At 72.0% G+C, this 41,449-nt stretch carries 37 protein-coding genes (1 of these 37 only partly in view); 13 read left to right on the top strand and 24 right to left on the bottom strand.

Annotation, left to right across the window (positions count from 1 at the left end):
- A protein-coding gene (locus tag Mam01_RS04125) for a WXG100 family type VII secretion target (protein ID WP_111698308.1) crosses the window boundary here: on the bottom strand, positions 1-250 show its 5' portion. It extends 23 nt beyond the left edge of the window; 250 of the gene's 273 nt are visible here — the first part of the coding sequence; its start codon is at positions 248-250; its stop codon lies off the left edge, out of view.
- Positions 251-553: 303 nt separating this feature from the next.
- Here Mam01_RS04125 and Mam01_RS04130 point away from each other — a divergent pair, with 303 nt between their 5' ends.
- Together Mam01_RS04130 and Mam01_RS04135 are read left to right on the top strand one after the other, a co-directional pair.
- Entirely contained in the window at positions 554-2,317 is a 1,764-nt protein-coding gene (locus Mam01_RS04130) for an ATP-binding protein (protein WP_204284133.1), read from the top strand.
- A gap of 133 nt (positions 2,318-2,450) precedes the next feature.
- Positions 2,451-3,863 carry a hypothetical protein gene (locus tag Mam01_RS04135; RefSeq protein ID WP_239101034.1) on the top strand — a complete coding sequence of 471 codons (1,413 nt, stop codon included), beginning with the start codon at positions 2,451-2,453 and terminating at the stop codon, positions 3,861-3,863.
- 97 nt (positions 3,864-3,960) lie between these two features.
- Here the strand turns inward: Mam01_RS04135 and Mam01_RS04140 are convergent, their stop codons facing one another.
- Positions 3,961-4,851 carry a CDP-diacylglycerol diphosphatase gene (locus Mam01_RS04140; RefSeq protein WP_204284134.1) on the bottom strand — a complete coding sequence of 297 codons (891 nt, stop codon included), beginning with the start codon at positions 4,849-4,851 and terminating at the stop codon, positions 3,961-3,963.
- Positions 4,852-5,278: 427 nt separating this feature from the next.
- Here Mam01_RS04140 and Mam01_RS04145 point away from each other — a divergent pair, with 427 nt between their 5' ends.
- Entirely contained in the window at positions 5,279-6,559 is a 1,281-nt protein-coding gene (locus Mam01_RS04145; RefSeq protein WP_204284135.1) for a pentapeptide repeat-containing protein, read from the top strand.
- Between the two features lie 142 nt (positions 6,560-6,701).
- Here Mam01_RS04145 and Mam01_RS04150 read toward each other — a convergent pair whose 3' ends face one another.
- The gene (locus tag Mam01_RS04150; RefSeq protein WP_204284136.1) at positions 6,702-8,093 is read right to left on the bottom strand and encodes an NAD(P)H-quinone dehydrogenase; all 1,392 of its coding nucleotides are present in this window, start codon (positions 8,091-8,093) and stop codon (positions 6,702-6,704) included.
- A 139-nt stretch (positions 8,094-8,232) separates the two neighbouring features.
- Here Mam01_RS04150 and Mam01_RS04155 point away from each other — a divergent pair, with 139 nt between their 5' ends.
- The 3 genes from Mam01_RS04155 to Mam01_RS04165 all read left to right on the top strand — a co-directional run bounded on the left by Mam01_RS04155 (position 8,233) and on the right by Mam01_RS04165 (position 11,234).
- Positions 8,233-8,685 carry a gamma-glutamylcyclotransferase family protein gene (locus tag Mam01_RS04155; RefSeq protein WP_138460432.1) on the top strand — a complete coding sequence of 151 codons (453 nt, stop codon included), beginning with the start codon at positions 8,233-8,235 and terminating at the stop codon, positions 8,683-8,685.
- 107 nt (positions 8,686-8,792) lie between these two features.
- Positions 8,793-9,590, top strand: a complete 798-nt coding sequence (locus Mam01_RS04160; protein ID WP_373868679.1) for a purine-nucleoside phosphorylase — start codon at positions 8,793-8,795, stop codon at positions 9,588-9,590.
- 9 nt (positions 9,591-9,599) lie between these two features.
- Positions 9,600-11,234 (top strand): phospho-sugar mutase, encoded by a 1,635-nt coding sequence (locus Mam01_RS04165; protein ID WP_204284138.1) that lies wholly within the window; start codon positions 9,600-9,602, stop codon positions 11,232-11,234.
- Positions 11,235-11,253: 19 nt separating this feature from the next.
- Here Mam01_RS04165 and Mam01_RS04170 read toward each other — a convergent pair whose 3' ends face one another.
- The 3 genes from Mam01_RS04170 to Mam01_RS04180 form a co-directional block, all read right to left on the bottom strand.
- The gene (locus Mam01_RS04170) at positions 11,254-11,832 is read right to left on the bottom strand and encodes a hypothetical protein (protein WP_204284139.1); all 579 of its coding nucleotides are present in this window, start codon (positions 11,830-11,832) and stop codon (positions 11,254-11,256) included.
- Entirely contained in the window at positions 11,829-12,917 is a 1,089-nt protein-coding gene (locus Mam01_RS04175) for an adenosine deaminase (protein WP_204284140.1), read from the bottom strand. Before Mam01_RS04175 ends, Mam01_RS04170 begins: the two co-directional genes overlap by 4 nt.
- A gap of 81 nt (positions 12,918-12,998) precedes the next feature.
- On the bottom strand, positions 12,999-13,352 hold the full coding sequence (locus Mam01_RS04180; RefSeq protein WP_150930610.1) for a cupin domain-containing protein: 354 nt from the start codon (positions 13,350-13,352) through the stop codon (positions 12,999-13,001).
- A gap of 154 nt (positions 13,353-13,506) precedes the next feature.
- Between Mam01_RS04180 and Mam01_RS04185 the strand changes: the two genes are divergently transcribed.
- Positions 13,507-15,738, top strand: coding sequence for a SigE family RNA polymerase sigma factor (locus Mam01_RS04185; RefSeq protein ID WP_204284141.1), 2,232 nt, complete (start codon positions 13,507-13,509; stop codon positions 15,736-15,738).
- Between the two features lie 99 nt (positions 15,739-15,837).
- Here the strand turns inward: Mam01_RS04185 and Mam01_RS04190 are convergent, their stop codons facing one another.
- Complete coding sequence (locus Mam01_RS04190) at positions 15,838-17,253, bottom strand: MFS transporter (RefSeq protein WP_150930613.1); 1,416 nt, start codon at positions 17,251-17,253, stop codon at positions 15,838-15,840.
- Between the two features lie 104 nt (positions 17,254-17,357).
- On the opposite strand from Mam01_RS04190, the gene Mam01_RS04195 reads away from it, so the two are divergent.
- The gene (locus Mam01_RS04195; RefSeq protein ID WP_204284143.1) at positions 17,358-17,843 is read left to right on the top strand and encodes a MarR family winged helix-turn-helix transcriptional regulator; all 486 of its coding nucleotides are present in this window, start codon (positions 17,358-17,360) and stop codon (positions 17,841-17,843) included.
- On the opposite strand, the gene Mam01_RS04200 is transcribed toward Mam01_RS04195, so the two are convergent.
- Together Mam01_RS04200 and Mam01_RS04205 are read right to left on the bottom strand one after the other, a co-directional pair.
- Positions 17,827-18,672 (bottom strand): VOC family protein, encoded by an 846-nt coding sequence (locus Mam01_RS04200; protein ID WP_204284144.1) that lies wholly within the window; start codon positions 18,670-18,672, stop codon positions 17,827-17,829. The genes Mam01_RS04195 and Mam01_RS04200 overlap by 17 nt on opposite strands.
- 49 nt (positions 18,673-18,721) lie before the next feature.
- A complete protein-coding gene (locus Mam01_RS04205) occupies positions 18,722-19,909 on the bottom strand; it encodes an MFS transporter (protein WP_204284145.1) in 1,188 nt (395 codons plus the stop codon).
- Positions 19,910-19,967: 58 nt separating this feature from the next.
- Between Mam01_RS04205 and Mam01_RS04210 the strand changes: the two genes are divergently transcribed.
- A complete protein-coding gene (locus tag Mam01_RS04210) occupies positions 19,968-20,951 on the top strand; it encodes an ArsR/SmtB family transcription factor (protein ID WP_204284146.1) in 984 nt (327 codons plus the stop codon).
- Positions 20,952-21,052: 101 nt separating this feature from the next.
- Entirely contained in the window at positions 21,053-21,694 is a 642-nt protein-coding gene (locus tag Mam01_RS04215) for a LysE family translocator (RefSeq protein ID WP_204284147.1), read from the top strand.
- Positions 21,695-21,727: 33 nt separating this feature from the next.
- Here the strand turns inward: Mam01_RS04215 and Mam01_RS04220 are convergent, their stop codons facing one another.
- The 10 genes from Mam01_RS04220 to Mam01_RS04265 all read right to left on the bottom strand — a co-directional run bounded on the left by Mam01_RS04220 (position 21,728) and on the right by Mam01_RS04265 (position 32,428).
- Complete coding sequence (locus Mam01_RS04220) at positions 21,728-23,014, bottom strand: thymidine phosphorylase (RefSeq protein ID WP_204284148.1); 1,287 nt, start codon at positions 23,012-23,014, stop codon at positions 21,728-21,730.
- An 11-nt stretch (positions 23,015-23,025) separates the two neighbouring features.
- Complete coding sequence (locus tag Mam01_RS04225; RefSeq protein WP_204284149.1) at positions 23,026-23,415, bottom strand: cytidine deaminase; 390 nt, start codon at positions 23,413-23,415, stop codon at positions 23,026-23,028.
- On the bottom strand, positions 23,412-24,683 hold the full coding sequence (locus tag Mam01_RS04230) for an ABC transporter permease (RefSeq protein WP_204284150.1): 1,272 nt from the start codon (positions 24,681-24,683) through the stop codon (positions 23,412-23,414). Before Mam01_RS04230 ends, Mam01_RS04225 begins: the two co-directional genes overlap by 4 nt.
- 28 nt (positions 24,684-24,711) lie before the next feature.
- A complete protein-coding gene (locus tag Mam01_RS04235; protein WP_204284151.1) occupies positions 24,712-25,842 on the bottom strand; it encodes an ABC transporter permease in 1,131 nt (376 codons plus the stop codon).
- Positions 25,839-27,374 carry an ABC transporter ATP-binding protein gene (locus Mam01_RS04240; RefSeq protein ID WP_204284185.1) on the bottom strand — a complete coding sequence of 512 codons (1,536 nt, stop codon included), beginning with the start codon at positions 27,372-27,374 and terminating at the stop codon, positions 25,839-25,841. The genes Mam01_RS04235 and Mam01_RS04240 overlap by 4 nt, the downstream gene beginning before the upstream one ends.
- A 102-nt stretch (positions 27,375-27,476) precedes the next feature.
- Complete coding sequence (locus tag Mam01_RS04245; RefSeq protein ID WP_239101027.1) at positions 27,477-28,508, bottom strand: BMP family lipoprotein; 1,032 nt, start codon at positions 28,506-28,508, stop codon at positions 27,477-27,479.
- 297 nt (positions 28,509-28,805) lie between these two features.
- A complete protein-coding gene (locus Mam01_RS37525) occupies positions 28,806-29,297 on the bottom strand; it encodes a protein kinase family protein (protein ID WP_307819819.1) in 492 nt (163 codons plus the stop codon).
- 215 nt (positions 29,298-29,512) lie between these two features.
- Positions 29,513-30,754 (bottom strand): amidohydrolase, encoded by a 1,242-nt coding sequence (locus Mam01_RS04255; protein WP_373868680.1) that lies wholly within the window; start codon positions 30,752-30,754, stop codon positions 29,513-29,515.
- 244 nt (positions 30,755-30,998) lie between these two features.
- Positions 30,999-32,171 carry a glutamate--cysteine ligase gene (locus tag Mam01_RS04260; protein ID WP_204284153.1) on the bottom strand — a complete coding sequence of 391 codons (1,173 nt, stop codon included), beginning with the start codon at positions 32,169-32,171 and terminating at the stop codon, positions 30,999-31,001.
- Between the two features lie 50 nt (positions 32,172-32,221).
- Entirely contained in the window at positions 32,222-32,428 is a 207-nt protein-coding gene (locus tag Mam01_RS04265) for an SCO4848 family membrane protein (RefSeq protein ID WP_204284154.1), read from the bottom strand.
- Positions 32,429-32,521: 93 nt separating this feature from the next.
- Here Mam01_RS04265 and Mam01_RS04270 point away from each other — a divergent pair, with 93 nt between their 5' ends.
- Positions 32,522-33,814 (top strand): D-alanyl-D-alanine carboxypeptidase family protein, encoded by a 1,293-nt coding sequence (locus Mam01_RS04270; RefSeq protein WP_204284155.1) that lies wholly within the window; start codon positions 32,522-32,524, stop codon positions 33,812-33,814.
- A gap of 9 nt (positions 33,815-33,823) precedes the next feature.
- Here the strand turns inward: Mam01_RS04270 and Mam01_RS04275 are convergent, their stop codons facing one another.
- The 3 genes from Mam01_RS04275 to Mam01_RS04285 form a co-directional block, all read right to left on the bottom strand.
- Positions 33,824-34,786 carry a YihY/virulence factor BrkB family protein gene (locus tag Mam01_RS04275; RefSeq protein ID WP_239101028.1) on the bottom strand — a complete coding sequence of 321 codons (963 nt, stop codon included), beginning with the start codon at positions 34,784-34,786 and terminating at the stop codon, positions 33,824-33,826.
- Between the two features lie 62 nt (positions 34,787-34,848).
- Positions 34,849-35,862, bottom strand: coding sequence for a tryptophan--tRNA ligase (trpS, locus tag Mam01_RS04280; protein ID WP_150930644.1), 1,014 nt, complete (start codon positions 35,860-35,862; stop codon positions 34,849-34,851).
- A gap of 73 nt (positions 35,863-35,935) precedes the next feature.
- Positions 35,936-37,276 (bottom strand): hemolysin family protein, encoded by a 1,341-nt coding sequence (locus tag Mam01_RS04285; protein WP_204284156.1) that lies wholly within the window; start codon positions 37,274-37,276, stop codon positions 35,936-35,938.
- 161 nt (positions 37,277-37,437) lie between these two features.
- Between Mam01_RS04285 and galE the strand changes: the two genes are divergently transcribed.
- Entirely contained in the window at positions 37,438-38,391 is a 954-nt protein-coding gene (galE, locus tag Mam01_RS04290) for a UDP-glucose 4-epimerase GalE (protein WP_204284157.1), read from the top strand.
- 28 nt (positions 38,392-38,419) lie between these two features.
- Here the strand turns inward: galE and Mam01_RS04295 are convergent, their stop codons facing one another.
- Entirely contained in the window at positions 38,420-39,271 is an 852-nt protein-coding gene (locus Mam01_RS04295) for a CARDB domain-containing protein (RefSeq protein WP_204284158.1), read from the bottom strand.
- 97 nt (positions 39,272-39,368) lie between these two features.
- A complete protein-coding gene (locus tag Mam01_RS04300) occupies positions 39,369-40,799 on the bottom strand; it encodes an MDR family MFS transporter (protein ID WP_204284159.1) in 1,431 nt (476 codons plus the stop codon).
- Positions 40,800-40,855: 56 nt separating this feature from the next.
- Between Mam01_RS04300 and Mam01_RS04305 the strand changes: the two genes are divergently transcribed.
- The gene (locus tag Mam01_RS04305; RefSeq protein ID WP_204284160.1) at positions 40,856-41,392 is read left to right on the top strand and encodes a PadR family transcriptional regulator; all 537 of its coding nucleotides are present in this window, start codon (positions 40,856-40,858) and stop codon (positions 41,390-41,392) included.
- The last annotated feature ends 57 nt before the right edge of the window (positions 41,393-41,449 follow it).

Below are 41,449 nucleotides of genomic sequence, written 5' to 3' on the forward strand. Positions count from 1 at the left end.
TGCCGCGGTAGGTGGTGATGACCCGGGAGGCCTCGTTGAGCTCTTCCGCCATGCGCTGGAACGCCGTCCGGTAGCTCTGCCAGGCGTCGTGGAAGCGCTGCGCGCCGGGGCCGGTCCAGGCGGTGCCGACCTTGGCCGCCTCGCGGTCGAGGGCGGCCATCGTGGTGCGAACCTGGTCCGCCTGCTGGCTGAACTGCGCGGCCATGCCCTGCATCTCCGCGGGGTCGCCGCCGAGCAAGCTGTTACTCATTCAGTCACTCCTCCATCGACAAAGGGGCCGCCCTCACCGTAAAACGCAGGTCAATCCTGTGGAGACCTTATGCCGAGCGGCTATATCGGAACGGAAGGAGAGTGTGGCTTTTCTGGTAGTTCATTCCCCTTCCACCGGGCATTGCCGGGAGGAGCCCGCCCGCCGGGCGCAGGGTCCCGGCCGCCCACCCCGGAAATCCCTGCCCGGCGTAGGTCAGGGGTGCCCCTGGGGCCCCCTCGGGTCAGGCGGCACCTCTACACTCCCAGGCAGGGTTCGCGAGCGCTGAAGGGAAGGGACATCCCTGTGCACAAGGTCCTGATCGCCAATCGTGGCGAAATCGCCGTACGGATCGCCCGGGCCTGCCGGGACGCCGGCCTGGCCAGCGTGGCGGTGTACGCCGACCAGGATCTGGACGCGCTGCACGCGCGGGTGGCCGACGAGGCCCACGCGCTCGGCGGGCAGAGCCCGGCGGAGACGTACCTCGACATCGCGAAGATCCTGGCGGTGGCCGAGAAGACCGGTGCGGACGCCGTCCATCCCGGCTACGGCTTCCTGGCCGAGAACGCGGACTTCGCCCAGGCCGTGATCGACGCCGGCCTGATCTGGATCGGCCCGCCGCCCTCGGCGATCAACGCGCTCGGCGACAAGGTCCAGGCCCGGCACATCGCGCAGCGCGTCGGCGCCCCGCTCGTGGCGGGCACCCCCGACCCGGTGTCCGGCGTGGACGAGGTGGTCGAGTTCGCCGGGCGGCACGGCCTGCCGATCGCCATCAAGGCGGCCTTCGGCGGCGGCGGGCGCGGGCTCAAGGTGGCCCGGACGATGGAGGAGATCCCCGACCTCTACGAGTCGGCCGTACGCGAGGCGGTGACCGCCTTCGGGCGCGGCGAGTGCTTCGTCGAGCGCTACCTCGACCGGCCGCGCCACGTCGAGACCCAGTGCCTGGCCGACCGGCACGGCAACGTGGTCGTCGTCAGCACCCGCGACTGCTCGCTCCAGCGCCGTCACCAGAAGCTCGTGGAGGAGGCCCCGGCGCCGTTCCTCACCGACGAGCAGCTCGACCTCCTCTACTCGTCGTCGAAGGCGATCCTGCGCGAGGCGGGATACGTCGGCGCCGGCACCTGCGAGTTCCTCGTCGGCCAGGACGGCACGATCTCCTTCCTGGAGGTCAACACCCGGCTCCAGGTCGAGCACCCGGTGACCGAGGAGGTCTCCGGCATCGACCTCGTCCGCGAGATGTTCCGCATCGCCGACGGCGAGCCGCTGGGGTACGACGACCCGGCGCTGCGCGGCCACTCGATCGAGTTCCGGATCAACGCGGAGGACGCGGGCCGGGGCTTCCTGCCCGCGCCGGGCACGCTGACCTCGATGCGCGTCCCCTCCGGGCCGGGCGTACGCCTCGACGGCGGCTACGAGACCGGGATGAGCGTCCCGCAGGCGTTCGACTCGCTCGTGGCCAAGCTGGTCGTGACCGGGGCCACCCGGCGGCAGGCGCTGGAGCGGGCGCGGCGGGCGCTCGCCGAGTACGAGATCGGCGGCATGCCGACCGTGCTGCCGTTCCACCGGGCCGTGGTGGACGACCCCGCCTTCGCCGGGGAGCCGTTCTCCGTCCACACCCGGTGGATCGAGACCGAGTTCGTCAACGACATCCCGCCGTACGAGGCGACGGCGGAGACTCCCGGCGAGCCCGCCGGCCGTGAGCGGATCACGGTCGAGGTCGGCGGCAAGCGGCTGGAGGTCGTGCTGCCCGCGGGGCTGAGTTCGGCGGGCCCGGGGGCGGACCGGCCCGAGCTCAGGAAGGCCGCGCCCAGGCGGTCCGGCGGGAGCGGCGCGAAGAAGGCCGCGGCGAGCGGCGACGCGCTCGTCAGCCCCATGCAGGGCACGATCGTGAAGGTCGTCGTGGCTGACGGTGACACCGTCGAGCCCGGCGACACGGTCATCGTCCTGGAGGCGATGAAGATGGAGCAGCCGCTGACCGCGCACAAGGGCGGCACGGTCACCGGCCTGGCGGCCACCGTCGGCCAGACGGTCACCGCCGGGACCGCGCTCTGCGAGATCAAGGACGCCTGACCCGGCCCGGCCCGCGGCGACCGTACGGTCGTCGTGCGGTGTGGTGCGGCGATGGGGAACGATAGTTTCCTGTGGAGGAACCATCGCGCCCTGCCGTTCGTCCAGTAGGGCGAAGGAGGCTTAAGCCGTGACCATGAAATCACCGCTCGGACGGGCCGGGGCCGCCCTGGCGGCTCTGTTCGCCGGGCTCTTCATCTCGCTCGCGCTCGCTCCGGCCGCGAACGCGGCGGCTCCGCCGGACCCGGCCACGGTCGTGGCGTCATGGAAGAACAGCAGTAACCCGCTCTTCGTCCAGCCCGGGTCGCCGCTCTCGCCGGACCAGCAGAGCAAGATCCGCAAGGAGCTGGAGGACTCGAAGGCCAAGATCTACATGGTCGCGCTGCCGGACGGCACCGTGACCACGGCCCAGGTGAGCACGTACATCCCGCAGCTGATGACCGAGCTCGACAAGGCCGGGCGGTCGCGGGCGACCGTGGCCCTGCTCGACGGCATGAGCCTGTTCGCCGGCTCCAACGACCTGCCGAAGAACGCCGCGGGAACGTTGGCGCGGCTGTCCACCAGCGCCAACAGCGACGTGGTCAGCGGCATGCAGGACTTCGTCAACCGGGTGAACCTGGTCCACGAAGGTGATGTGAAGGGCGCGCGGGGCCCTGGTTCCACCGTCGGTGGTGGCGGCGGCTCGGGTGTGCTCGTCGGCATCCTGGGCGTCGCCGTAGTGGGAGGTGCCGGTTTGTGGATCATCGGACGCCGCAACAAGCGCAAGCGCGAGGAGCGCGAGGCCGCGGAGCTGGCCGCCGTCAAGCAGACGGTCGAGGAGGACGTCACCAAGTTCGGTGAGGAGATCACCGCGCTCGACGTCGACGTCAAGATGCTCCCCCAGGCGGAGACGACGAGCGACTGGCAGCGCGCGCTCGACTCCTACGAGCGGGCCAAGACCGAGCTGGACGCGATCAAGCGGCCCGAGGACCTGCGTACGGTGACCTCGACGCTGGAGGACGGCCGCTACGCGCTGGCGTGCGTGAAGGCGCGGGTGAACAACCAGCCGCTGCCCGAGCGGCTGCCCCCGTGCTTCTTCAACCCCCAGCACGGCCCGTCGGTGCGCAACGTGCGCTGGGCGCCGCCCGGTGGCGCGGTGCGCGACGTCCCCGCCTGCGCGGCGGACGCCGAGGCGGTGGAGCGCGGCTTCGACCCGCAGATGCGCGAGGTCATGGTCAACGGCCAGCGCCGGCCGTACTGGGACGCCGGTCCCGCCTACCAGCCCTACGCGTACGGCTACTACGGCGGCTTCGGCGGCGACCTGCTCACCGGAATGATGGTCGGCACGATGCTCGGCGGCGCCTTCGGCGGCTGGGGCCACGGCGGCTACGGCGCCGGCTACGACTCGGGCTACGCCGCGGGCGTCGAGTCCGGCGGCGGCAACGACTGGGGCGGCGGCGACTGGGGTGGCGGCGGTGGCGGCGGTGGCGGCGACTTCGGCGGCGGCGGCGACTGGGGCGGCGGCAGCGACTTCGGCGGAGGAGACTTCGGCGGCGGCGGCGACTGGTAACGCCTGACACGGCACCGGATACGACCTCGGAAGGGGGCGGACCACGACGGTCCGTCCCCTTCGTCGTCGGAGACACCGGGAAGCGATCGGTGGCGGGTCAGGGATGCATGAGCAGCAGCGGGTCGCAGGTGTCGGTTCCCGTCAGGTGGGGGTTGTTCGGGTCGACCAGGCCCTTCTCACTGTTGACGATGTAGTAGCCCCCGGCGGGCCGGGGGATCACGATCAGCGTCTGGTACTGCATGAGCGGCTGCGCCTTGGCGGTCGTCCCTCCGTGCCCCAGCGAAGCGACCAGCATGGACCTGAGCATGGCGAAGAGATTGTCGTGGTTGAATCCGGGCCAGATGAGCACCCGGTAGGTGTGCGGGATGATCCCGAGCTTCTCGCTGAGACCCCGGACCGACACGCGCGAGTCCGCCCAGTGCGGCACGTGCCAGGCGGCCAGGTTGTCCTGCGCGACGAGGTCGTTCAAAGACTCCCATCGCGCCCGTGCCATGTGGATGTGCAGCTGGTCGAAATTCCTGATCGCCTTCGAGTTGATCCCAAGCCCCACCGGAGTGGGAACCACGGTGGGAGACTGGGTGGCGTAGTAGTCGGCGGCGCTCCAATAGTTCGGCGCACTGTTGCCGCAGATCCAGGAACACTCGATACCGTTGATCCGCTCCGTGGGGACGAGAATGTAGTTGACGTATCCCTTCTTGCTGTTGGTGCCGCCCATCACGACGTAGTCGGTGTGGTTCTGCAGGCAGGTGTTGTTGCTGTGGCACTTCTGACTGCGCTGCCAGAGAGAGTCCGAGTCGGTGGTCCTGCCGCATTCCTTGGGGTCGGGCCCCTGGGCGATGCTCAGTTGAGGCGCGGCCAGGGCGCGCCCGGCACCGGAAAGAAGGCCCGCACCCGCGAGCAGGCCGGTCCCCGCCAGGCCGGAGAACTGGATGAACCGGCGGCGCGTCAGCTCGCTCGCCTCGCCGCTCGCCCGGTCGCTTTCACGCATGATTGTTACCCCCGATGACCCGCACCTTCGTTCGGCCAGATTGATCCCCTTCCGATAGGCCGATAAAAGCCCCTGGGACAGCCTTTTATCACCTCAGGAAAGATCGGGACACTTCTCTCGGGCGCCGCGAGAACAACCGGGCGTTCCACTTCCGCGCACGCACGGCGGCTGCCCGCGGGAAAGCGATGGTTTGTCGCCTCGTTGCGCGGCCGCCGAGCGGACGGCCATCAGAATGACCCGGCGCGACATAATAAGCAATATTAGGCGATTGCGACAAAGGCGATATGGTGCCGATTTTCTCGATATGGACCAGCGCCTCGCCCGAGCCGGAGCGGCCGTGAGCGCTCCGGGAGATGGCGTCAGCGACTTGCAAGCGAACGTAAAGATCGCGTGGGAGACTCGGGGCGTTCCCCCCAGGAGGCCCCCCTTGCGCCGTTTCGCCCCCCTCTTCGTCGCCGTCCAGGTCCTGTCGCTCGCCTTCCTGCCGGCGACGCTCTTCTCGTCCCCGGCGGACGCCGCACGCGTTCCGTACGCGGCGGCGGGGGCGCCGTGCGCGCCGGGAAGCGGCGTCAAGCTCCGGGGCAGGGACCTCACCCAGGGCAGCACCCTCCCCGCGGTCCTGCGGTGCGCCGACCTCACCGGCGCGAAGCTCGACGGGGTGGATCTCACCGCCAGGGACCTGACCGGAGCCGTCCTCCGCAAGGCGTCGTTGAAGGAGGCCGACCTCGGCCAGGCGCACCTCGACTACGCCGACCTGCGCGGGGCCGACCTGTCGGACGCGGACCTCGGGCAGTTGCGGGCCAGGAAGGCGGATCTGCGCGGAGCGATCCTCACCGACGCGGACGCCGTCCAGGCCGAGTTCCCGCACGCCGACCTGACGGGGGCCGTTCTCACCCGGGCCGTGCTCACGCAGGCCGACCTCACCGACGCCACGCTCGTGGGCGCGGACCTCAGGGACGCCACGCTCGGCCAGATCAAGGCCCGCAAGGCCGACCTCACCCGCGCCAAACTCGGCGAGGCCAAGCTCGGCCAGGCCCATCTGGAGCACGCCGTGCTCAGGAACGCGGACCTGTCGGAGGCGGAGTTCACCCAGGCCGAACTGGACGGCGCCGACTTCCGGGGCGCCGACGTCGGCAAGGCGTCCTTCATCCAGGCGAGCGACGTGAACCTCACCGGCGCCCGCGGCACGCCCGTGAACCTGCCGGACGACGCCGTCGCGCCCGGCCGGACCGACGGCGCGGACGGAGAGGGGGACGCCCAGGTCGGTGTGGACGACGTCGTACGCGGCGACACCGGCGACGATCTCACCGTGCGCGCGGGCGGCACGCGGGGCCCGTCACCGGCGCTGATCCTGGTCGTCGTGAGCGGCCTCGGACTTGTCCTGACCCTGATCATGTGGGGCGGCGCGCACCGTCGCAAGCAGCGCTTCGCGGCGGAGATGGCGGTGGCCAGGCACGCCGCCGAGGAGGACGTGACCCGCTTCGGCGAGGAGATCGACGCCCTCGACTTCGAGATGAAGATCAACCAGATCAGCGGCCCGTCGCAGGAGTGGCGGGCGGCGCTCGACGCCTACGAGGCGGCAAAGCAGGCGCTCGGCGTCGCCCGCACGCCGTACGAACTGCGGGCGGCGGCCGTCACGGTGGCGCGCGGACGGGACGCCCTGCGGCAGGTGCGGTCCCGGCTGCCGAACACGGGCGGAAGCCGCTGAGCCGCGGCGGAAACCGGCCGTGCGGCCCGGCTCGCGCCCGCCGAGGGGCCGGCACCGGCGAGCGAGACGGGCCGGCCGCCGGGCCGACAGATACCGGCGGTCAGATACCGGCGGTCAGATACCGGCGGTCAGATACCGGCGGTCAGATACCGGCGGTCAGGGGCGACATGAGGCGGCGGGCCGCCTCGGTGATCGAGCCGGACAGCGACGGGTAGACGGCGAACGTGTGGGCGAGCTGGTCCACGGTCAGGCGGTGCTGCACGGCCACCGACACGGCGAGGATCAGCTCCGAGGCGCGCGGGGCGACCACGACGCCGCCGAGCACGATGCCGGTGTTGGGGCGGCAGAACAGCTTCACGAAACCGTCGTGGAAGCCCTGCATCTTGGCCCGGGCGTTGGTGGCGAGGGGCAGCTTGACCACGTTCGCCTCGATCTCGCCTGACTCGATCTGCCGCTGCGAGATCCCCACCGCGGCGATCTCGGGGTCGGTGAAGATGTTCGAGGCGACGGTGGCCAGGCGGATCGGCTGCACGGCCTCGCCGAGCGCGTGCCAGACCGCGATCCTGCCCTGCATGGCGGCGACCGAGGCGAGCATCAGGACGCCCGTGCAGTCGCCCGCGGCGTACACGCCCGGGGCTGAGGTCCTGGAGACCTTGTCGACCTCGATGAAGCCGCCCCGGTCGAGCCGCACGCCGTTGTCCTCCAGCCCGAGGCCGGAGGTGTTGGGCACCATGCCGACGGTCATCAGGCAGTGGGTGCCCTCGGCCGTGCGGCCGTCCTCCAGCGTGACGACGACCCCGTGCTCGGTGCGCTTGACCGAGGAGGCCCGCGAGCGGCCCATGACGTTCATGCCGCGCCGCCGGTAGACCTCTTCGAGCACCTCGGCCGCGTCGGCGTCCTCGTTGGGCATCATCCGGTCGCGGGAGGAGACCAGCGTGACCTCCGACCCCAGCGACTGGTAGGCGCCGGCGAACTCCGCGCCGGTGACGCCGGAGCCGACCACGATCAGGTGCCCCGGCAGCTCCTCCAGGTCGTACAGCTGCCGCCAGCTGAGGATGCGCTCGCCGTCCGGCTCGGCGCCGGGCAGCACCCGGGGGTGGGCGCCGGTGGCCACGATGACCACGTCGGCCCGGATCGTACGGTCGCCCGCGCGCACCACCTGGGGATCGACCAGGCGGCCGCGGGCGCGGATGACCTCGACGCCCTCGGCGGCCAGCCGGGCGGCGATGTCGCCGGACTGCGCCAGCGCGAGTTCCTTGACGCGCTTGTTCACGTCGATCATGTCCACGGCGACGCCGCCCGCGTCACCGTCGAGGCCGCCGTCGAAGCGGACCCCCACGGACGCCGCGTCGAGAAGCGCCTGCTTGCGGACGGAGGTGGCGATCAGGGTCTTGGACGGCACGCAGTCGGTGAGAACGCACGCCCCGCCGGGCCCTTCCTCCTCCACGACGGTGACCCGCGCCCCCAGTTGCGCGGCGACCAGGGCCGCCTCGTATCCGCCGGGGCCGCCACCGATGATCACGATCCTTGTCACATGCTCCATTGTCCCGCATCCTGGCTACGTATTCCCGGCGAGGGCCGCGTAACGGGTCAACTACTCGTATTTCTCGCGCCACACCCCATGCGCGCGCTACCCGTCCAACTTTGGCGATCTTGGATTAGGCTTGGGTGCCGTGCCTGTTTACGCGGCCTACGGCAGCAACATGGACCCCAAGCAGATGGCGGAGTGGGCGCCCCACTCGCCCATGCGAGGAACGGGGTGGCTCCCGGGCTGGCGGCTCACCTTCGGCGGCGAGGACGTCAGCTGGGAGGGTGCTCTCGCCACGATAGTCGAGGATGCCGACGAGCAGGTATTCGTGGTCCTGTACGACGTGCCGGAGTGGGACGAGCCGTCCCTCGACCGGTGGACGGGCACCGACCTCGGCCTCTACCGCAAGGTGCGGCTCCGCGTCGCGACCCTGGAGGGCGACGTGCTCGCCTGGTCGCACGTGCTCGACTCCTACGAGGGCGGCCTGCCCTCGGCGCGCTACATCGGCATCCTCGCCGACGCCGCGGAGAAGGCGGGGGCTCCCGACGACTACGTCACGGGGCTGCGCAACCGCCCCTGCAAGTCGCTCGGCGACTGACCACGCCCACAGCGACGACGTCAGTGCCGACCATAGTGCGGACCTGAGCGGCAGAACGGGCAGGTGGAGCCCCGGACTTCGTCATGCCCTTCTGTACGCTCAGCAAAGTGACCCCTTATGACCTGGCGGCCGAGGCCGCGACCACGTTGAGGAACCTCACCGGCATCCCTTCCTTCGACGTCGCCCTCGTCATGGGCTCGGGATGGGTGCCGGCCGCGGACGCGATCGGCGAGACGGTCGCCGAACTCCCGGTGACGAAGCTGCCCGGGTTCTCCCCGCCTGCGGTCGCCGGGCACGCCGGCACGGTACGCGCGGTGCGGACGGCGGCCGGGCTCAACGGGCTGATCTTCCTGGGGCGTACGCACCTGTACGAGGGCCGCGGCGTGGACCCGGTGGTGCACGGCGTCCGTACGGCCGTCGCGGCCGGGGTGCGCACGGTCGTGCTGACCAACGCGGCGGGCGGGCTGCGCCCGGAGACGCAGAAGGTCGGCGACCCCGTGCTCATCGGCGACCACATCAACCTGACTGGGAGCAACCCGCTCGTCGGCGCGACGTTCGTCGACCTGACCGAGGTGTACTCCCGGCGGCTGCGCGACCTCGCCCGCGAGGTGGACCCCTCGCTGACCGAGGGCGTGTACGTGGCCTTCCGCGGCCCGACGTACGAGACGCCCGCGGAGATCCGCATGCTGCGCACGCTCGGCGGCGACCTGGTGGGCATGTCGACCGTGCTGGAGGCGATCGCCGCCCGGGAGGCCGGGGCCGAGGTGCTCGGGATCTCCCTGGTCACCAACCCCGGCGCGGGCCTGGCGGACGAGCCGCTCAACCACGAGGAGGTCCTGGAGGTCGGCCGCGCCACCGCCGCCCGGATGGGCGTCCTGCTCGCCCAGGTCGTCGACAAGCTTTAGGGAGCACCTGTGACCGATCTCGTACGGCTCGCCCGCGAATGGCGTGACCAGGACCCCGACCCCGACACGCGGGCGGAACTCGACGCGATCCTGGACCGGCAGGACCTCGACGCGCTGGAGGACCGCTTCGGCGCGAAGCTGGAGTTCGGCACGGCGGGCCTGCGCGGCGCGCTGGGAGCCGGGCCGAACCGGATGAACCGGGTGACCGTGATGCGGGCCGCCGCCGGGCTGGCCCGGGTGCTCGGACCGGGACGCCACGTCGTGATCGGCTACGACGGGCGGCACAAGTCCGACGTGTTCGCCGCCGACACGGCCCGCGTGCTGACGGGCGCCGGGCTGCGCGCCTCGGTCATGGCCGGGAAGTGGCCGACGCCGGTGCTGGCGTTCGCCGTGCGCCACCTCGGCGCGGACGCGGGCGTGATGGTCACCGCCTCGCACAACCCTCCCCAGGACAACGGCTACAAGGTCTACTGGGGCGACGGCGCGCAGATCGTCCCGCCCGTCGACCTGGAGATCTCGGCCGCCATCGACGCGACCGGCCCGGTGGACGCCCTCCCGCTGGGCGACGACTGGACGACCCTCGGCCACGACGACATCGTCACGCCGTACCTGCGGGCGCTGACGGCGCTGCCGCTGGGCGACGCCCGCGCGATCTCGGTCGCGTACACGCCGCTGCACGGCGTGGGCGGCGCGACCGTGTCCGAGGCGTTCCGCGCGGCGGGCTTCGAGGTGCCGGTCATGGTCGGCCGACAGGCCATGCCCGACCCGAACTTCCCCACTGTCACGTTCCCGAATCCGGAGGAGCCGGGCGCGATGGACCTCGCGCTCGAACTCGCCGCCGCCACCCGCGCCGACCTCGTGCTGGCCAACGACCCGGACGCCGACCGGTGCGCGGTCGGCACGCCGCTGCCCGGCGGCGGCTACCGCATGCTGACCGGCGACGAGGTCGGCGGGCTGCTCGCCGAGCACGTGCTGCGGCACACCTCGGGCGGCGACCGGCTGGTCGCCACGTCGATCGTGTCGTCGTCGCTGCTCGCGAAGATCGCCGCCGACCACGGTGTGCGGCACGCCGAGACGCTGACGGGCTTCAAGTGGATCATGAAGTCGGGGCCGGGGCTCGTCTTCGGATACGAGGAGGCGCTGGGCTACAGCGTCGGGTCGGACGCCGGCCTGCCGGTCCACGACAAGGACGGCGTCGGGGCCGCCCTCACCGTCGCCGCGATGGCCGCCGAGGCCCGGCGGGAGGGCCGGTCGCTGCTCGACCTGCTCGACGAGCAGGCCCGCCGGTACGGCCTGCACGCGACCACCCAGTTGTCGGTCCGGGTCGAGGACCTGTCGCTGATCGCGAAGGCGATGGAGCGCCTGCGGACCAACCCGCCGGCACGGCTGGCCGGCCGGGTGGTGGAGTCGGCCGAGGACCTGTCGCAGGGGGCGGCCGGGCTGCCGCCGACCGACGGCCTGCGGTACCGCCTCTCCGGCGACGCCCGGGTCATCGTGCGGCCCAGCGGAACCGAGCCCAAGCTCAAGTGCTACCTGGAGGTCGTCGTACCGGTCGGGGACGACGACGTCACGGCGGCCAGGGCGCGGGCCGCCGCGGACCTGGAGGCCCTGAAGCGGGACCTCGCCACCGCCCTCGCCCTCTGAGCCCTCTGAGAGGGGCGTCTCAGGAGACGACGACGGCCGCCACGACCAGCGCGAGCGCGGCGGCCAGGGCGGCCAGGGCGGAGGGCGACCAGGTGACCCGGGTCTCGCCGGAGGAGGTCTGCCGGCGAGACCCGCTCATCTCCTCAAGCTGCTGGGCCACCCAGTCGGCGTGGGTGCGCCCGCCCACGGCCGCCGTGGCCCGCTCGACGCGGTCCTTCGACGAGGCCGCCTTGACGGCCTGCCCGGCGGCCCTGGCCCGCTCCCGCGCCGTGGCCTGCGGCGTCCAGCAGCGTACGGCGGTCGCGCCCGACTCGATGACGATGGCGCTGGTCACGGTCAGGTCGTCGACGGCGTTCCAGGGGACGTAGGCGTTCTTCAGCGGATTGCGGACGCGGATCCCGCCCTCCTCGGCGAGGATGGCGGGCCGCAGCGCCATCACGAAGACCAGCGCGGTGATGACGCCGAGCACCGCCCCCGCGATCAGCGCGCTGGGCAGCCGGCCGTGGGCGATCAGGTCCCAGGCGTTCCAGGCGGCGAACACCAGCCAGGCCCATCCGAAGACCCAGGCCAGCTTCGACCGGAAGACCTGCGGCTTCACGCCTGCTGCCGCATCTGCGCGAAAGCGGGCTTGATCACGTCGTTGATCAGCGCGAGCCGCTCGTCGAACGGGATGAACGCCGACTTCATCGCGTTGACGGTGAACCACTGCAGGTCGTCCCAGCCGTAGCCGAAGGCGTCCACCAGCTTCGCGAACTCCTGCGACACGCTGGTGCCGCTCATCAGCCGGTTGTCGGTGTTGACCGTCACGCGGAAGTACAGGCGGCGCAGCAGGCCGATCGGGTGCTCGGCGATCGACGGGGCGGCCCCGGTCTGCAGGTTGGAGGTCGGGCACATCTCCAGCGGGATGCGCTTGTCGCGGACGTAGGCCGCGAGCCTGCCGAGCTTGGCCTCGCCGTCCGCCGGCACCGTGATGTCATCGATGATCCGCACCCCGTGGCCCAGCCGGTCGGCGCCGCACCACTGGATCGCCTGCCAGATCGACGGCAGCCCGAAGGCCTCCCCCGCGTGGATCGTGAAGTGGGCGTTCTCCCGTTGGAGGTACTCGAAGGCGTCCAGGTGACGGGTGGGCGGATATCCGGCCTCCGCGCCCGCGATGTCGAAGCCGACCACGCCGAGGTCCCGATAGCGTACGGCGAGCTCGGCGATCTCCATCGAACGGGCCTGGTGGCGCATCGCGGTGAGCAGCGTGCCGACCCTGATGCGCGCGCGGCCGTCCGGTCCGGTGGAGCCGAGCCGGAACCCCTCCAGCACGGCCTCCACGACCTCGTCCAGCGACAGGCCCTGCGAGGTGTGCTGCTCAGGCGCGAAACGGACCTCGGCGTAGATCACGCCGTCCTCCGCCAGGTCCTCGGCGCACTCGGCGGCCACCCTGACCAGCGCGTCGCGGGTCTGCATGACCCCGACGGTGTGGGCGAACGTCTCCAGGTAGCGCTCCAGCGATCCCGAGTCGGCCGCGGCCCTGAACCAGGCCCCCAGCGCGTCCGGGTCGTACGTGGGCAGTTCGTGCCCGCACTCCCGGGCGAGGTCCACGATCGTCCCGGCCCGCAGTCCGCCGTCGAGATGGTCGTGCAGGAGCACCTTTGGCGCCCTGCGGATCTCCTCCAGAGTGGGCAGCTCGTTCATTCGCCCTCCTCACCGCGGTCGTACATCCGGCAATCCTATCCACGGACCCGGATCGGGCGGCCTGGCGAAACTCGCCGTCGCTCACTCCTCGCGGTTGGCGGTCTCCGGCGAGAACGCGGGCAGGCACACCGCCACGTACTCGGCGCCGGACGGCCCGGCGCTGTAGCGGATCTTCTCCCCCGGCTCACTCGCGAACGCCTGGCCCGCCTCCACGACGGTCGTCCCGCCCTCGTGCTCGACGACGACCGATCCCTTGAGGACGAGCGTGTACTCGGCGAACCCGGGGGCCTGCGCGGGCTCGCTCCAGCCCGCGGGCGCCACCATGTGCGCGATGGAGACCTGTTCGTCACCGCTGTTGACTCGGCCGACGTACTCGTCGATGACCTTCCCGCCCGGCACTGGCACCCGGGTGGGTCCCTCGATCTTCCTGACCATGCCGACCAGTGTGTCAGTTGATCCGGAGATCATGTCATTCGCGCACGTTCGCACTACGCTTTGTCGGCTGTGGTCGCGAGAGAGGCCCCCGAGCCGGGAGTGAGGCGTTGAAGCAGACACGACACGGGCCTCGTCGCCGTACGGAGGAGCCGCGGTGAGAGATCTGCCGGGCTTCGACGCGTTCGCCGCCGACCACGTCCGGCCGCTGGCCCGTACGGCCCTGGCGCTGACGGGAGAACCGGAGGCCGCCCGCGCGCTCGTGGTGACCGCGCTCTCCGCCGTGGCGGCCAGATGGGGCACCGCACGCTGGTCGTTTCCCGCCCAAGCCACACGCAAGGCGCTGTACGCGGCCTACCTGGAGCGCCCGCGACCCGGAGCCACAGCCGGGCGCGGCACGCACCCGAGCCACACGCCCGGCACGTCGCCCCCGAGCTTGACGCCCGGCACGGACGCGGCGGCCCTCGCGGAGGCACTCACCGCGCTGCCGCCGCGGCGGCGTGCCCTGGTCGTGGCCTGCTTCCACGACGGGCACACCACCTGGCAGGCGGCCGGCCTGTGCCGCATGGACGCGCGGACGGCCAACACCGAGACCGTGCTCGCCGTCGCCGAACTGCGCGACCGCCTTCCCGCCTCGTTCGTGGCGGGAACGGCCCCGGAGACCGGAGTAGGGACGGCCTCGGACACCACGGGAGGAACGGGCCCGGACACCACGGCGAGCACGGGCCCCGAGACCCCGGCGGAGACGGCCCCGGGCTCCGCGATGGGGACGGCCCCGGAACCAGAGCCGGCCGGTCCCCCGCCCGGCTCGTGGACGTCGCCATCCGGGCTGACAGATCCCGCGCCCAGCTCCTGGGCATCGCCATCCGGGCCGGCCGGTCCCTCGCCCAGCCCCTGGGCATCACCATCCGGGCTGACAGATCCCGCGCCCAGCCCCTGGGCATCACCATCCGGGTCAGCCGGTCCCGCGCCTGGCTCGTGGGGGTCGCCGTCGGAGGCGGGCCGGGCCGCCGGACCGGCGGCCGCCGCGCCCGGCTCGTTCGCCGCCCCAGCGGGCGGCACGCCGCCGTACCATGCCGCACCGTTCTCCACCTCCCCGGCGATCGCGCCTGTCGCTCCTGCGGGAGGCACGGGCGCGGGCGACCTCGGCGACGGTCCGTGGGAGGCGGCGCTGCGCCGGGAGCTGGCCGCCCTGTCCGCGGGGATGCCCGCGCTCGACCCGGCCCCGCTCGCCGCGGAGGCGGCGCGGGCCGGCCGGCGGCACCGCACCCGGCGTCGTGCCGTGGTCACGGCCGTGAGCGTCACGCTCGCCGCCCTGGTCGTCGTCCCCCTCGCCTTGGGTGTGACGAGCCTGGCCGGGCGCGTGGAGCGGGCAGTCGGCGATGGCACCCCCGGAGCCTCCGGTTCCCCGGACGTGAGCGCCGCGATTCCCGGCACGCTGCGCGCCCCCCTGCCCGCCCCCGTACGCTTCGCCTACCAGGGCTCCTGCACGGACGACGACTGGGACGCGTTCGCCGAGAAGTTCGCGAACGGCTGCGACCAGTGGCGGCTGGTCACGACCACGGGCGAGCAGTGGCGTGTTCCGGACGTGGCCCTCGACCCCGGCGGCCACTGGAACCCTTCCCTCCTCGCGATCAGCCAGGACGGCAACCACGTGGCCTACTACGGCCAGACGTCGCCCGACTTCATGGTCCTCGACCGGCGTCGTGCCCGGGCGGAGAGAAGCGGCATGTTCCCGCTCAACGAGGACGCGTCACCGCAGGACTCCCACCTGGTCATCTCGCCCAAAGGGCGATGGATGGCCGCCGACTTCGGCGCGGGCGCGCGAGCACCCCTACCGCGGGTGCAGAGCCTCACCGGTTACCGGGTCGCGGTGTTGCCGCGTCGCATGCGGATCCTGGCGGTCGGGGACGACGGCACGGTGACGGGCACGGCCACGTGGGACACGAACGCGATTCCCGGGCGGCTCGCCACCACCGTCCTGCTGCGGGTGCGGCCGAACGGGCGCACGCTGAGCAGTGCGCCGATCGACCCGGCGCTGTTCGAGTCCGGCGTCGCGGTCTCCCCCGACGGACGCGCCGTCGCCGTGGCGGCCGAGCGCGCCCACCCCGGCGACGACGACCACGGCCAGGTGGTCACCCTCGACTCCGCCACCGGGCGCGTGCTCACCCGGCGCGAGGCGGCCCTCCCCCCGGACGCGCACGTCACCGTTGTATGCGGCTGGGCGAGCGATCACGAGGTGATCGTCGAGGCGAGGCAGCCCGACGACGAAGACGAGGAGGAGTACTCGGTCCACGCCGTCGACGTACGCACCGGGGCCGCCCGGCCGATCACGCTGGACCGGGCCGGCGGCGTGCCCGACCTCTGGGTGCCCGGCACGCTGCGCTGAACCGCGTACGGACGGCCGCGCACGGCCGCCCGGACGACGGAAAGGGGCGCCCCGATGACCGGGACGCCCCCTCCGCCGGGCAGGGAACCGCCTGACGGGTCAGACGAGTTCCGGCACCGGTTCCTCCCTGGCCTCGACCGGCCGCCGGACCCGGAGCCCCGTGACGGAGATCGCCAGGCCGGCGAGGGCGAACCCGGCCGAGACCAGGATCGCGGCACGGAAGTGGGTGATCGGGTCACCGCCGCCCGCCCCCGCGGTCAGGACGGCCGTGACGATCGCCAGCACCACCGCGCCGCCGACCTGCCCGGAGGTGTTCAGCAGCCCGGAGGCGAGCCCCTGCTCCTCGTCGTCGACCCCGGCGGTCGCCTGGATGTTGAGCGAGGGGAACGACAGCGCGAACGCGACGCCCAGCAGGACCATGCCGGGCAGCACCGTCGTGAACAGGCCGGGGTGCAGGTCCACCCGCAGGAACACCGCGTAGCCCGCGAGCAGCGCGACCGACCCCACCACGATCAGCCGGGCGGTGCCGAAGCGGTCGGCGAGCCTGCCCATCGTGGTCGAGCCGACCGCGACCAGCAGTCCGGCCGGAAGGAACGCCAGCGCGGTCTCCAGGGCGCTCCAGCCCAGCAGGTTCTGGAAGTACTGCATCGCCACGAACTGGAATCCGACGTACGAGCCGAACAGGATGACCAGCCCGATGTTGGCCCGCACCAATGGTGCGGAGCGCAGGATGCCGAGCCGGACGAGCGGGTGCCGCACCCTCCGCTCCAGCCGGACGAACAGGCCGACCAGGGCGGCGGACGCCGCGAGCGACAGGACGGTGCGCGCCAGGCTCACCTTGGGCGCCTCCACCACGGCGAAGACCATGAGCAGCATCGCGGCGGTGATGGTGACCGCGCCGAGGATGTCGTGGCCGCCCTCGCCGCGCTCCTCACCCCGGTCCAGCAGTCGCGCCCCGGCCACCAGCGCGATGATCGCCACCGGCACCGGCATGAGGAAGGTCCAGCGCCACCCGATCTCGGTGAGCACGCCGGACAACACCAGCCCGAGCGAGAAGCCGCTGGCGCCGGAGGCGGTGAAGATGCTCAGCGCCCGGTTGCGGGCGGGCCCCTCGGCGAAGGTCGTGGTGATGATGGACAACGCGGCCGGAGCGGTGAACGCGGCGCTGATGCCCTTCGCGAACCGGGCCGCGATCAACAGCGTCCCGTCGCTCATCAGCCCGCCGAGCAGCGAGGCGACGGCGAAGAGGACCAGGGCCGACAGGAACACCCGGCGACGGCCGAGCAGGTCGGCGGTCCGGCCCCCGAGCAGCAGCAGACCGCCGTAGCCGAGCACGTAACCGCTCACCACCCACTGCAGCGAGGAGGTGGTCATCCCGAGGTCGGCCTGGATGGACGGGAGCGCCACCCCGACCATCGACACGTCCAGAGCGTCGAGGAACACGACGGCGCAGAGCACCGTGAGGGCACCCCACAGGCGGGCCCCCCAGCGCTCGTCCTGAGTGGAGGAAGTCATGGCACGGAAACTTACATGCACGCGCATTCAATGCACAAGCAATTAATGCGATTGCATGTAGTTGGCGCGGATGGTATGGTCACGCGCAGAAAGGCGGCACTCGTATGAACGACACCGACACCGATTTCGTGGTCATGGCCTGGCGCGCGCTGCTCGCCCGCCACGCCGAGGTGTCGGGCGTCCTGGAGCGTGAGCTCAGCGAGAGGCACGGCCTCGGGGTGAGCGAGTTCGAGGTGCTGGAGCGTCTCGCCGAGGCCCGGTCGTCCTGTCAGGAACCGGGCGAGGCCAAGTTCCGCGTGCAGGGTCTCGCCGACCAGGTCCACCTGAGCCAGAGCGCGCTGTCCCGCCTCATCGCCCGGCTGGAACGCGAGGGACTCGTCGCCCGCGCCCTGTGCGAGGCGGACCGGCGCGGGGTGTTCGTGCAGCTCACCGAGGAAGGCCGCCGCCGGCACGCGGAGGCGACCCCCACCCACAGAGCCGTCCTGTCCGCGCACCTGTTCCCCCACCTCGTCGACGCCGGATGCGCGCCCCCGGCCGAGGGCACCGCCCCGGAGAACGCCGCTCCAGGGTCGGTCAGACGGGGCCCGTGAGAGCGAGCGGGACGCCGTCCGGGTCGACGAGCAGCCCGTCCGCCGCGACCCGGGCGCCGGAGGCGACGAGCCTCCCGGCCTCCTTCTCGGGGTCGTCCACGGCGACGGCGACGTGCCGGAAGCCGCGGCGGCCGGGGCCGGCTGTCAGGGCGGCCGCCGGGTCGGCCGTCCACGGACTCGGCGTCGTGGCCGCGGTGAACGTGAACACCTCCAGCACGGCCGGCCCGGCCAGCAGGTAGGTGATCAGGAAGCCCCGGGGGTCCTCGTCCTGCGTGATCTGGCCGATCACCTCGTATCCGAGCGTGTCGCGGTAGAAGGCGAGCGCGGCGTCGAGCCCGCCCGACGTGACCGCCACGTGGTCGAAGACCGGCGGCGCCGTACGCGGCCTGCTCAGGGTGGCGAGCCGTTCGCGTTCGGCCAGTTCGGGCGAGGCGACGCGGTGATACCGCAGGTAGTTGTCGGTGATCTCCAGGTGCGTGCCGTCCGGGTCCTGGAAGAACGCGATCCGCACGCCACCGACCGCGTCGAGCGGCGGGAGCGTGAAGGGCACCCCGGCGTCGCGTACGCGCTCGGCCCGCAGGTCGACGTCGCCGACCTTGAAACCGATGTGCCGGATGCCGCGCTGGAGGTCGTCGTTCACCCAGCCGCCGAGGTCGCCGTCGCCCGTCTCGACGAGCTTGAGCAGCACCGGACCCGCCGTCAGCCAGGCCACCCCCGCTCCTCCGGCGGGGCCTTCCACCTCGGCGAGGTCCAGCAGGCTCCGGTAGAAGTCGAGCGAACGGGCCAGATCGGCGACGCCGATCTCGACATGCCGGATGTCTCTGGACACGTGCCCCCCTCCGTCGCGGCCCGCCCCGGCACCGCCGGTCACGAAGCCCTCATGTCTGCGCACAGGAGACTTTCCCATATCCCCCCGGACGCAGACCGGGCGCCAGGGCCAGGGTGACCGCCACGGAGAGCGCGGCCATCGCGGCCATGGCGGCCGAGGCCGAGGTGAACTGGGCGACGGACCCGGCGAGCGCGGCGCCGACCCCCTGCATGGTCATCGTGCCGGACGACTGCAGCCCCAGCGCCTGCCCGCTCATCTCCTCGGGAGTGACGGACAGGAGGCGTTCCTGGAGGAGCAGGCCGGCCGCGTATCCGGCCGAGGCGAGCGCCACGGCGGCGACCGCGAGCGGCAGGGCCGGGTGCAGGAGGAAGACCAGGTACGGCACGGCCAGCAGCAGCCGCAGCGGAGCGCTCAGCCGCTCACGCCACCACTTCGGGACGAACCGCCCCACCAGGGTGTCTCCCGCGAGCATGCCCGCGGCGGCGGCGGCGAACAGCGTCCCGGCGTGCCGCGGGTCGTAGGCGACGTACAGCGACTCGCAGCCGACGATCAGGCCGTTCGGCACCCACAGGGCCAGATACAGGTGACGGCGCGCGGGCGACGACCACAGCCTCCGGTTGGTCCGCCACGTCTCGGCGGGCGAGGGCCGCCCCTGCGCCCGGGGCGGGCGGGCGGCGAGCCCGAACCGGGCGACGACGGCGGCGACGAGGTCCAGCCCCGCCCCCACGAGCAGGGTGCCGCGCGGGGAGAAGGCGGTCACGAGCACTCCCCCGGCGGCGAAACCCACGATCTGCTGGACGCCGACCGACATGTTGAGCACCGAACGGCCCAGCAGGTATCCGTCCCTGGGCAGGATCTCGTTGAGCAGCCCGAAGCGGACGCCGCCGCCGAGGGACGCGGCGAGCCCCATGCCGAGCACGACGGCGAACAGCGCCCACAGCGGCAGGCCGGGCACGGCGAGCACGACCGTGCCGGCGCAGAACACCAGCGCCAGGCACGTCATCGCGGCGCGCGGGGGCAGCCGGTCGGCCGCCGACATCAGCACCACCGCCCCGAGCACCTGGGAGAAGGAGGCGCCGAACATGCTCAGCGCCGACAGCAGCGGCGACCGCGTCGTCCCGTACACAAGCGTGCCGAGCGCGAGGCCGCTCACCGTCGACGCCGCCACCTGCGCGGACCCGACGGTGAAGAGCGGCGTGAACTCCGGAGTGCGGAACAGTTCCCGGTAGGTACGCATGACGGGAGCGTCGATCACCACCGCGTGCCACCGTTAGTGTTTCGCCGGGAGGCGAAACGTGGGCTGGTGGCTGGTCGATTCCGACACTCTCGCGGAGAGCCGCTTCGTCGTCTCTCCCCTGGCCGAGGCCACCGCCTGCCTCTACACCCTGGAGAAGGCGTCGGCGCGGCACCCGGCCGAGCGGGCCTGGCTCGACGCGCATCTGCCCGCCTACCGCGCCCGCCTGGCCGGTGACCCGATCACCGCCCTGCTCCTGAAGGCCGCCCGCGGACGCAACTGGACCGCCGACTTCCTCACGCCCGCCCCGGCCGGCGAGGGTGAGGCGGTCTTCGAGGAGGAGCTGGCCCGGGTCCGGGAGACCCCGCCCGGCGTCGCGCAGGCCGACGTGGAGGTGGCGCTGCGGGGCCCGCTGCCCGCGCCGCTGCGGCGTACGGACCTGGCCGAACGCGCGGCGGACCTGCTGGAGTGGGTGTGGACGCGGACCGTGCTGCCCGGCTGGCCGCGCCGGCGACGGATCATGGAGGCCGACATCGTCGCCCGTGTGGGGCAGCTGAGCCAGGGCGGCTGGGCCGCCGCGCTCGACGACATGCGGCCGGGGATGCGCTGGCTCGGCGGCGACCGGTTGCAGATCAACACCTTCGACTACCCGCCCCGGCGGATCGGCGGGGCCAGGCTCATGTTCGTCCCGGTCACTCCCCGGCAGGCGTGGGCGAGCTGGACGGCGGGCCTGCGCTACGCCCTGATCTACCCGTGCGCAGGCACCCTGGCCGATCCCGCCCGCGCGCCGGTGCCCGAGGCGCTGGGGCGGCTGCTCGGCCCGGCCCGCGCCCGGGTGCTGACCCTGCTCGCCGCGCCGAAGAGCACGACCCACCTCGTGGCGCTCACCGGTCAGCCGCTCGGGTCCGTCGGCCGCCACCTCAAGGTGCTGCTCGACGCCGGTCTCGTACGGCGCCGCCGCGCCGGGCGGTCCGTCCTCTACTACCGCACGCCCCTCGGCGACGCCCTCGCCGGCCTCGATCCCGAGGCCGGCGGGGATCGGTAAAGTGGGAGATCTTCGTATGTTGAACCCGTGAAGCGGCGGACAGCGCGGTCGTCAGCGCCTCGCCCGTGACCGGCCGGGCCGGTCAGGAAGGAGCCCCGCCCATGTCGTGGCTGCCGATACTCCCCCTGCTCGGCGTCTGGATCCTGGTCGTCGTCGCTCCCGGCCCCGACTTCCTCATCGTGCTCAGGCACTCGGCCGGCGGGTCGCGGCGCAGCGGCGTGCGCACGGCCGCGGGCGTCGTCACCGGCATCGGGGTGTGGGCGGTCGCCGGTCTGTTCGGCGTCACCGTGCTCGTCCAGCGGTTCGAGTGGCTCTACACCGCCGCCCGCGTCGCCGGGGCCCTGCTCCTCGTCGCGCTCGGCGTCGCGACCATCCGCGCCACCCGCAAACGGTCGTCCGGCGAGAATGCGGCCGACGGCGACGAGCCACCGGCCGTCGCCGCGCAGCGTCCGGGCAGGCTGCGCGAGTGGCGGGCCGGGCTGCTGACCAACCTCGCCAACCCCAAGGCCCTGGTCTTCTTCGGCGCCCTGTTCGCCAGCCTGCTCCCGCACCACGCGAACCTCGCCATGCGGGCGGTCACGCTCGGCTCGATGCTGGCCATCGCGTTCGCCTGGTTCGCCGCCGTCGCCTTCCTGGCCGGCAGCCCGTGGATCACCAGGGGCTACCGGCGGCTCGGGAAGAGGCTCGACCTGCTCACCGGCGGGCTGTTCGTCGGCATGGGCGCGCTGCTCCTCCCCCGCTGACCTCCCGCTGACAGGGCCGGAGCGCGCGGGAGGTCAGGCGGTCAGGCGGTCGATCACCAGCGGGAGGAGGTCGGCGCCGTCCTGGTCGCCGATCTCGTACGCCCCCTCAAGCGCCTGGAGCGCCCGGTCGAACCGGCCGGCCTCGTCGGCGTACAGGGTCATCAGCGGGGCGCCCGCCCGGACCTCGTCGCCGGGCTTGGCGTGCAGGACGACGCCCGCGCCCGCCGACACCGGGTCCTCCTTGCGGGCCCGTCCGGCGCCGAGCCGCCAGGCCGCCACGCCGACCTTGAGCGCGTCGAGCGTGACCAGCGTGCCCGACGCGGGAGCGGTCACCACCGCCGACTCCGCGGCCTTCGGCAGCGGCGCGTCCGGGTCGCCGCCCTGCGCGCCGATCATGCGCCGCCAGGCGTCCATCGCCGAGCCGTCCTTGAGCGCCTGCTCGGGGTCCCGGGCGCCCGGGACGTCCGCGGCCTCCAGCATCTCCCGGGCCAGCCGTACGGTGAGCTCGACCACGTCGGCGGGGCCGCCGCCGGCGAGCACCTCGACGGACTCCTCGACCTCCAGCGCGTTGCCCACCTTCAGGCCGAGCGGCCGATCCATCGCGGTCAGCAGGGCGACCGTGCGCACCCCGGCGTCGGTGCCGAGCTCGACCATCGTCCGGGCCAGCTCCCGGGCGTCGTCCACGTTCTTCATGAACGCGCCCGAGCCGGCCTTCACGTCGAGCACGAGCGACCCCGTACCCTCGGCGATCTTCTTGGACATGATCGACGAGGCGATCAGCGGGATCGACTCGACCGTGCCGGTGACGTCGCGCAGCGCGTAGAGCTTCTTGTCGGCGGGCGCAAGGCCCGCGCCCGCCGCGCAGACGACCGCCCCGGCCGAGCGGATCACGCCGAGCATCTCGTCGTTCGACAGCGACGCCCGCCAGCCGGGGATCGACTCCAGCTTGTCCAGCGTGCCGCCGGTGTGCCCGAGGCCCCGCCCGGACAGCTGCGGCACGTACGCCCCGCACGCGGCGACCAGCGGGGCCAGCGGCAGAGTGATCTTGTCACCGACCCCGCCGGTGGAGTGCTTGTCGGCCGTGGGCCGGTCGAGGGCGGACCAGTCCATCCGCTCCCCCGACCTGATCATGGCCTGGGTCCAGTCCGCGATCTCCCGGCGGTTCATGCCGTTCAGCAGGATCGCCATCAGCAGCGCCGACATCTGCTCGTCGGCCACCTCGCCCCGCGTGTACGCGTCGATCACCCAGTCGATCTGGGCGGCCGACAGCTCACCCCGGTCGCGCTTGACGGTGATGACCTCGATCGCGTCGAACCCCACGCTCTCCCCCTCTATCGCGACAGATCGTCGGGCCCGAAGGCGAACGGCAGGAAGTCCGCCATCCGCATCGGGCCGTCGGGCGTCTCCACCAGCAGATCGGCGCCGCCGTGCTCGAACAGCAGCTGGCGGCAGCGCCCGCACGGCATCAGCAGCTCGCCGTGGCCGTCCACGCAGGTGAAGGCCACCAGCCGCCCGCCGCCGCCCGCGTGCAGCGCCGAGACGAGCCCGCACTCGGCGCACAGCCCCACGCCGTACGACGCGTTCTCCACGTTGCAGCCGGTGACGGTGCGGCCGTCGTCGGCCAGTGCCGCCGCCCCCACCGGGAACTTCGAGTACGGCGCGTACGCGTGGGTCATGGCCTCGCGGGCCGCCTCGCGCAGCGCCTCCCAGTCGATCGTCATTTCGCCTGCCCCCTCCGATACGGGACCCCGTCGGCCGCCGGCATGCGCAGCCGCTGCGAGGCCAGCGACAACACCAGCAGTGTGGTCAGGTGGGGGGTGAACGAGGTGAACTGCTCCGGAACGGTGTCCGTCAGGGCGAAGATCGCGAACACCGCGATCGCCACGATCCCGGTGACGAGCGCCGCGATCCCCCGCCGCTGCCGTACGAGCTGGTAGACCGCCACGGCGGCGAGCAGCAGCGCGACGACCAGCAGCAGCGCGTGCACCGAGATGCCGCCCTGGCGGAGCTGGAGCGCGTCGGTGTAGCCGAACAGCGCGGCGCCACCGGCGAGCCCCCCCGGCCGCCAGTTACCGAAGATCATGGCGGCGAGGCCGATGTAGCCGCGCCCGCCCGTCTGGCCGTCCCGGTAGATGCCGGCGGCCACCAGCGACAGGAACGCGCCGCCGAGCCCGGCGAGCAGGCCGGAGACGAGCACCGCGGCCCACTTGTAGAGATAGACGTTCACGCCCAGCGACTCGGCCGCGACCGGCCGCTCGCCGCACGCCCGCAGGCGCAGCCCGAAGGGCGTGCGCCACAGGACGTAGAACGACAGCGGCACCAGCAGGATCGCCAGGATCGTGAACCAGGACACACCCTGGGTGATGCCCCGCAGCACGCCCGCGAAGTCGGACAGCACGAACCAGTGCGTGGCTTCGAGCGTCCGCAGCGGGTCGTCGAGGAAGCCCAGGCTCACCGTGCCCAGCTTCGGCAGCGGCGGGGAGTTCTTCGTGCCGCCGCCCGGCATGCCGTTGAAGACGAGCTGGGACAGGTACTGCGTGAAGCCGACGCCGACGATGTTGATCGCCACGCCGGAGATGATGTGGTCGACGCCGAAGGTCACCGTCGCGACCGCGTGGATCGCGGCGCCCAGCGCCCCGCCGATCGCGCCGGCGAGCACGCCCGCCCACGGGCTGTGGAACTGGAGCGCGCCCCAGGCGCCGAACCAGGTGCCGAGCACCATCATGCCTTCGAGGCCGATGTTGACCACCCCGGCCCGCTCCGACCACAGGCCGCCGAGCCCCGCGAGCCCGATCGGCACGGCGAGGCCGAGCGCGGCGCTGACCGTGCCCGCGGACGTGATGTCGTTCGCGCCGGTCACCAGGCGCGCGACCGACAGCAGCACCACCAGCCCGGCCAGCCCGAGCAGGAGCATCGGCGCCGACAGCCGGAAGCGCCGCGCCGGAGGCGTCTCGACCGGACGCTCAACCGGAAGGTCCGTCGCCGTCATGCCGTCTCCTCGATCTCGTCCGCCGCGCTCATACCGCCGCCTCCGCCTTCGGCGGCTCCGCCGGGGCGGCGAGCTGGCGGCCGACCCGGCGCTGTTCCGCCACCATCCGGTATCGGTGGACCAGCTCGTACGCGATGATCACCGAGAGCACGACGACGCCCTGCATGATCTGGACGATCTCCTTGGGGATGTCGAGCAGCTGGAGCTGGTTGGAGGAGTTGTACAGGAAGCTCCACAGCAGCGCGCCGATCGCCATGCCGACCGGGCTGTTGCGCCCGAGCAGGGCGATCGCGATCCCGGTGAAGCCGAGGTCGGTCGGGAAGTTGTTGCTGTACTTGTAGGAGGCGCCGAGCAGCTCCGGCATGCCGATCAGCCCGGCGATCGCCCCCGACATGACCATCGTGACGACGATCATCTTCTTCACGCTGACGCCGCTGGCCACCGCCGCCGACTCGGACTTGCCGGTCGCCCGCAGTTCGAAGCCGAACCGGGTGCGGGTGAGCACGACCCAGTACGCGACACCGAGCAGGACCGCGACCACGATGAACCCGTTGACCAGCACCGGCGTTCCCGCGATGAGCGGGATGCCGGGCATGTGCGCGTCGTCGGGGATGGGCCGGGTGCCGAGGTCGTTGCCGGTCAGCACGCCGAAGTGCTCGCTGACCAGCCACGACCCGAGGCCGGTGGCGATCGCGTTCAGCATGATGGTCGAGATGACCTCGCTCACGCCCCGGTAGACCCGGAGCAGACCGGCGATGGCGGCCCACAGGGCGCCGACGACCACCGCGGAGACCACCACGAGGACGATGTTCAGCACGCCGGGGACCACGGCCGCGCCGCCGACCGCGGCGGCGACCACGGCCGCGAGGCGATACTGACCGTCCACGCCGATGTTGAAGAGGTTCATCCGGAAGCCGACGGCCACGGCGAGCGCGGAGATGTAGTACATGACCCCGGTGTTGAGGGTCATGACCATCGACCGCGGCTGGGTGCCGTAGTCGGCGAGCGTGGTGAACGCCTCCACCGGCTCCTTGCCGGCGATGAGCAGGACCACCGACGTGATCAGCACCGCGAAGACGACCGCGAGCACCGGCGCGGCCACGGCGAGCCAGCCGCCCAGCCGGACCCGTCCGAGCATCCGGTCGAGGAAGCCGCTCATACGCCCTCCCCGGCGCCGGTCATCGCCGAGCCCAGTTGCTCGGGCGTCACGTTCGCGGGATCGACGTCGGCGACGATCCTCCCGCGCAGGATCACCTTGAGCGTGTCGGACAGCCCGATCAGCTCGTCCAGGTCCGCGGAGATCAGCAGCACGGCCAGCCCGGCGGCGCGCGCGGTGCGCAGATGGTCCCAGATCGCCGCCTGCGCGCCGATGTCGACGCCACGTGTGGGATGGCTGGCGATGAGCAACACCGGGTCGCCGCTCATCTCGCGGCCGACGATCAGCTTCTGCTGGTTGCCGCCGGACAGCGCGGCGGCGTCCACGTCGATCCCCGGGGTGCGGACGTCGTAGTCCTCGACGATCCGCTGGGTGTCGGCCCGCGCGCCCGCGCGGTCGATCCACGGGCCCCTGACGTTGGGCCTGCGGGTCTGGTGACCGAGGATGCGGTTCTCCCACAGCGGGGACTCCAGCAGCAGGCCGTGCCGGTGGCGGTCCTCAGGGATGTAGCCGATCCCGCCCGCCCGCCGTCTGAGCGTCGACCAGTGGGAGATGTCGGCGTCGCCGAGGGTGAGCGCGGCCACCTCGCAGGGGCGCATGCCCATGATCGCCTCGACCAGCTCCGCCTGGCCGTTGCCCTCGACACCCGCGATGCCGAGCACCTCGCCCTTGCGGATGTCGAAGCTCACGTTCTCGACCACCGTCCGCCCGTCGCCGGTGCGCACGGTCAGGTCGCGTACGGACAGGGCGACAACGTCGGTGACGGTCGACTCGCGGGTCTCCGGGCTGGGCAGCTCGCTGCCGACCATCAGCTCGGCGAGCTTGCGGGAGGTCACGCCCTCCGGGTCCACGGTCGCGACGGTGGTGCCGCGCCGGATGACGGTGATGGCGTCGGCGACGCGGAGCACCTCGTCCAGTTTGTGGGAGATGAACAGGATCGTCAGCCCCTCGCGGACCAGGCCGCGCAGGTTGTCGAACAGCTCGTCCACCTCGTGCGGCACGAGCACGGCGGTCGGCTCGTCCAGGATCAGGATGCGGGCGCCCCGGTAGAGCACCTTGAGGATCTCCACCCGCTGGCGGTCGCCGACCCCCAGCTCCTCCACCGGCACGTCGGGCCGCACGCCCAGGCCGTACGCGTCGGAGATCTCCTTGATCTTCCTGCGCGCGGCGGCGAAGTCGAGGGCGAGGCCGCCGCGGCGGGGCTCGCTGCCGAGCACCACGTTCTCCAGCACGGTCAGATTGTCGGCCAGCATGAAGTGCTGGTGAACCATCCCGATGCCGGCGGAGATGGCGTCGGCGGGGGTGTGGAAGCTCACCGGCGACCCGTCGACGCGGATCTCCCCCTCGTCGGGACGCTGCATCCCGTAGAGGATCTTCATGAGCGTGGACTTGCCCGCGCCGTTCTCGCCGACGATGGCGTGGATGTGCCCTCGGGCGACGCGGAGGTGGATGTCGCTGTTGGCGACGACTCCCGGGAACCTCTTGGTGATCCCGGCGAGCTCTACTGCGGGCGCCGTAGCGGTGGCGACGGTAATGGCGGCCTCCTCCTCGCGGAGTGCCCGATGACGGTCAAGTGGTAGTCAGAGTAGAGCAAAAGGGCCCGGGGCGGGTGCCACCGGGCCCCTTGAACGCGCAGGTCAGGACGTCGGGACCGAGATCTCGCCGCCGATGATCTTCTGCTTGTACTCGTCGATCTTCGGCTTGATGTCGTCGATCTTGCCACCGGTGGTGGAGTAGTCGACGCCGCCGGCCTTGAGGTCGTAGACGGTCGGACCGGGCTTGACCGTGCCGGTGGTGAAGTTCTTCAGGAAGTCGAAGACCGCCACGTCGACCTTCTTGATCATCGAGGTGATGATCACGTCCTTGAAGTCGGCGTACGCCGGGAGGGCCGCCTGGTCGGAGTCGACGCCGATCGCCGACGCCTTCGCGGCCTTGGCCGCCTCGAAGACGCCCGCGCCGGAGCCGCCGGCCGCCTGGTAGACCACGTCGGCGCCGGCGTCGTACATGCCCTGCGCGGCGGTCTTGCCCTTGGCCGGGTCGCCGAAGCCGCCGAAGTCCGGGGGCTGGGTGAGGTACTTGCTCTGGATCTTGATGTCCGGCTTGACGGCCTTCGCGCCGGCCTCGAAGCCCGCCTCGAACTTGTGGATCAGCGGCACGTCGACGCCGCCCACGAAGCCGATGTTGCCCTTCTCCGACTTGAGCGCCGCCGCGGCGCCGACGAGGAACGACCCCTGCTCCTCGGCGAACATCAGGTTGCTGATGTTGTCGCCCTTCGCGGCGTCGTCGTCGACGATGGCGAACTTGACGTCGGGGAACTCCTTGGCGACCTTCGCCACCGAGCCCGAGTAGGCGAAGCCGACCGCGATGACCGGGTTGTACCCGCCGTTGGCGAGCAGACGCAGCCGCTCCTCCTTCTGGGCGTCGGTCTCGCCCGCCGTCGCCTCCAGTTCCTTCTTCTCGACCTTCAGCTCCGACACGGCCTGGTCGAGGCCCTTGGCGGCGGCGTCGTTGAACGACCCGTCGCCGCGGCCGCCGATGTCGTACGCCAGACCCACCTTCGCGCCGCCGCCGGCCTCGGCGGGGGCGGATGACGCGCCGGCCGTGGCTCCGGTCGTGGTGTCGTCGCCACCCCCACACGCGGCGGCGGCCATGAGCAAGACGCCGCCCATGGTGGTGGCGGCCAGTTTGCTAACTCGATTGCGGAGCAAGGTGTTGACTCCCCTTCCGTTCCCCGCCGTCCAACTCTCGTCGCACGCACGCAGGAACGCACGGCAACCCTGCACGGAAGATAGTTGTTTGACCTGCATAGACCAAACCCGCATACCACTCCGCAACATGTCCGTTATTGAGCCCAGTCCGGGCTGTGACCCTGGGACAGCCTGGGAAAACTCGGTCATGCCGACCGGACGATCACGCTGGTGAGCGGCCTGCGCGGCGTCCTGGCACTCCCCGCGCACGGCCGGGAGTCACTCCGTGCGGGTGAGAGATCCGGAGTACCGGATGCCTCCCTCCCCCGCGCGAGTCACCTCGAAGGTGGCCGTGCGGTCCCCCTGCGGGGTGATCGAGACCCTGCCCGGATAGCAGGTGTCGCCGCGCACCTGCCCGGCGTCCGGCCGGTCGGCGGGGTCCGGGGCCAGGCAGGCGACGACGAGATCGCGCAGCGTGCCGGTGAGCGGCCCGAGGTCCGGCATGCCGTACAGGATGTGGGCCATGACGGCCAGGTGCGTGTCGCCGGGCTTGAAGTCGCGGTGGACGACCCCCGCCCGGTGGATCGCGGCCAGCGCGGTGGCCGTCCCCACGGCCACCCGGTCGAGGTCGCCGCCGGTCCGCGGGCCGGCGGCCGCCACATGGTCGCGCAGCGACGGTCCGTCGACGTACTCGCTCACGATGTACGGGCAGTCGCCGTCGAGGTCGGCGTCGAGGACCTGGGCCGTGCAGAAGGGCGCGACCCGGCGCACCGCCTCGATCTCACGGGCGAAGCCGCGCCCGGGCGGATGTGCCGTCGAGCCGGGTGCGCAGGAGCTTCACGGCCACCGGCCCGCCCGGCGCGCCCACGCCGAGGAAGACGATCCCCTGGCCGCCCACGCCCAGGCGGCCGTCGAGGCGGTAGGTCCGAGGCGCCAGGGATCCTCGGGACGCAGGGGGGGGAGACGCCGGGCATGAGGCCCACGCCTCAGCGGTTGCCGCCCCACAGGGCGGTGAGCGCGGTCGCGGCGAGCACCTTGACGCCGATGCCGATGGCGCGCTCGTCCACGTCGAACTGCGGCCGGTGGAGGTCGACCTCGTCCACGACCCCCGGCGGCCGGGTGCCCAGGCGGGCGAGCGCGCCGGGCACCGATTCGAGGTACCAGGAGAAGTCCTCGCCGCCGAGGCTCTGCGGGGTGGGCACGGCCCTGTCCTCGCCGATGATCTGGGTGACCGCGTCGTGCAGCATCTGGATGCTGGTGGCCTCGTTCACCGTGGGCGGCGTGCCGCGCCGGTAGTCGATCTCGGCGTCCACGCCGTACGCGCAGGCGACCGAGTCGAGCAGGGCCTTGACGAGGTCGGGGGCCTGGTGCCAGGCCTCCTCGTCCAGCGACCTGATCGTGCCCTGGGCCGTCCCGACGTCCGGGATCGCGTTGGCCACCGATCCGGCCGAGATCTGGCCCCACACGAGGCTGAGGCTGGACCGGGGGTCCACGCGCCGCGACAGCGCGGCCGGGAGTTCGGTGACGATCTTGCTGAGCGCGTAGACGAGGTCCACGGTCAGGTGGGGCCGGGCGGTGTGCCCGCCGGGGCCGGCCACCCGGATGCGCAGGCTGTCGCAGGATCCGGTGATCGGGCCGGTGCGCAGGCCGACGTGCCCGGCGTCGAGGCGCGGGTCGCAGTGCAGCGCGAAGATGCGGTCGACGTCGTTCAGGCCGCCGTCGCGCATGACCTCCAGGGCGCCGCTCGCCACCTCCTCGGCGGGCTGGAAGATCAGCCGTACCCGGCCGGGCAGCGCGCCCGCGTCGGCCTGCTGCGCCAGGAACAGCCCCGCGCCGATGACCATGGCCGTGTGCACGTCATGGCCGCAGGCGTGGCAGGCGTTCGGGTTCGTGGAGCGATAGGGGACGTCCTTCTCGTCCTCCATCGGCAGCGCGTCGATGTCGGCGCGCAGGGCGACCGTCGGCCCCTCGCCCCGGCCGAGGTCCACCCACAGGCCGGTCCCTCGGGACATCGGGTGTGGCGTGAGACCGGCGTCGGTCATGCGCTCGGCGATCTTCTCCGTCGTGCGATGCTCGCTGAAGGCGATCTCCGGATGCGCGTGCAGGTCGCGCCGGAACTCGATCAGCTCATCGTTGTGCTCGCGAAGGAAGTCCGCCAGTTGCGCGGCCAGGTCGGTGCTTCCCGGCACGGCCGCGTCCGGCGTAGCGAGCTTCGATGAGGTGGCCACGGGTCTTCCCTTCTCCGGTGAGCCGTCCCGGCCACGGGTCATCGGATCGTCCATATGATCACTAAAAGAAGTCATGAAAAAGCCCAGAAGGGCCGAGCGGGCGTGCCTCGCCTCCACCGACCCTTCATTCACAATCCTCCCATGCCGCGAGCCCTTGATACGGCGGGTTACCCAGTATTTACACCGGTCATCGCCGATTGTCAGAGTTGCGGCGCAGTTTCCCGGACATATCAGACGTACCCCTTCAGGAGCCCGATTGTCCGGCGTCGCGGTTGGGGTTCGACGTCACGAACCTGTCCTCGGCGAGCTCGATGATCGTGGCATCGACCACGTCCTGGAGGCTCCCGCCGTCGGCGAGGATCGCCCGCTGGCGCTCGGAGGAGCTTCCCTGCTCCAGCACGTCGGTCACGACCGCCAGTTCCTCGGCACAGCCGAGCCGCTCTGCGACCGGTTCGAGTTCGCGCTGAAGTTCATACAATACGTCGCGCATCGGCGCCGTAGAGCCATGGTCGTCGGTGATCACGTCCGCGTCGAGACCATATCGCGTCGCGCGCCACTTGTTGTCGCGAACCACCCACGGCGCCGGATGCGGCAGCGTGTAGCCCCGGTCGATCTGCTGGTCGAACTGCTGCACGAGGCACTGGGACAGCGCGGCGACCATGCCGACCTCGCGCGGCGTGGGGATGCCGTCGAACATCCTGATCTCGATCGTGCCGAAGTCGGGGTGCGGCCGGATGTCCCACCACACCTCCTTGATGCTGCGGATCGTGCCCGCCTTGATCAGCGTGTCCATGTACTCCTCGAACTCGGCCCAGTCGGCAAGCAGATGCGGCGGCCCGGCGGTGGGCAGCGAGCCGAAGACGATGGCCCGGCTCGACGCCAGCCCGGTGTCCTGCCCGCCCCAGTAGGGGCTGGAGGAGGTGAGCGCGAGGAAGTGCGGCAGGTACGCCGCGAGGGCGTTGACGATCGGGATGACCTTGTCCCGCTCCCGCACGCCGACGTGGACGTGCACGCCGAACGTCTGGATGCGCCAGGCGAGCCACTGCATCTCCTCGACCAGTTCCACGTACCGCTGGTTGGGCGCGTAGACGGCGTCCCGCCAGTCGCTGATCGCGTGGGTCCCGGTGCAGGCGAGCGCCATGCCGCGCGGCTCGACCACCTCGGCCAGCCGGTCGATGCTCTTGCGCAGGTCCTGTACGGCCTCCGCGACCGTGTGGCAGACATCGGTGATGATCTCGACCTGCGACTGCATCAGCTCGTGCATCGCCTTGGGCCGCTGGCCCTCACTGAGGTCGGGGACCGCGGCGAGCACGTCCCTCGCGTCCTGGCGCAGATGCCGCGTGTGCGTGTCGACGAGCTGAAGCTCCCACTCCACCCCGAGCGTCGCGCCCCGCGAGGGATTGAACTCGATGGTCACCGCTTGCCTCCATCACCTGGTCGTGCACGTGGTCGTGCCGGACTACGTCGTCAGTGGTCAGCCCTACCCCTCATCCATCCCCGCACGCCCACGGCCGCGAGCGTCAGCGCCAGGAGGATGTTCACCGCGATCAGCACCCCGTGGACGACGTAGAAGGACGTCCTGTGCCCGTCGGCGAGGTTGAAGCCCAGGTTGATCCACTCGAAGATCATGAACGCGGCGAGCGCCACGAGAAAGGCGGAGACACGTCTCGTCATGTCCCCAGTATCGGCGGCTCTCCGCGTGGCCCCGAGGTCTATGGGGCATATGTCGCTTCATGCGAAAACAGTCAAGGCTAGGCTGAGCCCCCTATGGGGACGAACCTACGGGCACTCGCCGCGACCGGGGCGGCGGCGGGGCTGCTGACGACGGCGCTGCTCGGCGCTTCTCCCGCCGCCGGAGCGCGTGCCGAGCCGACTCCGCCCACCCCGCGGGCGAGCGACACCGCGGCCGCCGCCGGGGCGACCGGGCCGGCCGCCGGGGCCGCCACCGTCGGCGGGGAACGGCTGGCCGGGCACGGCGTCATCGCGCCGGCCGGTTTCAAGGCGCCGCCCAAGACCGAGTCCTCCGCCTACCTGGTCGCCGACGCGGACACCGGCGCGGTGCTCGCGGCGAAGGACCCGCACGGGCACTACCTGCCGGCGAGCACGCTGAAGACGCTGACGGCCGTGACGCTGATCCCCCGGCTCGACAAGGACCGCAAGATCAAGCCGAGCGAGAAGGCCTGCAACGTCGAGGGCAGCGCCGTCGGGATCGTCCCCGAACCGATCTACAAGGTCGACGACCTGATGCGGGCGCTCCTCATGGTCTCCGCCAACGACGCCGCGGTCGCGCTCGCCGAGGCCAACGGCGGGCTGACCAGGACGCTCGCCGACATGAACAAGCAGGCGCGCAAACTCCAGGCGTACGACACGGCGGCCAGGACGCCGAACGGCCTGGACGCCCCGGGCCAGCGCAGTTCGGCGTACGACCTCGCCCTGATCGCCAGGGCCGGGCTGGCGATGCCCGCCTTCCGCGAGTACATCAGCACGAAGGTCGCCAAGTTCCCGGCGCCGAAGGACTACGGCAAGAAAAAGAAGAAGAAGCACCACGACGACGACTCCGACCCCAGCGAGTCTCCGGCGCCCGCCTACTACGAGATGGCCAACCACAACCGGCTGCTCGGGCGTTACAAGGGCATGCTCGGCGTCAAGAACGGCTGGACGTCGAAGGCCCTCGGCAGCTTCGTGGGCGCGGCCCGCCGTGACGGTCACACGATCATCGTCGTGATCATGCATCACCCCGGCGGCTTCTGGGAGGAGGTCTCCAAGCTGCTCGACTGGGGCTTCGCCGCGCGGAGCCGGGTCGCCCCCATCGGCGAGCTGGTCCGGCCGGCGCCCGACCCCACGCCCTCGTCGTCCGCCCTGGCCGTACGGCCCACTCAGACGCCCGGCGCGGCGGGCGGCACAGGCGGCGACGCGCACAGGGTCGCGGGAAGGGAGCCCGCGGGTTCGGGACCGGTCGTCCCCCTGTTCGCCGGTGGTGGCCTGGTGGCGATTCTCGCCCTCGGCGGCGCGTACGCCCGGCGCCGCCGGTCCCGCAGGGAGGACCCCTCCGGCGGTTGACGCCCGCCGTCAGGCCGTGCCGTGGGTGGGGGTGGTCGCGGGCGAGGGAAGCGGAGTGGGCTCGGGAGGCGGGCCGAGGGTGGCCGTCGCCGTCCACGCGGCGGCGTAGAGGATCACCCGGGCCGAGAGGTTGATCCACAGCAGCAGCCCCACGACCACCGCGAACGTGCCGTACACGGGGTTGTGCAGGGTGCTGGAGAGGATCAGCGCGGCGAGCTGCTTCAGCACCCCGAAGCCGACCGCGCCCAGCAGCGCGCCCCTGAGCACGTCGAGGAACGGCTGCGCCGGTTTGGCCAGCCAGCCGAGGATGACCAGGAAGAGCAGCAGGTCGGCGACGAGGCTCGCGGCCACCCCGGCGAGCCAGACGCCGAGACCGGCCAGCGGCGAGGAGCCGAGGCCGAGCCAGCCGGCGACCGTGCTCGTGGCCCCGGTGGCGAAGCCGCTCGCGATCACCGAGGCGAGCAGGACGACGCCCATGAGCACGAGCGCGACGAGGTCGCGCAGCTTGCCGACGAAGTAGTTGAGCGGCGGCTCACAGGTCATCCAGACGGTGCGCAGGGCCCCGCGCAGCGCGTCCATCGCGCCCAGACCGGCGTAGAGCAGGCCGAGGAGGCCGATGATCCCGGCCCGCGCCCGCGCCCCGGCGAGCTGGTCGATGTGCAACTGCCCGGCGAGGCCGGGAAGCTGGCTGTTGATCGCCTCGGTGAGCGTCTCGAGCGCGTCCGGGCGGATCGTCACGACGTACCCGAACAGCGCGAAGGCCAGCGCGATCAGCGGGAAGAACGACAGGAACGCGAAGTAGGTGATGGCGCCCGCGAGCCGGTCGCCCGTCTGCACCTGGTAGCGCTGCACGGTCCGGATGAGGTGGTCGAGCGCGCGGAAGCGGATCCGGTTGCGCTCGATCCACACCCGGCCCGCCGCCTTGACCGCGTCCACCCGCCGGGTGACCTGCTGGACGATCCCCATCCCCATCGCGGTTCTCTACCCCGCGGAGAGGGCTCGATGCCTGCCCACGGATGACCCGCCGGTGCCGGTCAGTCGAAGGACGGGGACGGCAGCAGGCCGAGGCGCTCGCGCACCTGGGCCATCGTCTCGCGGGCCACCGCGCGGGCCCGGGCCGCGCCGGCGACCAGCAGCCGGTCGAGCTCGGCCTCGTCGGCCAGCAGCTTCTCCGTACGCTCGCGGATCGGGGCGAACGTCTCGATGACCGCCTCGGCGACCTCCTTCTTGAAGGTGCCGTAGCCCTGCCCGGCGAACCGGGCCTCCAGCTCGGGGATCGGCGTGCCGGTCAGCGCGGAGTGGATCCGCAGCAGGTTGGTGACGCCCGGCTTGTTCTCCTCGTCGGCGACGACCTCGCTGCCGGTGTCGGTCACCGCGCGCATGATCTTCTTGCGCAGGGCGTTCGGCTCCTCCAGGACGTCGATGATGCCCTGCGGGCTCGACGACGACTTGGACATCTTGGCGGTCGGGTCCTGGAGGTCGGTGATCTTCTCGACCTCCTTGAGGATGTAGGGGTTCGGCACCTTGAAGGTCGGGCCGTAGCGGCTGTTGAAGCGCTGCGCGAGGTCGCGGCTGAGCTCCAGGTGCTGCTTCTGGTCCACGCCCACCGGCACCTGGTCGGCCTGGTAGATCAGGATGTCGGCCGCCTGGAGGATCGGGTAGGTGAACAGGCCGACGCCGGCCGAGCTCTCGCCGTACCTGGCGGACTTGTCCTTGAACTGGGTCATCCGCCCGGCCTCACCCATGCCGGTCTGGCAGATGAGGTACCAGGCCAGCTCGCTGTGCTCGCGTACGTGGCTCTGGGCGAACACGGCGGCGCGCTCCGGGTCGAGCCCCGCGCCGAAGAGCTGGGCGGCGGCGACCCTGGTGCGGCGGCGCAGCTCCTCCGGCTTCGGGGAGACCGTCAGCGCGTGCAGGTCGGCGATGAAGAAGAAGGCCTCGTGGGTGTCCTGCAACGCGACGTACTGCCGGACGGCGCCGAGGTAGTTCCCCAGGTGGAACGAGTCGGCGGTGGGCTGGATGCCGGACAGGACGCGAGCGAGAGCCATGGGGCAATTCTGTCAGGACTCGCGGGCTGCCCGCGACACACGCGCCGGGCCGCGGACGGCCGTCGGAGGGCCGTCAGACGGTCGCGGCCGGGGGCTCCTCCGCGGGGGTCTCATCGGCGGGGGACGCGTCGGCGGGGGGATTGCGGGTGACGCGGACGCGGGAGACCCGGCGGCCGTCCATCTCGGTCACGGTCAGCGTGACGCCCGGCGCCTCCGCGACCTCGCCGCGCTGCGGCAGGTGACCGAGGAAGGCCATGACGTACCCGCCCAGCGTCTCGTACGGCCCGGCGGGCAGCCGCACCCTCGTCTGCGCGTGGAACTCGTCCAGGTTGACCAGCCCGTCGACCTCCACGTCACCGGCGATCACCCGTACGGCGTCGCCGCTCTCGTCGTACTCGTCGCGGATGTCGCCGACGAGCTCCTCGACCAGGTCCTCCAGCGTCACGATGCCGTCGGTGCCGCCGTACTCGTCCACGACGATGGCGAGGTGGTGGCCCTCGTCGCGCATCTCGGCCAGCGTGGCGAGCACCCGCTTGCTGGCCGGCACGAGCTTGACCGGCCGGATCGGCACGACCTCGCTGATCGGCTCCAGCCGCCCGGTCCTGACCGGGTCGAGCAGGTCCCGTACGTGGACGAACCCGATGACGTCGTCGTAGGTGTCGCGGTAGACCGGGAATCGGGAGTGCGGCATGGCGGCGGCGAGCACGGCGGCCTCGGCGAGCGGCGTGTCGGCGGCCATGAACTCGACCTCGGTGCGGGGCAGCATGACCTCCCTGAGCTGGCGCTTGCCCGCCGCGAACACCTCGGCGATCACGTCGCGCTCGTCCTGGGTGAGCTCCTTGTGCCCCACGACCATGTCGCGCAACTCCTCGGTCGTCATGGCCGCCCGGTCGGCGGACGGGTTGCCGCCCACCAGCCGCACGATGCCGTTGGTCGACTTCGACAGCACCCAGATCACCGGACGCGACAGCGTGGCGATCCGGTCGAGCAGCGGGGCGGTCAGGAGCGACAGGCTCTCCGCCCGCTGGCGGCCGAGCCGCTTGGGCGCGAGCTCGCCGAGCACGAGCGTGACGTACGAGATGGCGAGCGTGACCGTGACGAACGCGGCGGGCGCGGCGGCGTCCGGCCGCATGCCCCATCCCTCCAGGACCGGGGCGAACTCCGGGCCCAGCGCGTCGGCGCCGAGGGCGGCCGACAGCACCGTCGCCACCGTGACGCCGACCTGGATGGCGGACAGGAAGCGGTTGGGGTCGCGGGCGAGCTTCTGCACCCGCGCGCCGCGGCGTCCCTCGCGGCTCAGACGGCGGATCTGGCTCTCCCGCAGGGAGACCATCGCCATCTCGGCCGCCGCGAAGAACCCGCCGATCAGGATGAATATGAGGACCAGGGCGATGGTCACCGCGACGTTGCTCACGTCTTTTGTCCGTTCGGGTGTCGGGCGTGCCGGCCGGTCGCCGCGATCTCCACGGCTCGCGGAGATTGCGGTACTGGTGGCATTTAACCCGCTCCTCAGGTCAAGCGCGTAAGCTAGGCTCTGGGCCTACATAATCAAACACTTTCGAACAGGAGCGCACAGTGCGGTTGCTGGTTACTGGTGGAGCCGGGTACATCGGCAGCGTCGTGGCGGCGCGGCTCCTGGAGCGCGGGCACGAGGTCACGGTGCTCGACGACCTGTCGACCGGGCACGCCGACGCGGTGCCGCCCGGCGCGTCGTTCGTGCAGGCGTCGATCACCGAGGCCGCCGGGGTGCTCTCCGAGGGGTTCGACGCCGTGCTCCACTTCGCCGCCAAGTCACTGGTGGGCGAATCGGTGGAGCGGCCGGGCCTCTACTGGTCGCACAACCTGGGCGGCACGCTGGCGCTGCTCGACGCCATGCGACAGGCCGGAGTGGACCGGATCGTCTTCTCCTCCACCGCCGCGACGTACGGCGAGCCGGAGCGCACGCCGATCCTGGAGACCGACCCGACCCGGCCCGGCAACCCCTACGGCGCGTCCAAGCTCGCCGTCGACACCGCGCTGACCGCCTTCGCCGGCCTGTACGGCCTGGGCGCGGTCAGCCTGCGTTACTTCAACGTGGCCGGAGCGTACGGCGGGTTCCGCGAGCGGCACACGGTCGAGACCCATCTGATCCCCAACGTCCTGAAGGTGGCGCTCGGCGAGCGGGAGTCGGTGAGCGTCTTCGGCACCGACTACCCCACCCCGGACGGCACCTGCGTCCGCGACTACGTCCACGTCACGGATCTCGCGGACGCCCACCTGCTCGCCCTCGACGCCTGCGCGCCCGGCGAGCACCGGATCTACAACCTCGGCAGCGGCAGCGGCTTCTCGGTGAAGGAGGTCGTCGAGGTGTGCCGGGAGGTGACCGGGCACCCCATCCCGGTGACCACCGCCCCGCGCCGTCCCGGCGACCCGGCCGTCCTGGTGGCGTCGTCGGAGAAGATCCAGCGCGAGCTCGGCTGGACCCAGGCGCACGGCTCGCTGCGCGACATGGTCGCCGACGCCTGGGCCGCCTGCGCGAAACCCGCCTGAGCTCCTCGCCTTCGGTGTAGGTGGCCGGTCAGGCGCGGCGCAGGGCCACGCGCATGCTGGCCCGGTTGTTGGCCGGCCGGCGGTCGCCGAAGCGGCGCGAGTAGACGGTGGCCATCGTCGCCACGGCGTGCGAGGCCCGGGACGGCACCCGGAAGACCAGCTTGAGCAGCCCCCGCGACCCCGACCTGATCGGCGGCAGCGCGCAGCCCACGAACTGGCGGCTCCGGTGGCAGCGCGCTCCGGTCGCCGACTGGAGCCGGGCCTCCTGCGGCTGGAAGAACACGTAGGCGTCCCGGACGATCCGGGGCCCCCGGTTGCGTACCTCCGCCCGTACGGCGAACCAGTGCCCGGGACGGGTGTACCGGGTGGAGGAGCTGAACCGCATGGCGAGGTCGGCGCCCTCGTCGACCTTGGTCACCGTCTCGGCCGTGTTGTCGGCCTCGTCGTCGTCCAGCACCTCGGAGGTCAGGTCGGCCCGCGCGCGGAGGGGGCCGTGCGCCCCCGGCCGGATCATGCCCGTGATCGTCATGTCCCCCGAGCCGCCGGGCAGGACGTCGTCGGAGGACCGGCAGACCACCTCGTTGCGGACGGAGCCGGGCCCGCACTCGGCCACGCCGACGTTCAGGATCTGGAAGTCGCGGGGCAGCCGCACCCGCAGCGTCGGCAGCACCGCGTCTCCCGGGCCCTTGTTGTGCACGCTGACGTGGTAGGTCAGCGGCTGCCCCGGCTGCGCCACCTTCGGCGACGCGGTGATCCCGACCATGAGATCGGCGGTCCCCCACCGCCCCTGCGCCGGCGCCGTCCCCGGCGCGGCGAGCGCCGGGTGCGGCGTTCCCGCGACGAAGACACAGACCAACCCCGTGACGACCCTGCGACCCATGCTGCTCCCCCGAAAGCGTGAGATCAATTCAATCGTCCGGGCGGTGCCCGCGACCGCCCGACACGCCGCGTACGGCGCCGCTGACGCGGGGTGGAACTCACGCCGTGACCAGGTTCTCCTGCCGCGGCGCGGACCGGTCGAGCCACAGGTTCCGGTTGGGCAGCAGCGCGAGCGCGAGGAGGGCGACCACCGCGCCCACGACCCCGAGCCAGGGGATCACCGTCGCGGTCGCCGCGGCGTGCGCGGCGGGCAGTCCGTGCGCCGGAGCCTCCCGGGCCACCACCGACGCGTACGCCGTGCCGGCGACGGCCAGTGCGACCGAGCCGCCGATCTGCCGGAAGAACGTCAGGTTCGCGCTGGCCGTGCCGACGTACTGGGGCGGCACGGACCGCTGGATCGCGACCGTGAGGCCCGACAGCATGGGCCCCATCCCGAGACCGATCAGCGCCATCCAGGCGACGAGCAGCGGCTCCGAGGTGCCGGCGGCGAGGTTCGCGCACAACGTCGTGCCCGCCACCAGGAGAACCGTCGCGGCGACGAGCCAGGGCTTGTACCGGCCGGTGCGGGAGATCAGCGCGCCGGTGACCGCGCTGCCCACCACCATCGCCAGCATCAGCGGGTAGATGTGCAGCCCGGAGGAGGTGGCGCTGAGGCCGCGCGCCTCCTGGAAGTAGCGCGGCAGGAAGACCACTCCCGCGTACATGCAGAACGCGGTGAAGAACGAGGCGACGTTGACCAGCGAGTAGGTGCGGTTCGCGAAGAGATGGAGCGGCACGATGGGCTGCTCCGCCCGGCGCTCGACCACGACGAAGACCACGAGGAGCGCGAGTGACGCGGCGATCGGCCCGATCACCGGCCCGCTCGTCCAGGTGTGGCCGTCCACGCCCTTCTCGGTCAGCCCCACGAGCAGCGCGCTGATCGCGGCGCTGAAGACCGCGATGCCGAGGTAGTCGGGCCGGGCCCCGCCGTGCCCCGGCCGGTGCGGCAGCCGCCACACGATGATCGCCACCAGGACGGCGCCGATCGGCACGTTCACGTAGAAGGCCCAGCGCCAGCTCGCGTGATCGGTGAACAGGCCGCCGAGGAACGGCCCGGCGAGGTAGCTCAGCGCCATGACCCCGCCGAGGGCGCCCTGCACGCGCCCGCCGCGCTCCGGCGGGAACAGGTCGACCACCAGCGCGAGCGACAGCGGCAGCAGCGCGCCCGCGCCCAGGCCCTGCAGACCGCGGAAGGCGATGAGCTGCCCCATGCTCTGCGCGGCGCCGGACAGGATCGAGCCGAGCAGGAACAGGGCCACCCCGGTCAGCAGGAGCGGCTTGCGGCCGTACGCGTCGGACAGCCGGCCGTACAACGGGACCGTGATGGTCGACGTCAGCAGGTAGGCGGTGACCACCCAGGTGTAGAGGCCGGTGCCGCCGAGCTCGCCGACGATCCTGGGCAGCGCGGTGCCGACGATCGTCTGGTCGAGCATCGCGAGGAACATGCCGCCCAGCACGGCGAAGAGGAGGAGTCCGTTCTTGGATCGCATGTGTCGAAGGTGACATGTCAGTGCTTACATGTCAATACGGAGGTATAGTGAGGGGCATGTCCCTGCGCATCGCCCTCCTCGGTCTGCTCACGGCGTACGGCTCGGCGAGCGGCTACGACCTGGCCAAATCGTTCGAGAAGTCGGTGGCCCACGTCTGGCAGGCCGGTCACAGCCAGATCTATCCGGAGCTCGCCAAGATGGCCGCGGACGGGCTGGTGACGGTCGAGGCGGAGGGCGCCCGCGGCCGGAAGATCTACACGATCACCGCCGAAGGCCGCGCCGAGCTGCGCGAATGGCTGCTCGGCCACGATCCCACCGGCCCGGCGCGCAGCGAGGTCGCGCTGCAGGCGTTCCTCATCCCGCTGCTCGACGCGCCGGAGGCGGTGGCCGTGCTGGAGCGGTTCCGGGCCCATTCGGAGCAGAAGCTGGTTCAGTTGGAAGCCCTCTGGACGGCCAAGCACTCGGCGCCCATCCCGGAGGGGACGGCGCGGGTCAAGTTCGGCAACCTCGCTCTGGACCTCGGGATCCGGCAGACCCGCATGGTGCTCAAGTGGGCGGACGACGCGATCGCCGAGATCCGCGCCCAGTCCTGAAGCGCTCGGTCCTGAAGCGCTCGGTCCTGAAGCGCTCGGTCCTGAAGCGGCCGGTCC

The organism is Microbispora amethystogenes (genome assembly GCF_016863015.1).
GTDB lineage: Bacteria > Actinomycetota > Actinomycetes > Streptosporangiales > Streptosporangiaceae > Microbispora > Microbispora amethystogenes.

Excerpts from the sequence above, each read along its gene's own strand:
- Mam01_RS04135 (WP_239101034.1), top strand. The coding sequence starts at position 2,451 with ATGAAATCACCGCTCGGACGGGCCGGGGCCGCCCTGGCGGCTCTGTTC.
- Mam01_RS04140 (WP_204284134.1), bottom strand. The coding sequence starts at position 4,851 with ATGCGTGAAAGCGACCGGGCGAGCGGCGAGGCGAGCGAGCTGACGCGC.
- Mam01_RS04175 (WP_204284140.1), bottom strand. The coding sequence starts at position 12,917 with ATGAACGAGCTGCCCACTCTGGAGGAGATCCGCAGGGCGCCAAAGGTG.
- Mam01_RS04180 (WP_150930610.1), bottom strand. The coding sequence starts at position 13,352 with ATGGTCAGGAAGATCGAGGGACCCACCCGGGTGCCAGTGCCGGGCGGG.
- Mam01_RS04190 (WP_150930613.1), bottom strand. The coding sequence starts at position 17,253 with ATGACTTCCTCCACTCAGGACGAGCGCTGGGGGGCCCGCCTGTGGGGT.
- Mam01_RS04195 (WP_204284143.1), top strand. The coding sequence starts at position 17,358 with ATGAACGACACCGACACCGATTTCGTGGTCATGGCCTGGCGCGCGCTG.
- Mam01_RS04205 (WP_204284145.1), bottom strand. The coding sequence starts at position 19,909 with ATGCGTACCTACCGGGAACTGTTCCGCACTCCGGAGTTCACGCCGCTC.
- Mam01_RS04215 (WP_204284147.1), top strand. The coding sequence starts at position 21,053 with ATGTCGTGGCTGCCGATACTCCCCCTGCTCGGCGTCTGGATCCTGGTC.
- Mam01_RS04225 (WP_204284149.1), bottom strand. The coding sequence starts at position 23,415 with ATGACGATCGACTGGGAGGCGCTGCGCGAGGCGGCCCGCGAGGCCATG.
- Mam01_RS04230 (WP_204284150.1), bottom strand. The coding sequence starts at position 24,683 with ATGACGGCGACGGACCTTCCGGTTGAGCGTCCGGTCGAGACGCCTCCG.
- Mam01_RS04235 (WP_204284151.1), bottom strand. The coding sequence starts at position 25,842 with ATGAGCGGCTTCCTCGACCGGATGCTCGGACGGGTCCGGCTGGGCGGC.
- Mam01_RS04245 (WP_239101027.1), bottom strand. The coding sequence starts at position 28,508 with ATGGGCGGCGTCTTGCTCATGGCCGCCGCCGCGTGTGGGGGTGGCGAC.
- Mam01_RS04265 (WP_204284154.1), bottom strand. The coding sequence starts at position 32,428 with ATGACGAGACGTGTCTCCGCCTTTCTCGTGGCGCTCGCCGCGTTCATG.
- Mam01_RS04270 (WP_204284155.1), top strand. The coding sequence starts at position 32,522 with ATGGGGACGAACCTACGGGCACTCGCCGCGACCGGGGCGGCGGCGGGG.
- Mam01_RS04275 (WP_239101028.1), bottom strand. The coding sequence starts at position 34,786 with ATGGGGATGGGGATCGTCCAGCAGGTCACCCGGCGGGTGGACGCGGTC.
- trpS (WP_150930644.1), bottom strand. The coding sequence starts at position 35,862 with ATGGCTCTCGCTCGCGTCCTGTCCGGCATCCAGCCCACCGCCGACTCG.
- Mam01_RS04295 (WP_204284158.1), bottom strand. The coding sequence starts at position 39,271 with ATGGGTCGCAGGGTCGTCACGGGGTTGGTCTGTGTCTTCGTCGCGGGA.
- Mam01_RS04300 (WP_204284159.1), bottom strand. The coding sequence starts at position 40,799 with ATGCGATCCAAGAACGGACTCCTCCTCTTCGCCGTGCTGGGCGGCATG.
- Mam01_RS04305 (WP_204284160.1), top strand. The coding sequence starts at position 40,856 with ATGTCCCTGCGCATCGCCCTCCTCGGTCTGCTCACGGCGTACGGCTCG.